The 55930-nt window shown below is 62.4% G+C and carries 37 protein-coding genes and 1 pseudogene; 24 read left to right on the top strand and 14 right to left on the bottom strand.

Annotated features, from left to right (window positions below; genetic code table 11):
- A partial coding sequence (locus tag VHD36_10105; GenBank protein HVU87663.1) for a M56 family metallopeptidase occupies positions 1-3125 on the bottom strand: 3125 nt, incomplete at its 3' end.
- A 12-nt stretch (positions 3126-3137) separates the two neighbouring features.
- Complete coding sequence (locus tag VHD36_10100) at positions 3138-3509, bottom strand: BlaI/MecI/CopY family transcriptional regulator (GenBank protein HVU87662.1); 372 nt, start codon at positions 3507-3509, stop codon at positions 3138-3140.
- 413 nt (positions 3510-3922) lie between these two features.
- Between VHD36_10100 and VHD36_10095 the strand changes: the two genes are divergently transcribed.
- Positions 3923-4522, top strand: a complete 600-nt coding sequence (locus VHD36_10095; protein ID HVU87661.1) for a LemA family protein — start codon at positions 3923-3925, stop codon at positions 4520-4522.
- Positions 4523-5166: 644 nt separating this feature from the next.
- On the opposite strand, the gene VHD36_10090 is transcribed toward VHD36_10095, so the two are convergent.
- A complete protein-coding gene (locus VHD36_10090) occupies positions 5167-5913 on the bottom strand; it encodes a 4'-phosphopantetheinyl transferase superfamily protein (GenBank protein HVU87660.1) in 747 nt (248 codons plus the stop codon).
- 253 nt (positions 5914-6166) lie between these two features.
- Between VHD36_10090 and VHD36_10085 the strand changes: the two genes are divergently transcribed.
- From VHD36_10085 to VHD36_10055, 7 genes are all read left to right on the top strand, one after another.
- Entirely contained in the window at positions 6167-7204 is a 1038-nt protein-coding gene (locus tag VHD36_10085; protein ID HVU87659.1) for a S49 family peptidase, read from the top strand.
- 358 nt (positions 7205-7562) lie between these two features.
- The gene (locus tag VHD36_10080) at positions 7563-8696 is read left to right on the top strand and encodes an ABC transporter permease (protein HVU87658.1); all 1134 of its coding nucleotides are present in this window, start codon (positions 7563-7565) and stop codon (positions 8694-8696) included.
- 44 nt (positions 8697-8740) lie between these two features.
- Complete coding sequence (locus tag VHD36_10075) at positions 8741-10990, top strand: AMP-binding protein (GenBank protein HVU87657.1); 2250 nt, start codon at positions 8741-8743, stop codon at positions 10988-10990.
- A 10-nt stretch (positions 10991-11000) separates the two neighbouring features.
- Positions 11001-15746 (top strand): amino acid adenylation domain-containing protein, encoded by a 4746-nt coding sequence (locus VHD36_10070; GenBank protein ID HVU87656.1) that lies wholly within the window; start codon positions 11001-11003, stop codon positions 15744-15746.
- Between the two features lie 8 nt (positions 15747-15754).
- Positions 15755-18862 carry a condensation domain-containing protein gene (locus VHD36_10065; protein ID HVU87655.1) on the top strand — a complete coding sequence of 1036 codons (3108 nt, stop codon included), beginning with the start codon at positions 15755-15757 and terminating at the stop codon, positions 18860-18862.
- 116 nt (positions 18863-18978) lie between these two features.
- Entirely contained in the window at positions 18979-20685 is a 1707-nt protein-coding gene (locus tag VHD36_10060) for a glycerol-3-phosphate dehydrogenase/oxidase (GenBank protein HVU87654.1), read from the top strand.
- A gap of 26 nt (positions 20686-20711) precedes the next feature.
- Entirely contained in the window at positions 20712-21473 is a 762-nt protein-coding gene (locus VHD36_10055) for an MIP family channel protein (protein ID HVU87653.1), read from the top strand.
- Positions 21474-21501: 28 nt separating this feature from the next.
- Here the strand turns inward: VHD36_10055 and zwf are convergent, their stop codons facing one another.
- The gene (gene zwf / locus VHD36_10050) at positions 21502-23007 is read right to left on the bottom strand and encodes a glucose-6-phosphate dehydrogenase (protein ID HVU87652.1); all 1506 of its coding nucleotides are present in this window, start codon (positions 23005-23007) and stop codon (positions 21502-21504) included.
- Between the two features lie 379 nt (positions 23008-23386).
- On the opposite strand from zwf, the gene VHD36_10045 reads away from it, so the two are divergent.
- The 5 genes from VHD36_10045 to VHD36_10025 all read left to right on the top strand — a co-directional run bounded on the left by VHD36_10045 (position 23387) and on the right by VHD36_10025 (position 30734).
- Positions 23387-24712, top strand: coding sequence for a DNA-directed RNA polymerase subunit alpha C-terminal domain-containing protein (locus tag VHD36_10045; protein ID HVU87651.1), 1326 nt, complete (start codon positions 23387-23389; stop codon positions 24710-24712).
- Between the two features lie 145 nt (positions 24713-24857).
- Positions 24858-25991: a tRNA guanosine(34) transglycosylase Tgt gene (gene tgt / locus VHD36_10040; GenBank protein ID HVU87650.1), complete on the top strand. Its 1134-nt coding sequence runs from the start codon at positions 24858-24860 to the stop codon at positions 25989-25991.
- Between the two features lie 270 nt (positions 25992-26261).
- Positions 26262-26633, top strand: a complete 372-nt coding sequence (gene yajC, locus VHD36_10035; GenBank protein ID HVU87649.1) for a preprotein translocase subunit YajC — start codon at positions 26262-26264, stop codon at positions 26631-26633.
- A gap of 46 nt (positions 26634-26679) precedes the next feature.
- A complete protein-coding gene (gene secD / locus VHD36_10030) occupies positions 26680-29877 on the top strand; it encodes a protein translocase subunit SecD (GenBank protein HVU87648.1) in 3198 nt (1065 codons plus the stop codon).
- A gap of 239 nt (positions 29878-30116) precedes the next feature.
- Positions 30117-30734, top strand: coding sequence for a LysM peptidoglycan-binding domain-containing protein (locus VHD36_10025; protein HVU87647.1), 618 nt, complete (start codon positions 30117-30119; stop codon positions 30732-30734).
- A 16-nt stretch (positions 30735-30750) separates the two neighbouring features.
- Here VHD36_10025 and VHD36_10020 read toward each other — a convergent pair whose 3' ends face one another.
- Positions 30751-31716: an alpha/beta fold hydrolase gene (locus tag VHD36_10020; GenBank protein ID HVU87646.1), complete on the bottom strand. Its 966-nt coding sequence runs from the start codon at positions 31714-31716 to the stop codon at positions 30751-30753.
- Positions 31717-32097: 381 nt separating this feature from the next.
- Between VHD36_10020 and VHD36_10015 the strand changes: the two genes are divergently transcribed.
- Entirely contained in the window at positions 32098-34041 is a 1944-nt protein-coding gene (locus VHD36_10015) for a VWA domain-containing protein (protein HVU87645.1), read from the top strand.
- Positions 34042-34050: 9 nt separating this feature from the next.
- Here the strand turns inward: VHD36_10015 and VHD36_10010 are convergent, their stop codons facing one another.
- The 4 genes from VHD36_10010 to VHD36_09995 all read right to left on the bottom strand — a co-directional run bounded on the left by VHD36_10010 (position 34051) and on the right by VHD36_09995 (position 37505).
- Positions 34051-34974, bottom strand: coding sequence for a hypothetical protein (locus VHD36_10010; protein HVU87644.1), 924 nt, complete (start codon positions 34972-34974; stop codon positions 34051-34053).
- A 107-nt stretch (positions 34975-35081) separates the two neighbouring features.
- Complete coding sequence (locus VHD36_10005; protein ID HVU87643.1) at positions 35082-36026, bottom strand: hypothetical protein; 945 nt, start codon at positions 36024-36026, stop codon at positions 35082-35084.
- Positions 36027-36064: 38 nt separating this feature from the next.
- Complete coding sequence (locus VHD36_10000; GenBank protein ID HVU87642.1) at positions 36065-36706, bottom strand: hypothetical protein; 642 nt, start codon at positions 36704-36706, stop codon at positions 36065-36067.
- Between the two features lie 52 nt (positions 36707-36758).
- Positions 36759-37505, bottom strand: a complete 747-nt coding sequence (locus VHD36_09995) for a hypothetical protein (GenBank protein ID HVU87641.1) — start codon at positions 37503-37505, stop codon at positions 36759-36761.
- Positions 37506-38210: 705 nt separating this feature from the next.
- Between VHD36_09995 and VHD36_09990 the strand changes: the two are divergent.
- Positions 38211-38348, top strand: a pseudogene (locus VHD36_09990) (carbon storage regulator).
- A gap of 527 nt (positions 38349-38875) precedes the next feature.
- Positions 38876-39676 carry a PPK2 family polyphosphate kinase gene (locus tag VHD36_09985; GenBank protein ID HVU87640.1) on the top strand — a complete coding sequence of 267 codons (801 nt, stop codon included), beginning with the start codon at positions 38876-38878 and terminating at the stop codon, positions 39674-39676.
- Between the two features lie 66 nt (positions 39677-39742).
- On the opposite strand, the gene VHD36_09980 is transcribed toward VHD36_09985, so the two are convergent.
- Positions 39743-41773 (bottom strand): alpha/beta fold hydrolase, encoded by a 2031-nt coding sequence (locus VHD36_09980; protein HVU87639.1) that lies wholly within the window; start codon positions 41771-41773, stop codon positions 39743-39745.
- A 265-nt stretch (positions 41774-42038) separates the two neighbouring features.
- On the opposite strand from VHD36_09980, the gene VHD36_09975 reads away from it, so the two are divergent.
- Together VHD36_09975 and VHD36_09970 are read left to right on the top strand one after the other, a co-directional pair.
- The gene (locus VHD36_09975; GenBank protein HVU87638.1) at positions 42039-42500 is read left to right on the top strand and encodes a MaoC family dehydratase; all 462 of its coding nucleotides are present in this window, start codon (positions 42039-42041) and stop codon (positions 42498-42500) included.
- A 46-nt stretch (positions 42501-42546) separates the two neighbouring features.
- On the top strand, positions 42547-43353 hold the full coding sequence (locus VHD36_09970) for a hypothetical protein (protein HVU87637.1): 807 nt from the start codon (positions 42547-42549) through the stop codon (positions 43351-43353).
- A gap of 14 nt (positions 43354-43367) precedes the next feature.
- On the opposite strand, the gene VHD36_09965 is transcribed toward VHD36_09970, so the two are convergent.
- Positions 43368-44387, bottom strand: coding sequence for a TIM barrel protein (locus tag VHD36_09965; GenBank protein ID HVU87636.1), 1020 nt, complete (start codon positions 44385-44387; stop codon positions 43368-43370).
- A 220-nt stretch (positions 44388-44607) separates the two neighbouring features.
- Here VHD36_09965 and VHD36_09960 point away from each other — a divergent pair, with 220 nt between their 5' ends.
- Positions 44608-45900, top strand: a complete 1293-nt coding sequence (locus tag VHD36_09960) for a Gfo/Idh/MocA family oxidoreductase (protein HVU87635.1) — start codon at positions 44608-44610, stop codon at positions 45898-45900.
- 144 nt (positions 45901-46044) lie between these two features.
- Positions 46045-47451, top strand: a complete 1407-nt coding sequence (locus tag VHD36_09955) for an aspartate aminotransferase family protein (GenBank protein ID HVU87634.1) — start codon at positions 46045-46047, stop codon at positions 47449-47451.
- A gap of 11 nt (positions 47452-47462) precedes the next feature.
- Here VHD36_09955 and VHD36_09950 read toward each other — a convergent pair whose 3' ends face one another.
- Positions 47463-50246, bottom strand: a complete 2784-nt coding sequence (locus tag VHD36_09950; protein ID HVU87633.1) for a beta-1,3-glucanase family protein — start codon at positions 50244-50246, stop codon at positions 47463-47465.
- 233 nt (positions 50247-50479) lie between these two features.
- Between VHD36_09950 and VHD36_09945 the strand changes: the two genes are divergently transcribed.
- The 4 genes from VHD36_09945 (at position 50480) to VHD36_09930 (ending at position 54749) form a co-directional block, all read left to right on the top strand.
- Complete coding sequence (locus VHD36_09945) at positions 50480-50722, top strand: PEP-CTERM sorting domain-containing protein (protein ID HVU87632.1); 243 nt, start codon at positions 50480-50482, stop codon at positions 50720-50722.
- 315 nt (positions 50723-51037) lie between these two features.
- Positions 51038-52600: a hypothetical protein gene (locus VHD36_09940; protein HVU87631.1), complete on the top strand. Its 1563-nt coding sequence runs from the start codon at positions 51038-51040 to the stop codon at positions 52598-52600.
- A 165-nt stretch (positions 52601-52765) separates the two neighbouring features.
- A complete protein-coding gene (locus VHD36_09935) occupies positions 52766-53233 on the top strand; it encodes a DUF1569 domain-containing protein (GenBank protein HVU87630.1) in 468 nt (155 codons plus the stop codon).
- 124 nt (positions 53234-53357) lie between these two features.
- Complete coding sequence (locus VHD36_09930) at positions 53358-54749, top strand: neutral/alkaline non-lysosomal ceramidase N-terminal domain-containing protein (GenBank protein HVU87629.1); 1392 nt, start codon at positions 53358-53360, stop codon at positions 54747-54749.
- A gap of 321 nt (positions 54750-55070) precedes the next feature.
- Here VHD36_09930 and VHD36_09925 read toward each other — a convergent pair whose 3' ends face one another.
- Both VHD36_09925 and VHD36_09920 read right to left on the bottom strand, forming a co-directional pair.
- Positions 55071-55652 (bottom strand): DUF1559 domain-containing protein, encoded by a 582-nt coding sequence (locus VHD36_09925; protein ID HVU87628.1) that lies wholly within the window; start codon positions 55650-55652, stop codon positions 55071-55073.
- 34 nt (positions 55653-55686) lie between these two features.
- Positions 55687-55930: transposase (locus VHD36_09920; GenBank protein ID HVU87627.1), on the bottom strand; the 244-nt coding region annotated here is incomplete at its 5' end.

The following is a 55930-nucleotide window of genomic DNA, read 5'->3' as shown; positions in this document are numbered from 1 at the left end:
TAATAGCCCTCGACGTGGAATGTATTGTCGCGAATCGGGTGCGTGTACCAGGCGCCGTTGAACACGGCGTTGCCGACGAGGCCGCCAACAACCGGCTTGCCCTGTGCGTCGACAATTTTGCCATAGACGTCCAGGCCCGATTCGATCGGCAGCATCACCTCGACTTGCTGGTCGCCCTCCGAGGGATTGATCTCGCGGAGGATGATTTCATTGCTGTCGATCAACATCGATGGGACAGTCTTGTATGTCTTCCCCGCAAACGTGCCACCGATACCGGTGCCGTCCGATACCAACTCCGCCCCCTGTCCGCGGCGATAGCGCGTATGATCCATTGCCATGTACGTGACGATGCCCGGGCCGGGCGGGATCGGCATCTCGAAACGCCCCGCGGCGTCAGAGCGCGCTTCGTAAGAGATCCGCGACCTCGCCAGGCCGGGGTATGACTTCAAGTGGGGATTGTTCGACCGGGCGAAATACTGCACGCGTCCGGGAATCGGCCGACCGGTCGCCTTGTCGGTCGCCTGGCCGCGCAGCCAGACGCCGTGCCGAATCTGGAAATCCTTCTCCGGCGCTGGCTTGTCGAGCGCGAGCTTCACCGGGGCGCCCGTCGGCACGTAACCCGACTTCGCCGCGGGCCACACGATGATGCTCTCGCTGTCGTCGAGCGCCAGCCCCTCGAGCCGGTAGCGACCATCAGCATCGGTCATCGAGGTAATGTCGTGCTTGCCAAAGCTCATGAACGTGCCGACCTGACCGAGCGATACCCGTACGCCCGCGATCGGGGCGCCCGTTTCGGCGTCGGTGATGCGGCCGGTGATCGGCTTCGAAGGGCCGGCCGCGAAGGTGAACTTGTGCGGATAAACCGTGTCGCTAGCCTCGATGCGTCCCATTCCGCGCTCGCGAAAACCACCGATGCGAAGCACTTCGCCGCCGCGGGTGCGCGTCTTGACGAGGCTGGTTTCAATATCCGGACCGCTGATCATCAACTCGGCCACACGTTCGCGCCCGACGCCGCGCATCGTGAAGCGCCCCTCGGCATCGGCCGTCACATCATGCACGATCGAAGGCAATTGCCAGGTGTTGATCTCGACCGGCACATGATTGTTGCGCAGCGTATAAAAGCGAGCCTTCGGGTCGCGCGCTTCCTGCTCCCAGCCGTCGAGATTGGCAGTACCCTTCGCCGCATCCTGCAACATGACGTCATGCAAGCGGACCCGCGCCCCGGGGACTGGCTTGCCTTCGATCGAGACGACCTGTCCCACCAGCGGCGCATCATCGCGCACCAGTTGCAGAACGGGAGGTTCGTCGAGTTGGTCGCGCTGCAGGTAGTTCTTCATGTGATCAAGCACCTGTTGCGGTAGATGCTTGCGCGCCTCGCCGGTCGTTTCGAAAGCGATCGACCATCCGTGGGCAAAGCCATAGCCTTCGGCCGTGGCGACGATGCCGCAGAGGTATCGCGAGTTGTCCGAGAGCGGATCGAAGTCCGAGGTCTTCGTCGAGAAATCGAACGCGCCGTCGGCGTCCGTGACGGCCAGGGGCGAAAGATCGCCACGCGGCGCGGCCCCTTGCAGCCAGTAGTGGAAGAAGATTTTGGCCCCGGCGACGGGTTTATCGTCGGTATCCACAACCCGGCCGCGGTAGTGCAGCTCGACGTCGTCCGTCGGCGCGCCGGCAGCGGTTGCTGGCCCGTCCGTTGTTGTTGCGACGTCGGCTTTCGCGGCATCTGCCTCCCGGTCGGACGACGTGGTGGCGGATTCTCTCTCGCCCGCGGCGATCGACTCACTTTTCTCATTGGCTTCGGCACCTGCGGGCACACCTCTCCCTGCCGGCCCCAGCACGCCTGTGCCCAAGGTCGCGGCCAATCCGCCGGCCAGAATCAGCGCAAGCGCGGTCAAGCTGATGGAAAGTGACAATCGCCGCGTGCGATCGAGAATCCGCGCCACGCGCCGCCCCAGCAATGAACGAAACGTCACCAGCGGCACCACGGCCGACGAAGCCGGCAGCAGCGTGCGCTCGGCCAGGCTGACCAGGATGTCGGCATACGTCCCGCGATCGGCCCCGTGCTCGACGACGTGATCGTCGCACACCTCTTCGGCCGACACTTCCAGCCGGCGCGACAAGCGCCACGCCAGCGGCTGAAAGAAGAGGACCGCGCAAACCACTTGCCGCACGACATTCCACAGGCAATCGCGCCGCCGCAAGTGCGCGAGCTCGTGGACGAAGACCGTCGCCAGCGGCAGCTCCGGCAGCTCATCCGGCAGCAGAATCGCCGGGCGGATCACACCTGCCAGGCATGGCCCCGCGACAAACGGGCTCGTGAGCACGACGGGCGGCCACACCCCCAATTTCTCGGCCACTTGCCAGCAAATCTGCTGCTGCTCGGCCGGCGCCGGATGCGCGGCGCGGCGCAAGCTCAGCAAATGAATATGCGCAAATACCACCCGCAGCAGAAATAGCGCGGTGATCATCAACCACGAAACGGCCAGGAAACCGACGAGCAACGCTGTCCACGGGCGCAGCACGGTGGTCGGCACCATCTCGACGACTTCGACAAGCTCCACCGTGGGTGCGGCGCTGGCGAACGGCTCTGGCGCAGCCGCGGTTTCCGCCGCCGCAGGTTCCGGCGCCCCAGCTTCCGGCCCTTGTGCAACTGCCGCCATCACCGGTGCCTCCGGCATGCGCTCGGGGGCGGGCATACCTCCTCTTGCAGACATCATCGCGTCGGGCGCAGAGGACGCCACATCGTTCCCGTGCAATGGTGCAATGGCCGGTTCCCGCGGAGCCGAAGGCGTGGTTCTCACCGGGGGCGCCGCGGCGGGCGCCTCGACCATGCGCGTCACCGCCACCAGTTCCACCGCCGCCACGCGCAGCTCGGGCAAAGCCGTGATGCCGAGCGTCATACCGAATTGCGCGAGACACCAGGTGACGATCGGGCACAAAAATGCCGCGACGAGCGTCGTGCGATAAATGGCCGACGCAAACGCCGGGCCACGGTTGGCAAACAACCTGCCGGCCAGCAGTCCGGCCGCGATCAACAGCGTCGATTGCACGAACCAGTGGCCTGCCAGCTCGCAGATCGTGGCCGACCATTCGAACAAGCCGATCCAAGTGGGCGACAGCGTCATCGCAGAGGCCTCTTATTTGCGTGACTGTTCGTTGACCAGACGGCGAATCTCTTTGAGCTCTTCGGGAGACACTTTTTCGTTTTTCAGCAAGTAGGCCACCATGTCGCTGACGCTGCCGCCAAAAACACGGTCGACCAGCTCGCGCGTCACGCTGCGGGCCACCTGCCCTTCGCGCACCAAGGGAAAAAAGACGAAGGTCCGCCCCTCGACGTCATGCCCCACGGCCTGTTTCACTTCCAGGCCGCGCAGCAGCGTTTGCACGGTGCTGTGAGCGATTGGCTCATCGGCGTTGAGTGCGTCCGTGATTTCCTTGGCGGTGACGCGCCGCCGTTGCCAGAGCACCTGCATGATCCGCAGTTGCACGCGACCGAGCCGGACGGTCATTCGTTCCTCCTGCCGGGCGAAAGCCGGTTACATCCGTTAGGCGGAGCGGCCGCGCGAGGGCGGCCGGTCGGCATCTATCATCTAGTTGACTAGATTTAACAGATACAACGACAGCCCGCAAGCAAAATCCCTGCAGAATTCTCCGACCCCAGCGCCGGGCGGTTTCCCATCCAGACACGTCGAGGAAACGGCTTGGCGGTTCAGTTTTTCATGCTGCGTACCGATGCAGGCGAGACGCCTGCACCACAAAATGCCGATGCGACAAAAGTTGTGGTGCGGCCGTCCCGGCTGCACAGCCCCCCATTTTCAGAGGGAAAGGCCGTGAATGAGAATTGCGACTGCTGCTTATTCGCCGAGTAAGTATTAGAATTCAACAGCACGACGCATCCCGCACTCACGCTCGAGGAATTCCGATGAAGATCCTACCCATGGCAGCTCTGGGACTTTTGATCGTGGCCCTGGCCGTCGGCGGCTGCGCCTACCAGGGCTATAACGAGGCGATGACCCTCGACGAGAGCGTGAAGCAGCATTGGGCCCAGGTCGAGAATCAATTGCAGCGCCGCTACGACCTGATTCCCAACCTGGTCGAGACGGTGAAAGGGATCGCCGCGCAGGAGCAAAAGATCTTCCTCGGCATCGCCGACGCGCGCAAGGCATACTTTCAGGCCAAGGATTCCGGCACCGTCGCCGAGAAAGCCGAAGCGGCCAACGGCGTCGAACGGGCCTTGTCGCGTCTCTTGTTCCTGCAAGAAAAATATCCCGAGCTCAAATCCAACGAATCATTCTTGAAGTTACAGGACGAACTGGCGGGCACCGAGAACCGGCTGGCCGTCGAGCGCAAGCGCTACAACGAATCGGTCGAAACGATGAACGTCTTCGTCCGCCGCTTTCCCAGCAACTTGTACGCGATGCTGGCCGGCGTGAAGAACGCCGAATACTTCAAACCGCCCGAAGAAGCCAAGGAAGCGCCGAAGGTCGACTTCAACACCCCCGAGCCGGCCGCAAAGAGCTGATCGACAGAATGGGTCTGCGAGTGCCCTCAGGCGGCACAGCTATGGAACGAATTCGAGCCCCGCAGGGGCGACGTTGATCGCCGGGGCATGCGCCATGTCGCCCCTTCCGGGGATTACGATTGCCTTGCCGGACGATCACCGTGGGTTTGCGTCGACGGCCACATGACCAGGACCCTGCGGGGTCAAAACTCGCGCCCGTGCCCCCCCCGTATTCCGTTGCATGACGTTCCACGCCCTGAAAACCCAGGCAGACCGTGAATCGCTGACGGGGCGCAACAACACGAGCGCTATTTCGTAGTCGCCTCTCGAAATCAGGCCAGCTCGGCCGGTAAAATTGGGGACTACGTTCCGCACTGCCGGGCGAGCCGTTCGTGCACCTCGATCGCTCCACCACGCGGCCCTTTCGGCTAGCAGGGATGAGAGCGGCGGGCCCCCGCCTGCATTCATCACCGCGCAAGCGCGCCATCCGTCTCTTCGGTCGCCAGTTCCGTTCGTACCGCGCCTCCAGCCACGCTTCATTCCGCCGGCAACGCGAACTACGTTTTGCGCGTTGAATAATTCCACTCATTGAATAATTCGCGCCCGGCCAAAAAACCCTCTCCCTGTCAGGGATAGGGCCGGGTGAGGGCTTCAAAGAATGTCGACTACACCGAAAAGAAGCGTATCTCAACCGACTCGCCCGCGATGCACAGCGCACCGCGATAACCGTCCACCACCGGTATATCGCATACCGCCCACGCGGTTTCCGGGCGGGCCGGGACAGGGATACTGCGCCAGCTATTGTCGGGCGCAGAATCCGATTGCTCGGAGCTCACGTCGAATTCATCCAGCGGCATCGACAACCCCGTACCGACCGCCTTGATCACCGCTTCCTTGCGCGTCCACAAGCGAAAGAAGCGCTCCTGCGCAGCTCGTTCGTCCGCCGCCGATTCCAGCAGTCGAATCTCGGCCGGCGTGAAATGGTTCCGGGCAATCGCTCGGGCCTCGGACACTTCGCGAACGAACTCGACATCAACGCCGACCTCGCGCGCCATCACAAACGCGTACAGCGCAAAGCCGCCGCGGTGTGAGACATTGAACTGCACCGCCTGTGCGACGCCACCACCATCAAGCTCGGGCTTGCCGCGCGGACCGTAACGAAACAATAGTCCGGCCGCATCGTTGCCCGTGTACCGCGCTAACAGCCGCCGCAGAATGCCGCGGGCCGCGACGTACTTATTTCGGTCGCGGTCAAAATGAAAACGGGCCGCGCGGGCACGCTCGTCAGCCGAAAGTGTTGCCGAGAGCGCAGCAAAGTCTGCTGGCGCCGGATCGATGGCCGCTCGCCACACGTGCGCGACACCGACTGCGAGCGACGGGTGATCGTGCGGCCGCTGGTAGGGATCGATCATCGAGAGATTCCCATCCCGGATTCCAGCCGGCACTTTCCGTGATCCAGCAATTTGTCGCTTGTCCGCATAATAGGCGCGATCGATACAGATTAGCACATTCTCGGCGAAACCGGCCTGGCGACCGGTCGCAGCAGGTTTGCGCCTCGTGGCCCGCTATTGTGTGATGTTCCGCGCTACCGATACCAGCAGTGGGTCATTGTGCGCTGCGGAAAGGAATCCGCCGCCAATCTCTTCGGCCAGGGATGGTTATCGGATGGACAGGCGGCGCGTCGGCTGGGCGATTTGCCTGGCACTTCTTTACTGGACCGCCGGTTGCAAGCACCCGGTGCAGATCGTGACGAACAATCGCGTCACGATGGATACGCCCAGCTTGCGCGCCATGCAACGGCTGGCCGTGATTCCCGTCACGCGCGGCGCTCCGGGCGTCGATCGGCAGATCGCGCTGATCGATGTCGACGGTCTGCTCGTAAATCAGCCGATGACAGGGCTCCTAAGCGACGGAGAAAATCCCGTCGCACTGTTTCGTGAGAAGCTCGATCGCGTGGCGAGTTCGGGCTGCTACGCAGGGCTGGTTCTGCGCATCAATAGCCCCGGCGGCGGCGTCACGGCCTCGGACGTAATGTGGCACGACCTGCAGGAATTTAAAGCCCGCACGCACCTGCCGGTGATTGCCTGCCTGATGGACGTGGGCGCCGGCGGGGCGTATTACCTGTCGACGGCCGCCGATCATGTGGTGGCGCATCCTACGACGGTCACCGGCGGCATCGGCGTGATTTTGAACCTGTACAACCTCGAAGATGCCATGGGGCAATTCAACGTCGTGGGCACGCCGATCAAAGCGGGCGAGAATGTCGACCTGGGCACGCCGATCAAGCCGCAAAGCGAAGAGGCCCGCGCCATTCTGCAACGCATGGCGAACGAGTTCCACGAACGATTTCGGAAGATCGTTATCGAGCGGCGCCCGCAACTGGCCCATGCCTCGCCCGATCTCTTTGACGGCCGCGTTTTCACGGCGCAGCAAGCGCTTACGGCGGGCCTGGTCGACACGATCGGCTATCTCGATCAGGCCGCGGAAATGGCGGGGCAAATGGGAGGCGCGCCCGGCGCGGCGCTCGTCCTCCTGCATCGCCCCAATGATGGCGCACGGACCCCCTACGACGTCACGGCAAACGTGCCGATTCAAAGCAGCTTCCTGCCGATCAGCATGCCCGGCCTGGAGCGCGCCCGACTGCCGACGTTTCTCTACCTTTGGCAGCCAGAGCCTACGATGGAACGCCTGACGGGGCGTTAGTGGCTGCGCCGCGCGCTGCTTGGCCGGCAATTGACCACTTCGGCCCTTGGTAAGTTCTATCCCGAAGGTCTTGCCGTCCGCCCGCGAGTCTGCCGCCGGGCGCGTGATTCCGGCCCCATTTCCTGGGCACTGCGCCCGCGCACGGTGCCGGATTTGCTGTTTATACGGGCGAGGACACACCGTCGCTTTGCCTGCTCGCCGCTAAAACCCGTAGGAACATCAGCGTCACCGAGCGCATTCGAAAATCAGCTGGTTCTCCGGTGCATTTGCTGCATCGGCCGCGATTCGCGTCCGATCTTGCCAGAGAGATAGTCTGCGGTAACTGCGGAACTTCTATCGCCTTGATTGGCCCCCGCCGATGCGATTGATCAGCCTCGTCTACAAGAACATCGCACGTCGACGCATCCGCTCGGCCCTGACGGTCACGGGCATGGCCGTCGCCGTGGCTGCCGTGGTGGCGCTGGTCGGCATCGCCGACGGTTTCAAACGATCCTTCCTCGACATGTACCAGGCGCACGGCGTCGACGTCGTGGTGGTGCGCGGCCGCTCCGCCGATCGCATGACCAGCGAGTTGGACCAAGGGATCGGCGCAAAGATCGCCACGATTCCCCACGTCACGGCCGTCGAACCGGTGCTCTTGGACGTCGTCTCGCTCGAAGAATTGGGCCCCGTGGGCGTCGTCGTGCAGGGGCTCGAGCCGACCGGTGCCCTGGACCGCGGGCGTACGCTTTCGGCCGGAACGGGCTTTGGTCCCGAGGACAAAAAGGTCGCGCTGTTGGGCCGCATCTTAGCGGCGAACCTGGGCAAATCCGTCGGCGACGAAATCGAAATCTACGAGAACGAGCGCTTCCGCATCGTCGGCATCTACGACGGCGGCAACATCTTCGAAAATGGCGCGATGATCGTGCCGCTCGTCGAACTGCAGCGGATGCTCGACCAGTCGCACCAGGTAACGGCCTTCAACGTACGCGTCGACCGCGCAAGCGGCGCGGATGCTGTGCCCGACGTCGTGCAGGCGATCAATGGCCTGGGAGTCGGCGTCTCGGCGATGGCGACGGAGAACTACGTCGCGACCGACAGCAAGATTCAAATCGCCAGCGCCATGGCGTGGAGCATCTCGGCGATCGCCTTGGTGATTGGCGCCGTGGGCATGTTGAACACGATGATCGTATCGGTGTTCGAGCGCACGAGCGAAATCGGGATTCTGCGCGCGATCGGCTGGCGCCGCGGGCGCATCGTGCGAATGATCATCCTCGAAGCGGGTTTGCTGAGCATTGCCGGCGGCGTCATTGGCACATTACTTGCTCTTGGTATGACGCAACTGTTAAGCCGCGCACCGACGACCGCTGGACTCGTCAGCGGCTACGTGGCGCCGGGCGTCATCGTGCAAGGGCTGTGCATTGCCGTCCTCATCGGCATCTTGGGGGCGATTTACCCCGCGATCCGCGCCGCCCAATTACTCCCTACCGTGGCTCTGCGTGGCCAGGGTTGAATACACCGCCAGTACATTTACCCCCTTTTTAGTTCTTGCCTCCGATGAACGACGGAATTGTCAATGATGCGACGGCCGCCGAGGAATCGCGATTCCCTGCGCAAGGCGCCGGGGTAGCGGGCCTTCGCGCGGCGAACCTGGTCGAGATCTTTCGCCGCCGCGCCGCGGAACACGGCCAGCGCGTCGCGTTCACGTTCCTGGCCGGCGACGATACCGCCGCGCCCTGCGATCGCACTTACGCGGAACTTGACCAGCAGGCCCGCGCGATCGCCGCGCATTTGCAGCAGCGCTGCCGGCCGCTCGATCGTGTGCTGTTGATGTATGACACGGGGCTCGACTACCTGGCGGCGCTGGCCGGCTGCATGTATGCCGGAGTGGTGGCTGTACCTGTTTTTGCTCCTGATCCCACGCGCGTCGCGCGCACATTGCCGCGTCTGGAGGCAATCGTCGTCGACGCACAAGCCGAGATTCTGCTAGGCACGTCGTCCGACCTGGCGTGGGCCGGCGCGCTCTTGGGTCAAGTGCCGGGGCTCGGCCAGATCGTCCCCAGCGATGAAATCGACCTCGGCATGGCCGAGAATTGGAGCGCGCCGCAACTCGACCGCGACGCGCCCGCCTTCTTGCAATACACCTCGGGTTCGACCGGAACGCCCAAGGGTGTGCTGGTTCGCCACGGCAACGTGCTGGCCAATTTGGCGCAGATGGAACAACTGCTCGACGTCGAGGATGCCATCGCCTGCACCTGGCTGCCCGCCTATCACGACATGGGCCTCGTCGGCGGCATCCTGCAATGCTGGTATAGCGGTCGGCGCAACGTCATGTTGTCTCCGCTGGCCTTCTTTCAGCAACCGCTGCGCTGGATGCAGGCGGTGTCCGACTATCGCGCGACGACAATCGCCGCCCCCGACTTCGCATACGACTTGTGCGTGCGCAAGATCAAGCCCGAGGAACGCCGCACGCTCGATTTGAGCTCGTTGCAGTTGGCTCTGTCGGGCGCCGAACCGGTGCGCGCCACGACGATTGAGCGTTTCGTCGAAGCGTTCGCCGAATGCGGCTTCCGTCGGCGGGTTTTTTCCCCGTGCTATGGCATGGCCGAAGCCACGCTGTTGATCACGGCCACGCCCCCCAAGCACGACGTCACGGTGCGCAGCTTCGACGCCGAGCAACTGGCCGAAAATCGCGCGGTGTTCGTGCCCGGAAAATCACCGAAGGCGCGCACGCTCGTCGGTTGCGGTCAGCCGGCTGCCGATCAGAAACTCGTCATCGTCGATCCGCATTCGCGCCGCAGACTGAGCACCGGTGAAGTAGGAGAAATCTGGGTCAGCGGCCCCAACGTGGCCGCGGGCTATTGGAATCGCATGGAAGAAACCGTCGCCACCTTCCACGCCTTCACCACCGACGGAGAGGGTCCGTTCCTGCGTACGGGCGATCTGGGATTTCTCGACGGCGACGAGCTGTTCATCAGTGGCCGCGCGAAGGATCTGATCATCATTCGCGGTCGCAACTTCCATCCGCAGGATTTGGAACAGGCGGTCGAGGGTTGCCATCCGGCGATTAAAGCCCGCTCGGCCGTGGCCTTTTCGATCGACACGAGCGAGCGCGAACGCCTGGTGATCGTGCAAGAGGTGCTGCGCCCCGCGAAGACCGACCTGGAGGAAGTCTCACAGGCCATCCGCCGCGCGATCTTCGACGCCTACGAACTCGCGGTCGATACCGTGGCGCTCATTCGCGTCGGCACCATTCCCAAGACCACCAGCGGAAAGCTGCAGCGACGCGCCTGCCGAGAACAATTCGAAAGTGGCGAGCTGGACGTGCTGTATTGCACGGACACGATTGCCAACCCGCTGCCGGCTTCGTCTTACGTCGCCCCGCGCAACCCGCTCGAAAAAGAGCTGGCGCGCATCTGGGCCGAGGTGCTGGGTCACGACCGTGTCGGCGTAAACGACAATTTCTTCGATCTGGGAGGAACCAGCCTTTTGGCCACGCAACTGGCCAGCCGCCTCGGCCCGCTTGTGGGCCAGCCGCTGCCGCTGTCGAAACTGTTCGATTGCCCGACGATCGCGCAGCTGGCTGAGGTCATATCAGCACAAGTCAACTTCTACCGCTCGCGCGATGCCGAATTGCTGGAATACCTCGACAGCATGTCCGACGAAGAGGCTGCGGCGATCCTGGCGCACACCGAAAAGTCGACGATGCGCGTGGCCCCGTCCGCGCCGGGCATTGCGTCGCCGGGCAACTACATGCTGCTCGTGGAGCCGCCGACCGATTTCACTCAAAGCTCGCCGCCGCGCTAACGATTGCCCAATGACAGAGTCCGCTTCGCCCTCAATGGTTATTTCGCCTGAGCGATTCGCATCGCTCTCACCGGCCAAGCGCGCGCTGCTGTTACGACTACAGGCCGAGAAACAGGCGCCGAAGGCCGTCGATTGCCCGCGCCGCGACCCGAGCGATCCGGTCCCCTTGTCGTTCGGTCAAGAGCGGTTGTGGTTCTTGGATCAGCTCGAACCGGGCAACCCGTTCTACAATGTCGCCATCGCCACGCGTTTGGCGGGCGAACTCGACGCTGATCTGCTGGCTGCGGCCCTGCACGCCGTGATCCAACGGCACGAGGCGCTGCGCACCGTATTTCGCGCGGTCGCGGACAGGCCGGAGCAGATCGTTTGCCCCACGATCCGGTTCCAGCTCGCGCGCGACGATTTCTCGGCGGTGCCGGGACCGGCACGTGACGAAGCGCTGGCACAAGCCCAGGCGGCCGAAGCGGTACGTCCCTTCGATCTCGCGCATGGCCCGTTGATCCGCGCTCGGCTGGTGCGTCTGGCACGTGACGAGCACGTGCTGCTGTTGACGCTGCACCATATCATCTGCGACGGCTGGTCGCTGGCCGTGCTGCGGCAAGAAATCGCCGAACAATACGCGGCGCTCCGCGCCGGGCGCAAACACGTGCTTCCGGAGCTGCCGCTGCAGTTCAGCGATTATGCGATTCGCGAGCGCCAAGCGGCCGGCGACCCGGTGACCGCGGCACACCTGCAATATTGGCGCGAGCAGTTGACCGAGTTGCCCGGCCCGCTGGCGCTGCCGCTCGATTATCCGCGTCCGGCGGTGCAGGCTTATCGCGGCGCCACGCGACGGCTCCGCCTGACCGGCCCTCTGGTCGGAGACCTTCGCCGCCTGGCCGCCGAGGAAAATGGCACGCTTTGTATGGTGTTGCTCGCCGCGTTTCAGGTATTGCTTGCTCGGTACGCGCGGCAGCATGACGTGTGCGTCGGTATGCCAATCGCCGGCCGGACGCGTCCCGAGCTCGAACGCTTGATCGGATTTTTCGTCAATACGCTAGTGATCCGCGGCCGGCTGGAGAAGGATCTCGGCTTTCGCGACTTTCTGAAACAACTGCGCGCGACGATGCTCGACGCCTACGAGCACCAGGAGCTGCCGTTTTCGCGCCTGGTTGAAGAACTGATGCCCCAGCGCGACCTCGGCCGCAGTCCGCTCGTGCAAGTGATGTTTGTCTTGCAGAACATTCCGCTCGCGCCGCGACAGGTTGCCGGCCTGACGATTACGGACAACAGTTTCGATCACGCGCCGGTTTCGAATTTCGACCTGACCTTGAACGTCGACGAGCATCCTGACCGGCTTGACTTGTCGCTGGTTTACAATACGGACTTGTTCGCGCCCACGACGATCGACGCCATGCTCGAAGCGTACCGCGTCCTGCTTACGGCCATCGTGAGCAACCGCGATTGTGCGGTCTTCGAGCTGCCGCTGCTGTCGGCCGCCGCAAAGCGGCAACAGCTCGAACACTGGAACGCGACGGCGGTTCCTTTTCCCGATCGTCGGTGCATTCATGAACTGTTCGTCGAACAGGCGCAGCGTACGCCGAACGCGATTGCCCTCCGCTTCGAACAGCAAGAGGTCACTTACCAGCAGCTCGAATGTCGCAGCAACCAGCTCGCACGCTACTTGATCCAACGACGTGTCACGAGCGATGTGCCCGTTGGCGTGTGTCTCGGTCGCTCGCCCGAGGTGATTGTCGCAATCCTGGCGATACTCAAGGCCGGTGCCGGCTATCTGCCGATCGATCCGCTGTATCCGCAAGCGCGTCGCGCGGCCATGATCGAGGACGCGCGATTGCAAATCGTCGTGACCGATTCCGAGGTCTCGTCATGCCTGCCGCCAGGAGACTATCAGCGGATTCTCGTCGACGCAGACGCCAAGAAAATTGCCGCATTCAGCGAAGCGACACTGCCACCGAACGCCCGGCCTGACGACGTTGCCTACATCATTTACACGTCCGGATCGACCGGGCAGCCCAAGGGGGTCGAGGTCCCGCATCGTGGGCTGGTCAATCACGCGACCGAGTTGGCGCGGCGTGCCGCATTGCGGCCCGGCGACGCGCTGTTGCAATATCTCTCACTCAGCTTCGACGCGGCCGTGGAAGAGATCTTCCCCACGCTCAGTAGTGGCGCGACGTTGCACATGCATCCTTCGCCGGCCGAGTTGTCGGGGCGCGTCCTGCTCGATTGGTCGCGCGAGCAGGGGGTTAATGTGCTCCACTTGCCGGCGGTCGTGTGGTCTTCGCTCGTCGACGAAACGGCAAAGTCCGCTGGGGCCGCAACCCGGCATCTGAAAACCGTTATTGTCGGCGGCGACAGCATCGCGACCGAACAAGTCGAACGCTGGCGCGCCGCAACCGGCGATGCCTGTCGCTTTCTGTTCGCCTACGGAGTCACCGAGGTCACGATCACGAGCACGCTGTTCGATCCGGCCGACGGGCTGCCGGCCACGGCGTCGAGCGTATTGCCCATCGGTCGCCCGATCGCCAACACGCGACTCTATGTGCTCGACGAGTTTCAGCAACCGCTCCCCCTCGGCGTGCCGGGTGAACTGTACATCGGCGGCGCGGGCGTGGCACGCGGCTACCTTCGCCGGCCGGAACTGACCAGCGAGCGTTTCCTGGTCGATCCCTTTGTCGGCGGGTCAGACGCCCGCATGTATCGCACGGGCGACCTGGTGCGCTATCTGGCCGACGGCAACATCGAGTTTCTGGGGCGCGTCGACCGGCAGCTCAAAGTGCGCGGCTATCGCGTCGAGCCAGCTGAGATCGAAGCGGTGTTGCAGTTGCATCCGCAAGTGCGCGAAGCAATCGTCGTACCGCGCGGGCCAGGCGACAGTCGGCGCCTGGCCGCTTATGTCGGCTGCGGCGAACCGCTCGTTCGCGAAACAGAACTCCACGAGTTTCTCACGGCGAGACTGCCGGGCCACATGCTGCCGGCAGCGCTGGTGGTTCTTGCCGAATTGCCGCGGCTGTCATGCGCGAAAATCGATGTCGCTGCGCTGCCGGATCCATCGTGGGGTCGCTGTGAGCAACGCCCGCCGATGGCGCCACCGACAACGGACGCCGAGCGGGTCCTGGTCAAGATTTGGACCGAAGTGCTGGGCCGAAGCGAAGTCGGTATCCACGACAATTTTTTCGATATGGGCGGCGATTCGATCCGCAGCATCCAGGTCGTCGCCCGAGCGGGCGCCGCCGGCTGGAAGATCACACCCAAGCAACTGTTTCAGAATCAAACGATCGCCGAGTTGGCCCGCGTCGCTCTCGCAGCGCCTGTCACGTGCGCCCCGCAGGAACCTGTGATCGGGCCGGTTTCGCTATTGCCGATCCAGCACGAATTTTTCGCGCTCGCCGAGGTCGATCCGCATCATCATAACCAGGCGGTGATGCTCGCCGTTTCATCGCAAGCCACGCCAGAAATCATTGAGCAGGCCCTGCAAGAAATTCTCGCGCACCATGACCAGTTGCGCGCCCGTTACGAACGCGATGCTAGCGGCATCTGGTCGCAAGAGATCGCGCCGCCGGCGTCGGAACCGATTCTGGAAGTGATCCGCCTCGCGCGCCTCAACGAGCCCGAGCAATCGGTCGCCATCGAGCATGCCGCGGCAACGGCACAAGTGGGGCTCGACCTGGCTCACGGACCGGTAGCGCGCTTCGTATATTTCGATTGCGGTGCGGAGCAGCCGGCGCGCTTGTTGTGCGTGATGCACCACCTGGTCGTCGATGCGGTCGGTTGGCGCATTCTGCTCGCCGATCTGGATCTCGTTTGCCACCAATTGGCTGCGGGCTTGCCGGTCCAACTGCCCGCGAAGACGACCCCGGTCGTCGAATGGTCGCGCCGCCTGACCCAGTTGGCCGATAGCGACGACGTGCGCAGCCAGCGCGCCCTATGGCTCGCGACCGCGGATCGCGTGAAGCCACTGGCGCGGGAAAGGCACGAGGGGGAGAACCTCGTTGCTTCGGCCGGTGTGATTCGTAAAACGCTTGACGCGGCCACGACCGAGGGTTTGCTGCACGACGCCGCGGCGGCCTACCGCGCGCGAACGCACGAGTTGCTTTTGGCCGCGCTCGTGCAGGTGCTGCGCGATTATTGCAGCAGCGGTCCGTTGCATATCAATCTCGAATCGCACGGCCGCGAAGACTTATTCGCCGACGTCGACCTGTCGCGCACCGTGGGTTGGTTCACCGCGCTCTATCCGGCGCGGTTCGAGGTGCCGCCGGGCGGGTCCCTCGGCGCTCTGGTCCGCTCGGTAAAAGAGCAGTTTCGCGCGGTCCCTCAGGCAGGACTGGGATACGGCATGCTGCGCTGGTTGTCGACTGATCGCGACACGCAGCAGCAACTGGCCAACGTCGGCCAGCCGGAAGTCTGTTTCAACTTCCTCGGCAACCTGGACAATACACTCGCGTCCGACACGTATTTCACGCTCGCCCCCGAATCGCCGGGGCCGCTCGTAAGCCCGCGCTCGCGGCGGCGGCATGTGTGGGAAATTATTGCCGTCGTGCGCGACGGGCAGTTGCAGGTCGCGTGGCATTACAGCCATGCCTGGCATCGTCAGGCAACGATCGAGCGCTTGGCGGCGAAATATCTGGCCGCACTGCGGGCCCTGGTGGAAAGTTGCGGCGAAGCGGACGCGCAGGCGGCGTCGGCCAGCGACTTCCCCTTGGCCAACGTCGATCAATCGGAATTCGACGCATTGCAACAACTGCTGGCACGAGGCTAGCGAAATCGATGCAAGCTCAAAATGCCATGAAGAACGTGAGCGACATCTGGCCGCTGGCGCCGCTGCAGGAGCTAATGCTCGCGCATGCACTCGCCCATCCGCGGTCGGAGCTCCTTACGGTGCAGTTTCATTGCACGATTAGTGGATCGCTCGATGCCGCAATGTTTCGCCACGCCTGGGACGACGTCGCCGCGCGGCACGCGCTCTTGCGCACCGGCTTTGCCTGGGAAGGCTTGAAGAAGCCGCTGCAAGTGGTGCGTCGCACCGTCGAATTACCCTGGAACGAGCACGATTGGCGGCAGCAAACGCCGACCGAAGAACGGAAATTACGCGAGATGCTGCTGCGCGCAACGCGCGCGGCCGGCTTCGACCTCACGCGGCCGCCACTCTCGCGCTGTGATCTGGCGCGGTTGAGCGACCGGGAATGGCTGTTCGTCTGGACCTGCCATCACCTGGTTTCTGATGGATGGTGCGCCGGCATCGTGCTGCGCGAGGCGTTCGAGCGTTACGCGGAATTGGCGGCGGGCCAAACGGACCCCGCCGCACCCGCCCCCTCGTTTGCCGACTATCTGAAGTGGCTTACCGCCCAGGATGAAGCGGCCGCTCGAAGTTTCTGGCGGGAACAACTGCGAGGTAGCGTCGGCGTCACGCCGCTGCCGATCGGCGACGCGTCCACGTCCGGCGCGAACGACGGTCATGCCGCCTGCGAACTACGGCTCTCGGCCATCGAAAGCGCGCGACTGGCCCAACGAGCCCAAGCGGCGCGCGTCGGCACCAATGCCCTGGTCGAAGCCGCCTGGGCGATCCTCTTGGCACGGCATGCCGCGTGCGACGACGTATTGTTCGGCGTCACCGTTTCCGGGCGCCCCCACGAGGTGCCCCATGTCGACACGATCGTCGGCCCATTTGCCAATAATGTACTGCGTCGAGCGGCCGTATCGCTCGACGAACCGGTGATGGCCTTGTCGAAGCGCCTGAACGAGTTGCAAGTCGAGACGCAACCGTTCGAGCATTGTTCGCTGGAGCGGATCGCCCAAGCTGCGGGACGCCGCGCTGGCCGACTGTTTGATTCGCTGGTGGTTTACGAGAACTACCCGCTCCATGCCGTCGAAGAGTTCACGGTCGCGAACATCGCTGTCAGCCGCGTGCATGGTACGACCACGTCGGCATTTCCACTGACGCTGGTCGTTCTACCGGGGCGGGAGTTCATGCTGCGATTGTTGTACGACCGCCAAATCTACAGCGACGAGATTGCGGCGCGATTGCTCGATCAAGTCGCCGTGCTGCTCCGCGGCATTGCCCTGCGGCCCGAGGCGCGCGTCCGTGAACTGGCGCTAGTCGAACGCGGTGAATTGGAATTGCTGGATTGCCTCGACGAGCAAGTACCCAGCCTGCGCGTCTTAGACGCCGCGCGGCAGCCAACTCCGCTAGGCATGCCCGGCCGGCTGTGGATCGCCGCGAAGCCTCGCACCGCCGCCACGGCGATCCGCGGCGGACAACCACGACACGATTGTATAGTCGACCCGCTCGATCCGCGCGGGGTACGAATGCTTCGCGACACCGGCTACCATGCGGCCCGTCAACCCGACGGCGAAATCGAATACTTGGGCCCAGCCTGGTGTCGCGGCGTCGAGTGTCCTGCAAACGAGGCGCCGGTCGAATCGCGCGAGACGATGCGGATCGGGCGAACATGGTTCGATCCGCGGGAAGTCGCCGCGATACTACGACTCTGTCCTTCGATCCATGACGCCACCGCGATTGGTTATACCGACCGCGCGGGAGCAGGCCGCCTGGCGGCTTATGTGGTGCCCGCGGCGAATACAGCCATGGCCCTCATCCAGAATCGCAACGCGCTCGTGATCGAAGAGGCGCGTCGCTTCCTGGCCGACCGCGTGCCGGCGGCGATGATACCTACCGCCTGGGTCGCTCTCGACAAATTGCCCCGCATCGCAACAGGCGAGATTGACACGGCGTTGCTCCCCCCTGCCTTGTCGCCTCGCCCCGATTCCGTACATCCCTACGTGGCGCCGCGCGATATCTGGGAACAGCGCGTGGCGAACGTCTGGTCGCAAGTCTTGGGCGTGGAACCGGTCGGCGTTACCGATAGCTTTCTGGAACTCGGCGGGCATTCCAGCCTGGCCGTGGCGTTGCTCGCCCGCATGGGCGAGGAATTCGGCCGACGATTGCCCTTGGCCGCTCTCTTCGAAGAGCCAACGGTCGAGCATCTCGCGCGGCTGCTGCGGCAAGCGCCCCCTGCCGGCGCCAGCAATTTGGTCGCACCCATCCGGTCGCAGGGAACACAAGCGCCGCTGTTTTGCATCCATCCGGCGGGCGGCACCGTGTTTTGCTATTTGGAGTTGGCGCAACAGCTCGACGCCGACGTGCCGCTCTACGGGATTCAAGCGCGGGGTATCGACGGGACCGAAGCACCGCAGGATTCGATCGAGAGCATGGCCGCGGACTACGTCCGCGCCATTCAATCGATCCAGCCCACGGGAGCCTATCGCTTGTGCGGCTGGTCCACAGGCGGCGTCATCGCCTTTGAAGTCGCGCGACAGCTTCGCGACCAGGGAGACGAAGTCGCGCTGGTCGGACTGATCGATGCCGGCATTCCCAGCGCCGATCGGCAGTTCGATGAGAACGATCTCGTGCCGCTGCTGCAAATGATGTTTCCCGGCGAGGATGCCGCGACATTGCGGCGGCTGCGCGACCTGCCGATCGATAAACAAGTCGAGTACTTTCAAGAGCGGGCCGCAAACGCACGGATCTTGCTGGCCGGCGCCACGCCCCACGGCGCTCGCGCCGTCTTTGACGTCTTCGAGGCGAACATGCGAGCTGTCGTGGAGTATCGACCGCAGCCGCTCTCCGCCCCCTTGCTCGTCATCCGCGCCACCGAGCAATCTACGCCGATGCACGCCGATCCGGATCTGGGTTGGGGCCCGTGGGCCCAGGGCGGCCTCACGACCGTCGAAGTGCCGGGCGGCCATCTCACGATGCTCGAACCGCCGGCCGTCGCGAAGCTAGCAAATGTTCTGCGGCCGTATCTTTCACGGCGCGGCAGTGCCGTCGTGGGCCATTCTCCCGCGGTTCCTGAGGGTTTCTGCGCCGCGACGTGAGAACGCGCATGACACGGCATGCAGTGGCTCTGGCCGCGCTTCATTTAGTGAAGCGGTGCGACCCCACGCGACGATTCGGCTTCTCTATTCGCCGCTCCTCGCTAGATTGTTAGGGCATGACCGCACAGCAACCCGTTCTCATTCTTGGCGCCGGTATCAATGGCGCCGCGATTGCGCGCGAATTGGTGCTCAATGGCATGCCCGTTGTGCTCGTTGACACGGCCGACCTGGCCTATGGCGCCACGGCCTACGCCTCGCGTTTGATTCACGGCGGACTCCGCTACCTGGAATACGGCGAGTTCGACCTGGTGCGCGAATCGCTCGCCGAGCGGACGCGGCTGTTGCGGCTGGCTCCGCAATTCGTCCGGCCGCTGCGGCTGTTTATTCCTATCGAAAACCGCTTCGGCGGGCTGTGGCGCTCGGCCGAACGATTCTTGTTCAAAGGGGGGCGCGCGGCCCGGCCGGGGCGCCCCGCGAAGACCGTTAAGCCTCGCGGACTGTGGCTCGTGCAGATGGGATTGCGGATGTACGACGCGTACGCGCGCGATCCTGACCTCCCGCACCACGCCACGCACCGCCGCACGCAAGAAGACGCGATCGACGTCAGTTCCCAATACCGTTGGCTTTGTTCCTATTACGACGCCCAGATTCGCTTCCCCGAGCGCTATGTAGTGGCGATGCTGGACGACGCGCGCCAAGTGGCAGCCGCGGCCGGCACGCGTTTCGACATCCTCAACTATCACCGCGCGGCACTCGACGGGAAGACCGTCACCGTGTACCCCGTTGCAAACGGTCGAGCGGCGGCGGCCTTCGAGCCGGCCGCGGTGATCAACGCCACGGGCGCTTGGATCGATCTGACATTACAGCGGCTGGGGCTTCCCTCCGGCCGCCTGATGGGAGGAACCAAGGGAAGCCACATCGTCACGTGGAATCCCGCGCTGCACGCGGCGCTCACGCACAACGGTCAGTCGTACGCCGGCCTGTACGCCGAGGCGGCCGACGGCCGGCCGGTGTTCGTGCTTCCCTTTGGCGACGCTTCTTTGATCGGCACCACCGACGAAGAGTACCAAGGCGACCCTGCCGCCGCGACGGCAACGCAAGCGGAGATCGATTACTTGTTGGCAACGGCCAATTCGTTACTGCCGCAGGTGAAATTGACCGCGGCCGACGTCGATCTGCACTACAGCGGCGTGCGGCCGCTACCGTACGTGGGCGAGGCGACGCCGGCGACGGTTACGCGGCGCCATTCTTTGATCGAGAACCATGCGGCGCCCGTCCCCCTGTATTCCGTGATCGGCGGCAAGCTCACGACATCGCGGTCGCTGGCCGAGGAAGTCACGGCGATGCTATTCCAGCGTCTGGGGCGGCAGGTAACCGCGACCACGGAGGCACGTCCGCTGCCGGGTGCCGCCGGCTTTCCGAGAAACCCCCGCGAGCAACCGGCGGCGCGACAAAAGATCGCGGCGCGCACGGGATACACCGAGGCCCAAGTTGCCGCCGCCTGGGAACTGTACGGCACGCGCTGCGAAGAGATACTCGCCGACGCCCCCGATCGAAACATCCTCATCGGAACCGACCTGCCGACGGCGGTCGCGCGGTTCGCTATTCGCCATGAATGGGTGCAAGGCTTGTCGGATCTCGTTGAGCGGCGCTTGATGTTGCTGTACCATCATCGCCTGTATGAGGGCACGCTCGAACAATTGGCGCGACTGATGGTCGAAGCGGGGGCCATCGTCGAACAGCAGGTCGCCGAGCAAGTCAGCCAATGCGCGCGGCGTCTGGAATCGCGCTTCGGCAAGCGGATCGTCGCGGGCGCCCCTTGATCGAAAACCAGGCGGGAGGGCGGCAGATGCTACGCGGCACGGCACGCGAATGCGCGGCGGAATTCCTGGGCACTCTCGTCCTGGTCACCTTCGGCGTGGCCGTGGTGGCGCAAGTGGTGCTGGGCGAAAAATCGCACGGCGAATACCTGTCGATCAATCTCGGCTGGGGTTTGGCCGTGACGATGGGCATTCTCGTCGCCGGCGGCGTGTCAGGCGCGCATTTGAATCCGGCCGTGACGCTGGCCGTGGCCGTGTGTCAGGATTTTCCGTGGCGCAAAGTGCTCCCCTATTGCGTGGCGCAGATGGCCGGCGCCTTCGTGGCCTCGGCGATCGTTTTTGCCGTTTATCACGAGGCGCTCGAAAGCTTCGCCGGCACGACCCGCGATCAAAGCACTGCCGGCATTTGGGCCACCTATCCGCAAGATTACTTGTCGCTCGGCGGCGGCCTCATCGACCAGGTCGTCGGTACGGCGCTCTTGGTCGCCTGCGTCTTCGCCATCGGCGACAAACGGAACGCCAATCCCGCGCCCGTGCAGGGAGCGATCGCGGTCGGACTACTCGTGGTGCTGATCGGCATGACCTTCGGCCTGAACGCGGGTTATGCCATCAATCCGGCCCGCGATTTCGGACCGCGCCTCTTCACGGCCGTGGCTGGTTGGGGGCCGGAGGTCTTCCGCTGGGGCAACGGCTTCTGGTGGGTGCCGATCGTTGGTCCGTTGGCCGGCGGCATTATCGGCGGCTGGATTTACCAGGCCCTCATCGCACGGCATCATCCACAAGAGAACTAACGACGCCCGGGTGCCCGCGTCTCGGATCTCACTTCAGCACCGGACAGACGTCCAGCCATTCGCGGCCGTCGCGGTACATCCACTTCGTGCTCGCAACCGGTCCCCACGCCTCTTTTTCGTAAATGGCCACCTCCGGCTCGCCGGTCTTCTCCCAGCCTTCGCGGATCGGGTCGATTATGCCCCAGGCGAGCTCCACCTCGTCGCTGCGCGCAAACAAGCTCGCATCGCCCATGAGCACATCTAACAGCAAGCGTTCGTAAGCCTCGGGCATCGCCTTGGGAAAGTCGGCGCAGAAGCGGTACTCGAGGTTCGTCGAGCGCATCTTCATGCCGGCGTCGGGCACCTTGGTCTCGAACTGCAGTTGCATTCCTTCGGCCGGCTGGATGTGAATCACGAGTCGATTGGCTGGCTGCCCGTGATTCGACGGAAAGAGCATGTGCGGGGGCTCGCGGAACTGGATGACGATCTGCGTTGTGCGGCAGCTCATGGCCTTCCCGCTGCGGAGGTAGAACGGCACGCCTTGCCAGCGCCAATTGTCGATGTGCAAGCGTGCCGCGGCGAAGGTGGCGATCTGACTGTCGGGCGCGACTCCTTTTTCCTCCCGGTAAGTGTCGTACTGGCCGCGAATCGTGGCCTCGGCCACGTCCTCGGGCTTGAGCCGGCGCACGGACTGCAACACCTTCACCTTCTCGTTGCGCACAAGATCGGCGTCGAAACGAGCCGGCACCTCCATCGCGGTCACGGCCAACAACTGCAACAGGTGGTTCTGAAACATATCGCGCAGGACACCGGCGGTCTCGTAATAGCTCGCCCGGCTGCCGACCACCACCTCTTCGGCCGCCGTGATCTGCACGTGATCGATGAAGTTGCGGTTCCACAACGGCTCGAAGATCGCGTTCGCGAAGCGAAACACCAAAATATTCTGCACCGTCTCTTTGCCGAGGTAGTGATCGATGCGGTACACCTGGTTTTCGGCGAAGACGCGATGCACGGCGTCGTTCAGCTCGCGCGCCGTTGCCAGGTCGGTTCCGAAGGGCTTCTCGATGACGATGCGGCGAATGCCGCGCGTCTGATCGGCCATGCCGCAAGCGCCCAACTGCGCGATGGCGGTTTCGTAGAAGTGCGGCGCGGTCGCCAGGTAGTAAATGCGCTGTGGCCGGTTGTTGTTCGTATCGCTTCCCGGCCCCGCGGCAGTTTTGGCGGCGGTCGTGGTGGCTGGTCGGGCTTCGAGCTGCTCGAGATACGTGCCGAGCGCCGCGACGTCCTTCGCTTGCCCCAGATCGCCGCCATAGTAATGGACGTTCTGGGCAAAGCTGTCCCAGGAGGCGCGCTGAAAGTCCGCGCCGACGAAGTGGGCCGTGCTCTCGGCCAGGTGCGAGCGCCACTCCTCGTCGGTAAACGGGCTGCGCGAGAAGCCGACGATGCGGGTGTCGGCCGGCAGCCGCTTCTTGCGATGTAGTTGAAACAGCGATGGGATCAGCTTGCGGCTTGTCAGGTCGCCGGAAGCACCGAATATGACAAAGGTTGCTGACACGCTTGCGTGCTCCTTCGCGAAGACGATTCCTGGCCAGATGGGCCCGGTCGAGGGCCGCATGGCGCGCGGCGGCGAGGCCATATCTGGTGCCCGCCGCCCAATTATTCCGGAAAACGCCGGCCGATGACATGGCGCCCCGCACGCCCGGCTTTGCGACTGGCGTGCCAATTGCTATATTCTAGAAGCGTCCGGACACACCACGAGGATTGCGCGCGCCGCAGGAATGCGGCGGCCATGAGGGCTGCCAGGCGACTTGCCGACCCGCGGTGTGCTGTTGACCAATAATGTTCGTGGCCACGGCGTTTCATGGTTTTGCTCCGCCCGGGTCTTTCTCTGCGCCCAGGGCGATCCTGTAACTGCCTTCCAGGAGGCTTGGGTAATGTCGTTAGGTGTCGAATCCAACTTGAAGGATATGGTCGTTTCCAGCACGCTCTTTGGTCCGCGCGAAGTGCAGCAGATCAAGGACGCCATCGCGGCCGACTTTGCCAACTACCGGCAGTTGCGCGATGCGGTACACGAATTGGAATCGGCGCAAAGCACCAGCCCCGCCGCGGCTACGAAGCTGGGGGTTTGCTACTTCCTGCTGGGACGCTATCGCCTGGCCGATGAAATGCTGCGCAGCGCCGATGGCGGCGCACTGGCCCAGTTCTACTTGGGCAAGACCTATAGCGCTCGCGGTCAATATGAAGATGCCGTGAAAGCCTTCCAAGATGCCGCCAAAGCCGGCTACGACCGCGATGCCTGTGCGCTGGCACAGGCCGAGGCGCAGCGTGCCGGTGGCCAGCCTGCCGAAGCTCTGGCCACGCTCGACCGCCTCTCGGGCGCCGTGGAGCAGACGGCCGATTACCTGTATCAGCGCGGCGCCACGATCGCGTCCCTGGGCAACAACCCGCACGAGGTTGTCGCCCTTTACGAGCGCGCCGTCGAAGCCGACAGCCGTCATCCGGGCGCCCTGTTCGGACTGGCGCTGGAGAATGACCGCCGCGGCAACGACGAAACGGCGATGGAGCTCTATCAGCGCTCCGCGGCGCAGTTTCCGGCGCACATCGGATCGCTGTTGAACCTGGGAATCCTCTATGAGGACCGCCAGCAATACGAGCGCGCCCGTCAGTGCTACCAGCGCATCCTGGAGAGCTATCCTAGCCATCCGCGAGCGCGGCTCTTTTTCCGCGATGCGCAGGCCGCTGGCGATATGTTCTACGACGAGGACGCGCAGCGCCGTCGCGACCGCCTCAGCCAGGTGTTGACGATGCCGGTTACCGACTTCGAACTGTCGGTGCGCAGCCGCAACTGCCTGCAAAAAATGGGGCTCATCACACTGGGCGATCTGGCCCGTACGAGCGAGCAGGAATTGCTCGCCAGCAAGAATTTCGGCGAGACTTCGCTCATCGAAATCAAGGAAATGCTGGCCTCCAAGGGTCTTGAGCTGGGTCAACTCGCCGCCGAGAAGCACACCATGCGCGGCGGCTACGAGCCCGAAGTCATGAGCCCGGACGAACAGGCGCTCTTGAACAAGACAATCGCCGACCTGAACCTGTCGGTGCGGGCTCGCAAGTGCATGATTCGCCTGGGAATCAGCACGATCGGCGAGTTGGTGCGTCGCACTGGCGACGAATTGCTCGAGTGCAAGAATTTCGGCGTGACCAGTCTCAACGAAGTTCGCGAAAAGCTGACCGGCCACGGTCTGAAGCTCCGCGGCGACTGAGCGCCGGACCGCAACCTGACCGGCCGCATACTGGCCCGAAGCGCCAGCGAGGGTTCTGCCGTACCGTTGGCTCGAAGCGCTCCCTCGCTGGCGCTTCGAGCTACTGAACGTCTTCCTGCTGTTCGCGAAAAGTGCGCCCGCATTCATGACCGCCAGCGCATTTCGCTTTGAGCTTCTGCACCAGGATCGCACGAGCGCGGCGCGCCGCAGCATTTTTCATACACCGCACGGGCCGGTCGACATGCCGGCCTTCATGCCGGTCGGCACGCAAGGGACGGTCAAGGGGGTTACCGTCGAACAGCTGCGCGCCACGGGCGCGCAGATGATATTGGCCAACACTTATCACCTGGCGCTCCGCCCCGGCGAACATTTGGTCGAGTCGCTCGGTGGCCTGCACGGCTTCTCGGGGTGGTCGGGACCGATCCTGACCGACAGCGGCGGATTTCAACTCTTCAGTCTCGCGCAGATGACCAAGGTCAGCGAAGCCGGGGCCGTCTTCCGCTCGCACATCGACGGACGCCTGCTGGAACTATCTCCCGAGCGCGCCATAGCCATTCAAGAATCGCTCGGCAGCGACGTGGCGATGGTACTCGATCACGTCGTGCCGCTGCCGGCCGAGCGCAACGTGGTGCTCGACGCCATGCAGCGCACCATTCGCTGGGCCGAGCGGTGCCGCGCTACGGCACGACGGGCGGACCAGGCCCTCTTCGGCATCGTGCAAGGGGGGCTCGATCCGAAAATGCGTATCTCCTGCGCCGAGGCGCTGGCAGCGATTGACTTTCCCGGGTACGCCGTCGGTGGATTAAGCGTTGGCGAGACGCCGGCCGAAATGTACGCCGTGCTGGACGTGACGGTGCCGGCCCTGCCGCACGATCGGCCACGATACTTGATGGGAGTCGGCACGCCGGTCGATCTGCTCGAGGCCATTGGTCGTGGAATCGACCTCTTTGACTGCGTCATGCCCACGCGAAATGGGCGTAACGCCATGGCCTTTACGGACGGGGGCGGGCTACGACTGCGCAATTTGTCACTGGCTGACGATCGTCGACCGATCGAGGAGGTCTGCCCCTGCCCCGCCTGCCGGCATAGCCGTGGTTATCTGCGGCATCTGTTCATGGCGCGCGAGATGCTCGGGCCGATGTTGCTATCGATCCACAACCTGACCTATTACCAGCGGCTGCTCGCTGACGCTCGCGCGGCGATCGCCGAGGATCGTTTTGCGGCGTTTCGCGCGGCGAAAATGGCAGGCTGGCGCGGCGCGATGGAAGCAGCGGATTAGCCTCCCAATGATCCCCTTGCCCGTTGTGGCGCTTAGCTTTATGATACGGCGCGTTAGTCGCGGAATGTGCGTGGCCCGGCCCCGAGGCATCGGGCTGCTTCTGTCGCCAGGGCGCGCAGCGGCGCGAACATGGAGCGGTGCCTGTAAGTCGTAGGCGCCTGTGCCATACCATGGCGGAATCATGGGCGGCGGAATCATGGGCTCGGTCTCGCGAGCTGTGATCCAGCGCGTGAGCCCTCACGGCGTGTTTCTTTGTGCAGAGGTTCTATCGTGACTTGGTTGCGTGTGGGCGAATGGACCGTGCTGGCCGAGGGGGCTGCGAATCCGCAGGGCCCGTCCCCCGTGTTCATGTTGATGCCCGTGCTATTCATGGTCGTGCTGTACTTTTTGATCGTGCAGCGACCGCAACGGCGCGAGCAGGCCGAACGGCAAGCGATGCTTACGAATCTCAAGAAGAACGATCACGTTCTCTTGACGAGCGGTATTTTTGGCGTGGTGACGAACATCCGCCCCGATGCCGACGAGGTTACGGTGCGCGTCGACGAATCGTCGAACACGAAGCTGCGCGTGACCCGCGCCAGCGTGGCACGCGTCATCGTCGACGAGCCGGCCGGCAGCGCGGAGAGTGGCGCGGCGGGGTGAATCAAACTGGGACCTTGAAGGTCGGACCCTTGAAGGATTTTGCGATATGAACTCGGACAACATCGAACTGTTGTTGGTGCTGTTGGGCGTGTTCCTGGTGCCACTCGTGCTGGGACATTACATCAGCAAAGCCGTACGCATGCCGGAGCAGGCATGGCGTATTGCAACCGTATTGTTTTCCACGTTTGCCGCCTTGGCGGTCACCTGGTACGGCTGGCCGCCGAAGCTCGGCATCGATCTGTCGGGCGGGTCGATCCTGGTCTATGAAGTCGACGAGCAGGTCAAGGAACCCGGCACCAGCGTCGACATGGAAAAGTTGGTGCAGGCCGTCACCAAGCGCGTCAATCCCGGCGGGGTCCGCGAAGTCACGATTCGCCCTTACGGCATCAACCAGATCGAAATCATCATTCCCAAGGCTGAAGAAGATGAGCTGGAGCGCATCAAGAACAAAATCAGCTCGACCGGCATGTTGGAATTCCGCATCACGGCCAACGAGCGCGATCACGCCAACTTGATCGAGCTGGCCAAGCAGTTGGACCCCGCAACCAAGCCGCTGGTGACCGAAAACAGCGACGGCTCGAGCGAGCTTGTGGCCAAGTGGGTACCGGTGCATCGCAAGGAGGACAGCTACTTTTCCGATCCCCGTTCCGGTTTTATCTCGCGCAAGACCGACAAGGGCGACCTGGAAGTGCTCGTGGCCATCGATCCGCAGAACGTTACCGGCCAGTACCTGCGCAGCGCCGCCGCCGGCGTCGGCATGCGCGGGCCGAAGGTGGACTTCCGATTCGATTCGACCGGCTCGAAGCTCTTCGGCCGCTTGACCAGCGACAACCTGCCCGAGGGCGTACAGGGTTTTCACCGTCATCTGGCGATCCTTCTCGACGGATATCTTTATTCCGCGCCACAAATCAACGAGCCGATCTTCGAGAGCGGCGAAATCAACGGCAACTTCACGACGGCCGAAACCGAAGACCTGGCCAGCGTGCTGACCGCCGGCAGCCTGCCCACCGCTTTGCGCAAAGAGCCCAGCAGCAGCCTGCTCACCGGGGCCACGCTCGGAGCCGACACGATTCAAAAGGGCGTCTACTCGATGCTCGTGGCCACGACGGCCGTGATCATTTTCATGGTCATCTACTATCGCTTCGCGGGCGTGGTGGCGAATATCGCGCTGTTGTTGAACGTGCTGTTGATCGTGGCCTTCATGATCATGTTCAACGCGGCATTTACTCTTTCCGGCCTGGCCGGTCTCGCCCTAACGGTCGGTATGGCCGTCGATGCGAACGTGCTGATTTACGAGCGCATGCGCGAGGAGCTAACGCGCGGGGCCACCTTGCGGATGGCCATTCGCAACGGCTTTGAAAAGGCTACGACCACGATCATCGATGCCAATGTTACCACGCTGATTTCCGCCGTCGTGCTGTACATCATGGGAACCGACCAGGTGAAAGGCTTCGCCGTCACTTTGATCCTGGGCATCGTGATGAACCTTTTCACGGCGATCTTCGTGTCGCGCGTATTCTTCGACATTGCCGAGAAGACGCGCTTCATCAAGGACCTGAAGATGCTGCACATCCTCAGCAATCCGAACTTCGACTTCATTGGCAAACGCCGGATCGCCATCGCCATTTCCTTGATGATTATCGCCATCGGCATGGTGGGCGTCGTGCAGCGCGGCAAGGGACTCTTGGACATCGATTTCACCGGCGGCGTCTCGGTGCAGACGTTGTTCGACGAACCGATCGACATCGCCGAGGTACGCGACCAGATCGACAACGTCCGCGACGAATTGCCGGATGCCACCGTACAAGACGTGCGAATTGCACACGAAACGCCGGGCAAGCGCTTCGTGATCAACACGTCGAATCCCAAGATCGAGGACGTCGAAGCCAAGCTGAGCGAAATCTTCAAGGGAAAACTCGTCGTCAATCATATTGAAGTCGCCAGGCTGGACGCGATTCCTGCTGCCGCCAATGCAGCGCCGGCCGACAAGAAGGCGGCGCCCGCCGCTGAAACGACACCGGCCGAGACGACAGCTCCGGCGAAGGCAACGCCCGAGGGAGGAAACGGCGCGCAGCATCGCATCCGCGGCGGCGACGAGTTGCTACTGGCAATGGCCGACGTGACGGCACAGGACGCCGCTACCCAAGAGCCCCCTGAGACGGAGGCGGCCAAGAGCGAACCCGCCGCCGCCCCGCCCAAGGAAGACGCCCTATCAGCGACGAAGGCCGAGGAACAACCGGCCAAGGCGGCCACGCCGGCGGATACGGCAGCCGCGGCCGAGACCCCTGCGAAAGCCACGGGCCCTGCTCTGCCGGCGGCAACGGGCACGGCGACGGCCGTTGAACCGGCCTTAGCCTCGACGCGATTTGCCGGCGGATCGGAAGCGGATATCACGTCTTCGATACCGATCAGTCACGACCGGCTGCTCGACTTGTTGCAAAAGGCGGTGGCAACGGAAGCCGGCGCGAAGAACGCGATCTTCTCGCTTGACACCCCCGGATACGAGCCTGGCAGCGACGCCAGTTTCGAGAAGTGGCACGTGCGCACCACGCTGCCGGCCGACGCTGCCCGCACGCTGCTTACGCACGTCAACAACGAACTGTCGGAGCAACCCTATTTCCCGGCGTCGAGCAATATTGGCGCCGCGGTCGCCGCGGCCACCCAGCAGCAGGCCGCCGTGGCGATGTTCGCCAGCCTGGTGCTGATCCTGGCCTACATCTGGTTCCGGTTTTCGCAGGTCATGTTCGGCGTGGCCGGGGTCATCGCGGTCGTACACGACGTGCTAGTCACCCTGGGCGCCTTGGCCCTCAGCACCTGGTTAGCACGGATTCCGGGGTTGGAATTCTTGTTGATCGAGCCCTTCAAGATCAGCCTGCCGATCATTGCCGCCTTCTTGACGATTATCGGCTACTCGCTGAACGACACGATCGTGATCTTCGACCGCATTCGCGAGATGCGCGGTAAGAGCCCGCTCATCTCCGTCCAGTTAGCGAATGCCGCGATCAATCAAACCCTCAGCCGGACGATTCTCACGTCGTTAACGGTGTTTATCGTCGTGTTGATCCTGTACATCGTGGGTGGTGAAGGCATCCATGGCTTTGCCTTCGCGCTGGTGGTAGGCGTCGTGGCCGGGTCTTACAGCACGATCTACATTGCCACCCCCATCGTGCTGTGGATGAACCGCGAAGAACTGGCGCATTCCAAGCCGGCGCTCGCTGAATCGGGCGTGGCTCAGCAAACCTAACCTGCCTATCGCAGACCGGTGTAATTCCCGGATTGCGTAAGATTTGCACTCCGCGCCGGCAAATCGCCGCGCTGTCGGCTTTGCGCCATCGATACGCGCTGAATTCCGGATCGATTTCTGCGGCCTCGCCCGCCTGTGACCGATTGCCAGGATGATGGAGCACTCTCGGCAGGCCGAGGCGATTGCTCGATCCTTCGAACCTCAGGTCGTCGATGCCAGCGCAAAGAAAACTTTTGATCGTGGCCGTCGTCGTCGTCGTGGGCGTAACAGCGGCTTTCCTGTTTCGCAAACCTGCGGCGCCTGCCGGCGCCGACGCCGCCACGACTCCGACGAACGCCACGGGCAGGCTCGAAACGGCACAACCCGTCGACAAGCCGGCGCCTGTGTCTCATCTGACCGGGCGGATCGATCCGCCAGACGCAGCGAACGCCGAGCGCGGAACGGTCGCGCCGGCGACGAGTGATCGCGGCTTTGGCCTTTCGACGATGCCGCCCGCCGGTGGCTATTCGGCGCTGCGTCCGTTGAATGACGAACAGACGCCGGGCGCCGGCAACACCGCGGCGACGCCGGATGTCGCGCCCGGCGCGGGTTTCAACGAGTTGCGCCGGCACAAGATTGTCGACGGCGACACCCTCTCGGGGCTCGCGGTGCGCTACCTGGGGAGCGCGGATCGGTATCGCGAGATCTTCGAACTAAACAAGGACATCCTCGGCAATCCCGATCTACTGCCCATCGGTACCGAGCTAAAAATCCCAGCGCTGGGATCGAAGGTCTCGACGCCGGGCAGCATCAACAATCGTCCGATGGTACCCGTCCCGCCGCGCGGCAGTCCGGCTGTCGCATTGCCCGGTGGCTGAAAAACGAGCCGCCTTTCTATGGCAGCTTGCGCTCCTGCCAGGCGTAGGGCTGCTTGGCGGCCCGCTCGTCGAAAAACTCGGCGATGTTGCTCATCAGACCGAAGTCCTTGAAGTCCTTGCCCAGCAATTTCGTTCCCTGCAACCGGGTGGGAATGCGATGGTCGAAGAACAGATCTTGATCCTCGACCTTGATTGGCTGCGGGTGAAATTTCTTGAGTGTCTTGTGGATCTTGGTCGCGTCGCGCATCGCGGTCGGATCCTGATTTCCCACGGCGATGTAAAAGGCGATGCGGGAACGCACCGCGCGGTCGTTGTACGCCTCGATCATCCGCAGCGATTTGAACCTTTCCGGCGGTGATAGCATCACGATCGCCTTCACATCCTGGCCTTGCTTGCCGATGGCCAAGGGGGGCCAATTCCAATCCTCGATCGCCCAGTTCACGGCCAGGACAGCGCCCATATCCGCGCCGACCATGCACAGTTTGTCGATGTTCAGCTCGCCGGCGTTGTTCTTGGCGATCAGGAACTTATTGGCCGCTTCGACATCAGCGAGCATGCCGCTGAATGCCGCCTGTGGCATGTCCGCGGCCAGCAGCGGCCGGTTCGCATCGGGCACCAGCGTGCTTTCGCCGTGGCCGCGAAGGTCGACGGCCAGCACGGCAAACCCCTCTTCCTGCAGATAATCGCCCAAGGCACTAAAGTCGTGCCGCGAGCCGCCATACCCATGCAGCAAGATCACCGGCACGCTTTCCTTGCCATTGGTCCCCGGCCAGAAGGTGGCCTTCAGGCCCATCCCGTCTTCCGCCGAGAGGGTGACCTCTTTCTTGGGGGGCTTCGGCTTTTCCTTGTCGTCCTCGGCTTGAACCGGCCGCCCGCCCCCGACGGCCAGCGCGACCACGGCCGTCAACAACGTCAGCCATGCGCCCGATCCCAAACGGCTTTTCGCGCGGCGCCAGGCATAGTGAGCTGGATCGTTGGACATACGTTCGAGCGGTCGACGCCATGCGCAAGAGCGGAGAATCGAGCACCGGATTTCATGGTAGATGGGGTATTCCGGACGGTCAAACATCGATTGCTCGGGCTCCCCTGGCACCGTGGGCTTGGCAAAACCGGTCAGCCACCGGTCGCAAACTCGCAAGCGTTTACCGCCGAAGCAACCGGCGAAACCGCACGCCGCGGCAAATCGCCGGGCCTGTCTTTCCCTTGCATTCGCCGTGAAAAGTCTTGACAATAGATCAAAGAGACTGGGCGAAAGCCGACCAGGCAGCCAGAGTCGGTCGGGCCAGCGGCGCTTGCGGAACGGCGCACGCCGACCGGTTGCAGAGAAGTCGGATCGAAGAGGTAGCCGTCGATGAGCGGCGTCGTGCGAAATTGGCTCCAATCCGTCCCCATCGAACGGGACGGCATCTCCTGGGCTGCCAGCCTCTGTGTGCATCTTTCGCTGCTGGTAGGGCTGGCGCTCGCCTGGCAACATCTCCCCAGCAAAGAGTCGGGCGTTGTCCTCTCGTCGCTCGACGCCGCCGAAGCCGCGGCGGACCTGCAAGAGGTGCAGTACAGCGAAGCGACAGGCACGAGCGAGGAAGTCGGTAGCAACGGACTGCAAGGCACGTCCATGGCCTTGGCCACGGCGCCCAACCTGGCAGACGTGGCACGCATCGAAACCGGCCACATGGAAGCGTCAGACATCGGCCAGGCCGATATCCCGGTAATCGCCGACCTCTCGTCGGCACCTAATCTCAACGAACGTCTGGCCGTGGCCGGCGACGCCGGCGTAGGCGTCAAGGGCGCCGAGGGGGCCGTCGATCGCATCACCCAGGAAATTCTCGTCTCGCTCGACGAGCGCCCCACGCTGGTCGTCTGGCTCTTGGATCAGTCGGAAAGCATGCGAGCGCAGCGCAACGCCATCGAGCAGCGCTTCGATCACATCTATAAAGAGCTGAACATCATCCAGTCGCGCGGCGCCGATCAATTCATCAAGCACGGCAGCGAACCGCTGTTGACCGCTATCGTTGCCTTTGGCCAGGAAATCAGCTTCCGCCTCAAATCCCCGACCGACAATCTGGAACAGATCAAAAGCGCGATTCGCGAAATCCCGGTCGACGAAAGCGGCATCGAGCTGACCTTTACGGCCGTGACCGAGGCGGCCCGCAAGTATCAGAAGTTTCGCACCGGCAACCCGCGGCGCAACGTCATGCTGATCGTCGTCACGGACGAAGCCGGCAATGACGAAGACCGCCAGGAAGGGGCCATTGATATCTGCAAGCGGTACGCCATGCCGGTCTACGTGATCGGCGTGCCCGCCCCGTTCGGTCAGCGGCAGGCCTTCGTGCATTACGTCGATCCCGACCCGCAATATGCCGCGCGGGATTTGCCGGTAGATCAGGGCCCGGAATCGGCCATGCCGGAAAACGTGCAACTCGGTTTCTCGGGCCGTGACTTTGATCCACTCGCGGCGATCGACTCGGGCTTTGGTCCTTATGGCCTGACGCGGCTGTCCGTGGCCACGCATGGCATCTACTTCGCCGTGCATCCGAACCGGCCTTCCGGCGAGGGAAAGGCGAAGGGCACCGCCGATATGGCCGCGCGAATGAACCAGTTCTTCGATCCCTCGATCATGCGCAATTACTTGCCCGACTACGTTGCCCCCCGGCAGTACGAACAACTGTTGAAGGAGAACGGGGCGCGGGCGGCCCTGGTGAAGGCGGCGCAGAGTTCGATGGTCGAGGCGATGGACCGGCCGCGATTGATGTTCCCCAAACGGAGCGAAGCCGGCCTGAAGCAAGAGTTGGACATCGCCCAGCGCTCGGCCGCCATCGTCGAGCCACGGTTGCAAGACTTGTACGGCATTCTGAAGCTGGGCGAGAAGGATCGCGCGAAGTTGACCGGCGCGCGCTGGCAAGCCGGCTACGACCTGGCCATGGGGCGCGTGCTGGCCATGATGGTCCGCACCTCGGCCTACAACACGATGCTGGCCAAGGCCAAGGGCGGGATGAAGTTCGAAAAAGACGACAGCGACACATGGGTGCTCACGCCGGCCGACGAAGTCACGGCCACCAGCGCGTTGGAGAAAATGGCCACCCAATCGCGCGAATATCTAACCCGCGTCCGCGAGCAGCATCCCGGCACGCCCTGGGCCTATCTGGCCGATCGCGAGCTTAAGGAGCCCCTGGGCTGGAAATGGACCGAGAAGCACGTCGGCTATGACGAGCCGCGTAAAAACAACGGCGGCGGTGGCGGCGGCAATCCCAACGACCGCCTGCGCAAGCTGGAAAAGCCCAAGCCCGTGCGCGAGAACGTGAAGCTGTAGGGCGGTCCTCTACGACGGCGGGATGCGCGTGATGTCTTCGGCCTTCAGTTCGTAAGGATACTGCTCCCCAGTGTGTCGGTTGACGATGGTGAGTGGTCCATGGTACCCGGCGGGCGGGTGCCAGAATGAGACGCGATATGCGACGGCCGCTTCGGGCGTCTCGTCACTAACAATCGTTCCGGATTGGTCGACGTTGAATCTGTCACCGGTCCCGATGATACCACCGGCGAGGTCAGGAGGTCCCCTTAGCGCAAAACTAGCTTGGTCGGCACCAGAACGCGTGAGCAGGAAAATCGTCAATCGGTCGTCAGCATCATCTTCATGACGGTTGTTGTCGAGCGCGCCGATCACAACGAACGGCCGATTTCCGATCGATCGAACGGCGCCCGGCAGGCGATGTTGCACGAAGTTCACGCGGTCGCGCCTAGGGCGCTCACGTGCGTCGCGAAGAGCAATGGCGCGGGCACTGAGATCTCGAAGTGCCTCTTCAGGCGAAATGTTCAGCGGCAAATTACCGAAACGGATTGTGTCCGGATAGATGACGATGCAGCAGGAAGGATCGTCTGCCGCAAGCACGACCCGCCAAAACGGATACTTGCCGAGAAACTCACGTTGAATTCGCTTGATCAGATCGAGGGTGAGATAGTCGAAATCTGGACACACGCACAACGTTCGATCGTCGGCGTCGCTCTTGACGAATATGGGAGGATCGGCGATCGGGTCGAACGGCTTGAGCGCTGACGCGGGCACAAGTTTCTCGAACCAGGCATTCTCCGCCATGTACAGTTCAAAGAATTCGGCGTGCTCGAACTCCGGCACCCACGGTTGGGAATGCAGGACGGGAATCCCATCCGGCCGCTCATAGCCCAGGTTGTACCAGCCGCCAAATTCTTGTAGCGAGGGGCGATTCGTTTGGTCGAGATGATTGCCCATCAAAGCCTGAACTCCATGTTTGGTGGGCAAGCGCTACGCACGATCCCACTCAGTGTCACTTTAGTCGTAAGTTCTCTTCATCGCGGCATCGAACGCGCGCGTCTGGTTCATTCTTGTTCGTCGGCGTCTGTATTTGCGTGAAGATTTCCGAAAAACTGAATCTCACAATCTGGCATCGCGTCGCGCAGTCGTTGTTGTCCGACCGCGGTCAGCGCCGATTTGAAGATTGCCAGATACTCAAGCTCGCGACACCGCGAAAGTGCAAGCGCGCCGGCGTCCGTGAAACGCGGCGCATCCAGACCCAGGCGCCTTAGCTTTCTTAATGCCGCAATGACATTGACGCTGTCGTCGGTGACCTGTTCTGCCGTCACGTAAAGTGTCTCCAGACGTTGCAGTGCCCTAAGCTCCAACATTCCGACATCTGAAAACGAACCCTCGAGGAACAGCGTTTTTAACAAGAGCAATCGCGATATGCACCCTAGGCCATCGTCTGTAATAGAGCTTCCTGGAGCGAGGTTCTTTAACTGCCTAAGAGCCGGAAGAAACTGGGTGTAGGTACCATCGATCCGGTCATTTTCAGACGTCTCCAATTCTTCGAGATGCCCCAAGGCAGCGAGCGGCGCGACATCCCCGTCGTTGTAGAGACCACCGCAAATCGTCAACTTTGTCACGCTGTGCAAGCGCGATATTGCTTCCAACTCGTCGCGACTAATTCGTGGCGAGTCGAGGGCTAGCTTCTTGATGCTCGTCATGCCGGTGAGACAAGATAATCCTGTGGCGGTTACGTTCGGGCTCTGCAGTGAAAACTCGCTCACCTTGGTAAGGCCCGCAAGCGCCGCCAAGCCTTTATCGGAAATGTCCGTCCGATCAAACGTTAACTTTTGGACGTCACGCAAGTGTCCCACATGCTCGGCGATCTCATCGGCTCCAGTCGCGTCATAGACGCCGACTTCGACGACCCGCTCCTGGTCGTCGAATTGAAAATATTGGTTGCAATCTCGAAGATGTCGCAACGCTGCCGCGACCCGGTCTGTTTTTCGGGCGCCGCTCATACCCAAACGCTCCAGCGAGCTTGCACAGTAACGCGAAATTATTCGACCGGCTGTCCCGTGCGCATGTCGATCCGCACGCCGTTTCGCCACAAGATGCGGTACCGCGTCGGGTCGTTCAACCCCGACACCACTAGATTCACAATACCATCGACCGTGTGCAATACCATGGGAAATGCCATTTTCTCGACAAGCTCGGCGGCAGCGGCGTCGCGAGCCACTTCGTTCAGAGTACCCCAGGCGCCGCTGCCAGTGTGCCCTTCCCCTGCCCAGCCTCGCTTGGCCGCCGTCGCCGCGCTTAAGGCCATGAGCCCTGGAAGGACTTTCTTCGCGATTGCTTTCAGTCCTGCCTTTCCATTTTTAACGATGGCCTGAACGACATGGGCGGCCCGCCGGGTCATCTGCCCTGTCGATCCACCATTCACGAAGACCTGCGCAATCGACTTCAGTTCTGCCGCCGTAAGCTTGGGATTCTCGGCAAGAGCGGCTTTCGCGACAACGACACTCTCATTAAAACCAGCACGCCACTTGAAAATCATTGCAAATTCTTTCTTATGTTTTGCTAAGAATGCCGCATCGTCGCATTTTCCCGACGCAATCCACGAAAGTATCTTGCGCGCGTCGTCGTCACCTAGCTTCGTTTTGCCGGTCGTCTTGATCCAATCCTCGAGCAGAATACGCACGGCACGGTTGTACTGATCGTGGGTTACGCCTTTCCATGTGTCGAACGCGTGGTTATAAACCCCCTGGGTCTTCCGTTCCCAACGCGAATATTTCCAGTGCCTTCTTGGTCAGTTTGGGTGCCAAATCGTTGAATACCGACTGCGGTACCCAGTGATGGCCAACCGAATTCGGTCCTGTAAGATGCGCCATCGCCCCTTGCGAGGGCGAGAACTCCGCGGTTGTCGCCTGTGTCCTTCTGTCATTTCGATCGCTGTCATCGCGCGCTGAACGCTGCGATGGGGACCGATTCGCCGAGAACCTTTGATCGGCGTTTGATGTTGGCGCAGAATCGTTCATCGTTTCCCGATCCGAAGACGAGTTTGATAACGTGGAGCCGGAACGACCATCCTCGGCACTCGTCCACTGGCCTCCGCCTGGCTGGCCCGCCGGAACACGTGGATGCTTGGCCGGATCCCAGCCGGCCTCGTAGATCGCCGGGCCATCGTGGCGGGTGATCGAGTCGACGAATGTCTGCACTTCTTCGCTCGTCATCGGGCGTTCGCCATTTGGCCATGCCGGCCTGGTAATCGCTTCGACGAACTCCTGCGTCGCGCCGCTGGTTGACGACGGTCCACGATGGGACCAGTCGGGCACGGTGATGGCTCGGACAAAGTTGTCGATCTCTTGTTGGTGAGCGGCTTCGGCGCCGGCACGTTCGCGGCGGCGTTTTTCTTCGCGCCACTCGGGCGAAATCGCGGCCAGAAATTCCAACTGCTCGCTTCTGATGGGACCATCCATTCGAGAATCTTTGCGACGCATGGCAATCTCCTCGTTCCAGCGAAGGACTCAGAATCGGCAGGCCGTACAGGACCGCCGCGCGAAGGTGCGAGCGCACTGATGAGGAAGCGCTGCAGCACACTCTGCCCGACCGTAGCTCAAAAGCGATCATTCGCCCATTGGCCGATTCGGCCAGTTGACAGCGAGCGCGGCGCGCTCGTAGCGCTCGACGGGCAAAGGGCGCGTGCCCGGCGCCGCGCCACACCTTTCAGCGAGCAATGCTGTAGCAGTGGCACCGCCGCCGAAAAGTGCCGCATTGGCCTATCCGGCTTGCGTTTGGTTGCAGCGCTCGGCACGAAAAGATCCCTTGCTCGCGCTGCGGGCTAGTGGTCGGTCGTTCGCCGACAGCCGGCGCGTTCAACGACTTACTCTTGTTTCCTCTCAGGCTCAAAGGGACCGCCACCTCCCCTTTGCCCTCCGCTAGCACCAATCGTCCGTAAACTTTGCGCGATCGAGCCAGGCTGCCCATTGCCACCGGCGAATTCGCTGCCGATGGAAAGACTTTACAATGGTTTTGTAAACAAGTGTACACTGACGCCGGGGCTCCGAAGACGCTGAAAAATCTGTAACCCTCTGTCCCGATTGAGGGTGCGCACGGACGAACTGCCATTGACACATTTCTGGCACGCCTCCTGCATTAGGCTCCTTCGACAACGGCCAGGACCAGTAAACAAAGGAGTGTGAACAATGCTCGTGCTTTCGCGCAAAACGCGGCAGCAGATTCGGATTGGCGACGATATCACCGTGACGATTCTGGTCGTGAAGGGCCAGGTCGTGCGGGTTGGCATAGAGGCCCCGCGTGACGTGCGCGTGCTGCGTGCTGAACTGCCTGTGTTCGACGAACCGATGGTTCCCGAGCCCAAGGCGGCGCCGGGCAAAAAGAAAATCGTGACGACGATCGACACCACCGACTCGTCGGCCGATTGCCCGACCGAGGCGCCACGTGCGATGCGCCGTGTGCGCACCGATGCGGCGTCGCGCACCTCGCCCGGCCTGCTCGAACTGCGGCGTCGCGGCAGCCTGGCGGGCCTGACGCGTCCGGCCGCTCGCCCGACTTCGACAACCTTGCGACCGTTGTTCAACCGGCATTAGAGGTTTCCGAAGGGGAACCTCGGTGCGACAGAGACGCGTCCGCGGCCGGCTGTCGGATTCCGTTCACACTCCAAGCACGAGACTTCTCAGCCGACGGATCCTCATGACTCTCCTTCTTTGATCGACACCTGTGATGCGCAAGCGCGCTGGCTTGCCACGGCTCGGTGGACCATAATCAGCACCATGGTCCCACCGGGCCGCTGGCTGGCCGGCGTCACGCTCCGTGGGCAATCGTTACCCACGAGCGAGCACGGCGCCCGATGGCACAACCCCTGACGGTCAAGCCTGGCAAGAAGATCGATCTGGCGGATTTCGATCCGGCCTTTCACGACGGCCTCGATAAAGAGCAGGCCGCGCTCGAAACCGAAAAGAATATCGAGGTCGTCGACGACCTGTGCTACCGGCTGTATGCCGAAGGCAAGCGCTCCCTGCTGATCGTGCTGCAAGGGATGGACACCGCCGGTAAGGACGGGCTGATCCGCAAGGTGCTCTCGGGCGTCGACCCGGTGAATGTCCGTGTCGCGGCTTTCAAGCGCCCCACGGCCGAAGAGCTGGGCCACGATTTCCTGTGGCGTATTCATAAGGTCACGCCGCGACATGGCGAAGTTGTGATCTTCAATCGCTCGCATTACGAGGATGTGCTGGCGCCACGCGTCCACCAGTTGGTTGCCGAGGCGGTGTGGAAAAGCCGGTACGACCGCATCAACGATTTCGAGCAATTGCTCGTCGAATCGAATACGACGATCGTCAAGATGTTCCTGCACCTCAGCCGAAACGAACAGGGCCGCCGGCTGCAGGCCCGGCTCGAGAATCCGCAGAAGCGCTGGAAGTTCGAGCGCGGCGATCTGGTCGAGCGCAAATTGTGGGACGACTATCAAAGCGCCTATTCCGACTTGCTCACCAGGTGCAATTCCGAACAAGCACCGTGGCACATCGTACCGGCTGATCACAGATGGTATCGAGACCATGTAGCCAGCCGCATCCTGCGCAGCGCGCTTGAGAAGCTCGATCCGCAGCTTCCCGAAGAAGAACCAGGGCTCGATGACGTGGTCATCGAGTAGGAACGCGCGGTCGATGACGATCACCGTATTGCGCGCCGACGCGGCGAAGTTTGCGAGTTGGAACGCTCAGCGACGCGCGGGCGCGGCCATCGGCATGGGCACCCCCTGGCCTGGCACCAGAACCGTTTGCAACCGGGGTGGCGGTGCGTGCGGAAAACTGCGCAGCTCGTCCAAGTGCAAAAGCAGAATGCGTTGCACCTCCAGCACGCTCAGCGGATGCCGGTGTACGGTCAGATGGTCGGCCTCGACCTTGATCTCGCTTTCGACTTGCTCGCAGTGGGCGCTGTCGACCGAGACCACGCCGTCGGTCCCTTCGGCGATGCGGCCCACGATGCCCTGATCGGGCACTTCGCCCACGATGTTGTGGTACTTCACCCACGCGGGGCGCGGGGCCGCGAGCATGACAGGAAAGATCGGATCGTCCGGCGCCAGCGACTGAATGCTCGTGGTCACTTCCACCGGCGAAGGATCGCGCAGCTTGCCCGGGTTCTCGCGATACAGGTCCTGCCGTCCTTTGACGATTTGCTCGGGCATCGTGATCAGCCGCGCGGCGAGCCATTGCGCGGTACTGTTGGCGAACTTGCTGCCGCGATGCGGCGTGGCGATCGTGATGACACGACGGATCGACGGATTCGGATGAAAGTAGAATTCCTGCGCCAACTGGTCGCGATCCGTCGGCGGAACTTTCAACTCCTGGAGCGGATGGTCGCTGACCGTGCGCCAGAATTCGTCGCCGCTGTCGACCGTCTGCAATTTCGCCAGCAGCCCCCCCATGCTGTGCCCGACCAGTACCATCTGGTCGAGCGCGGGATCGCCGTGGCGCGGGTCGAGCACTTCGCGGACTTTGGCCAGGTCGCGGCGCAGTCGCGCGGCGCTGACCCAGAACGGCTCGCCGCTGGGATACTCGTAGAACCAGAACTGGTAGTTTTTGCGAATCTCCGCGTTGCTGCGCAGGTCGTTGAACATTTCCATCCATGTGATCGGGCTCGACCAGAGCCCATGCACCATCAGCACCGGGATCTTGCCCGCCTCGTACGGTTCGAGCATTTGCAGGCCGCGCGTCTGCTGCGATCGATCGGGGTGCAGCAGGCCATCGGTCGCCGCCTCTTCGAGGCGCGGATCGTTGAGCAGGTAAGCCAGCGGCGTGCTGAGATCGGTTTCCAGCGGCACGCGCCGCCCGCCCAGCACGATCTCGCTCGATACCAAGGGGTCGTAGAGTTCCAGCACGCAATGATGCTGCGTCTTGCCCCCTTCGGTCGGCGAGCCGACGTCCGGCAACACGCGCAACAGGGCGCTAACCGGAAAGCTCAGCTGCGGCGGAAAGAACTGGGCGTCGGGCCGCTCGGGCAGGTGGTTCTTGCGAATCGCAATGAGCGGCACCCCCAGCCCGTAGCTGTGGAAGTGATTGGCCAGTCCGCGGATTTCGTAGTCGGAAACGAATTCGAAGCGGTCAAAATCGTCCGGGAGCCAGCGGCCGCCGTGGATGACGACCGCGACGTTCCATTCCTGCGTGTCCGACTCGATCTTGTGCGTGTGGCCCGGCAGCAGGCCTCCGCGGCCGCGCACGATGCGCATGGCGCTTTCCAAGGCACCGTTATAAACGTCGCAAGCTCCGCGGAATTCGGGATCGTAAGTGTTGCGCGTGGAAGCGAAGCGCTCGTCGAATAGATACAAATAGGCGTTGGCGGCCGCGGCGCCGTAGAGGTCGAGCGCCGCGCCCTGGTCGCGAACTTCGATCTTTTTGGCGCCCAGGTAGTTCAACTCGGCCAGCGAATAAAGCTTTTCGGCCGAGGGGGCGCGGCCGGCGATCGCCTGGAGCTTATTGACCACCACGCGCGGGTCCTGGTTCTTCAAGTCGCGCGTCAGGTCATATTGCCGCAGAATCTGCATCGTGCGCTCGGTTGGCTGAGGCCCGTTGTATGACGTCAGCTTGAGCCGATCGACCAAGGGGCTGCGCGGAACCGTTCTCACCTCGACGTAGCGCGTCGTTGCGCAGCCCAACGGCAAGAGTGCCGCGAGCAACAGCGCGAAGCGCAGCGGCAGCCGCCGCGCGCGGGAACGCGTCGAATCGTGGAGGAGTGCACCGCGTGAAGACATCTTTGCGCGCAAGGCGACCCGTGGCCGGTCAGGCCCGTTCAACAAAATGACGGATTACTGAGCCTCCGCGGTCACCGGTAGCAGGCCGAGAGCCCGCGGAAGCCTCGCACCAATAGGCAATCGCGGCAATCGCGTCAACGCATCCTGATCGCTGCCTTGGTTAAATAGAGGAAATAGGTTAAGTTACGGCTTACGCGTTTTGCCAGTTCCGCCCCACCGCGTAAAATCGGGACCGGTTAAGGAGAGCTCCGCGAAGGAACCATGTATGCCGCCACGCGTGATCGACGGAATCGAAGAGTTGAAATCTTTGGTGGGCAAGCCGCTGGGAACGAGTGACTGGTTCGAAGTAACGCAGGAACGCGTCAATCATTTCGCGGATGGAACGGGCGACCATCAGTGGATTCATTGCGACCCGGAGCGGGCTGCGCGCGAATCTCCTTATGGAACGACCGTCGCCCATGGATTTTTCACGCTGTCGCTTAGCCCGGTGCTGGCACAGCAGATTTACGCGGTAAAGGGGCTGAAGTTGGTGCTCAATTACGGCCTGAACCGTGTCCGCTTCCCCGGACCGGTTAAAGTCGGCTCGAAGGTACGCATGTCGTGCGATTTGCTGGACTTGAAAATCACGGAGCATGGAGTCCAGGCCACGACCAAGAACGTGTTCGAAGTCGCCGGGGAGGAGAAGCCCGTGTGCGTGGCCGAATCGGTCGTGCGCATGTTCTTTTAGGACGAGTGGGCTTGCCGCGACACGGTAGCGAACGCGGGAGCAGTGTGTGACAGGGTCAGCGCGGGTCAGTTTTGCAGGGGTTGTCGGCGGCCTGGTCGTCGCGGCGGTCTGCTGCGCGCAAGTCAATGACGCAGAAACGGCTCCCCTCCGCAAGCATCATCCCTGGGGCCGATTTCGCCCCGGCAGTTGGAAGAAAGTCAGCCTGATCACCGAGACGTTCGACGCCGACGGCAAGGTCATCAACACCAGTGTCGCTCGCACCAGGACGACCTTATCGGACATCAACGATGACGGTGTCACGCTGAAGGTCGAAGCCACCGTGGACCTGGCCGGTAAGCAAGTTCAGTCCGAGCCGCAAGTCCTGCTACAAGGGTGGCACGGCGAAATGCCCGAGCGTGAAACCGTGGTCACGAACTTGGGCGACGACACCGTAACGATTTCCGGAAAGCGCATTGCTTGCCAGGTCGAACAAACCGAGTCGCTCACGCCCGGCGGCCGCATCGTGACGAAAACCTGGCTGTCGGATCGCGTGTCTCCCTACGTATTGCGGCGCGAAAGCACGACCTACGATCGAGACTCGGAAGAAGTCGTCAGCCAGACCCAGGTGGAAGTCGTGGCGCTCTCGCGCGCGATTCGCCTGTTGCGCCGCCATCGCCAGGCGGCCGAGTTGCGCGTCGTGTACACACATCCGGGAGGAGCCATCCGCACCAGGCTCTGGTCGAGCCTCGAGGTGCCGGGGGGCATCGTGGCCCACGAGTCGGAAGAATTCGACGGCGAAGGGCGGCTCGCACGACGCAGCAAGCTGCAACTGGTCGGCTACTCGGGCGAGTTTCTGCCCACCATGCTCCGCTGAATCGTGCCCTGCTGCTAGAATCCGCGGGCGGCACGAATGTCGTCGAAATCGCGGATGTGATAGCCGATCTTGGCGAAATCGAGCACGCGGCACAGGCTGCGCAGCGCAACGCCCAGCCCATCAGGACCGCTGAATCCTCCGAACTGCCCGCCCCCTTTGACGTGCGGCTCCATGTCAAGAAATACGCCCGGAATGCCGCGCCGCTTCAATTGCTGCGCGAGCTTGGGAAGCGACTCGCGAAAATCGCGCAGGATCCATTCGTGAGCGCCGTGGCCAAGTTCGACGGGCACGAAATTCCTCAAGGCGTCTTCGTCGACGTGTCCCTGCCGCGACGGGGTGCGGGGGTGCAAGTAGTCCTTGATGTGCATCCAGCCGATGGCCGGCTTCATGGCCAGGTACTGCTCGTAGCAATCGACCGTATTGTACCCCTGGCAGAGGATGTTGGCCGCGTCGAAGATCAGCACCATCGCCGGATGATTGACCTTGCGATGAATTTCGGCCATCAACGGCCCGGTCTGCCCGACCAGGTTGGCCTCGATTTCCAGGCCGAAGGTCAGGTCCGAACGGTGGCACGTTTCGGCAATCTGCCCCAGTTGATCGATCGCTTGCGCAAGGTATTTCTTCGGATCGGCCCCCTTGGGCGGATAAAACGAAAAGCCGCGGATCAGCTTGGTCTCGAAGGCGTGTGCCAGCTCGCAAGCCTTTTTGACATCCTTCTCCAGGTACTTCTTGAACGGCACATAGGCGTTCTTGGTGCCGTCCTCTTCATCGACCAGTTTAACCTTGCCGATGGGAGAGCCGAGCGAAGCGACGTTCAATCCGTACTCGTCCTCCAGGTGACGAATGTGCTGAATCTCCTTGAGCGTCAGCTTCATCACGTTTTTGATGCCGCCCCCCGCGTCGATGAAGCGAATGCTGTAGTACTGCAAACCGAGCGCGGCCAAGGCTGAAAACTGTTGCACGGCCGTTTTCTGGTTGGCCGCCTCGTCGGCGAAGGCGCTGAGAATGACGCTGGGCGTTTCGTGATTGTTCATACGTTCCTTGTTCCGCGCGGGAGACGCTGCCGGCCGCGGCCGACATGACGATGACAGATTATGTCGCAGCGAAGAGGGCCATTGTGAGACGAACACGGCCAGAGCACAAGATACTCGTCACCCCGCCGCGATGGAGCGGACGGGATGAAATCATCAAGCCGGCCTGATATGGTAGGGAATCTCGATTCTCGCTTTTTCTCGCGTCGAAACACGCCGCACCATGACTGCACTTTCCGCTTCCGCGATTGCCCGACACCCGCTACGCGCTGGCATGGTCGGGCTGGGTATGATCTTTGACGAAACCTATCGCCCGTTCTTCGAGGGCGCCGTACGTCATGGGATCTACGACCCCGCGTTCGGCGTATGCGACGTGCGTCTGGCGGCGGTGGCCAGCCGCACCGGCAAGCGTGCCGCCGCATTGGCAACCGCGCCCGATAATGTGCTGGGCAACTTTGCCAGTTTCAAAGAGCCGGACTCGATGGTCCAGTTGCTGGCCGCCGGCGTCGATTTCGTGTGCGTCGCCACGCCTGACGATCGGCATTTTGCCGCAGCCAAGGCCGCGCTCTCGGCCGGTAAGCACGTCCTGATCGAGAAGCCCGCGGTGCTCACGCTCGCTGAGCTCGACGAACTCGATCGACTTGCCCGCCAGCACAAAGTGCTCGCCAAGGTCGTCTATCACAAGCTGCTCGATCCCGATCACAAGAAGCTCCGCACACTTGTCGCCGACGGCGAGCTCGCGCACGTGAATAACGGTTATTGCACGCTGCTCGAGCCCAAGAGCATCTCCGCCGGACAATTCGCCGAGTGGATCGCGGGGCGCAATCCCGGTACCTACGTCGCGGTCCATTACATCAAGCTGATCGACTTCACGTTCGGCGGGCGACTCAAAAGCGTGGCTTGCACCGGCCAGCGCGGGCTCGTGGGGCCGGCCGATGGACCGACGTGGGATTCCACGCAGTTGCGACTGATTTACCATTACGACGACGGGCGCGAAGCGGCGTTCGACATTCACACCAGTTGGGTCACGCCGGACAACTTTCCCGGCTATGTCGAGCAGGAGGTGCAATTCCGCTTCGACAATGGGGTGTGGAACGCCCACAGCCGCAAGCGGGGCGTGGAATGCACCGTCGAAGGGCGCACGCCGCTCGCGCGTAAAATCACGATGAACAATCATTACAACGGCACGTTCCTGGAACCGTGGCAAGAGCGCTCGCAGCGAGGCTACGGCATCGAGGTGCTGGAACGCTTCGTGCGCGAAGTGGCCACCGTCGAGTTCGCCGGCCCGTCAGCCGGGCGCGGGGCGCGGCTGCAAGCGGCGCGCGAATTGGCGTACAATGACGTTGCGGCCGATCGGCAAACCGTGGCCGCCGTGCAGGCGATGGAAGCGATTCTCGCTCGGCACGCCGCCGGCGAGCCGAATTGCGTGGTCGAGGTCGGTCACGCAGAGGGCGGACTCGTGCTCCTGCGCCCCGGCAAGAGCGATGTAGAAGTACTCTATTCCGGCCGCGTCTGAACTTCCCTCCCTGCCAGGGAGGGATCGAGGGGAGGTACGGCCGCTTCGCAAGGTTTCCTTTAGGCTCTATTTCAAAACCAAAATCGGGTGCCACTGGTGGCTCGCCCACCAGTGTGAGACTCGGCATGAGCACCGGCAGATACTATGGCACACGCTTCTGAATTCGCGCTCGACGGCGTTATCGAACATCGCGGCGAAGAACGCTCGAACGCCGTTCGTCGGCGCGTCGCACAAGTCGAACCGGCGGCTCTGCGAACCTTCACGCCGACCTTGGCCGTGATCGATCGCAGCGCTGGCTCGTATCATTGGACGCCCGAGGGCCGGATGCTGGCCGACTTCAGCTCCGGCGTGCTGGTGGCGAATCTCGGTCACAATCCGTCGCACTGGTGGCGGCGCGTGATCGAATACTTGGGCATGCGCGACTTCAAAACCGGTAGCGAATTCTTTCCCGCGGCGCCGCTCACGGCATACAACGCGATCACGGAGCTCGACACGCGCGCCAGCGAGCGGCTGATCGCTCTTCTGCAGAGCCAGCCCGGCGGTGCCCGTTGCGAACAAGTGATGTGGGCGGCCAGTGGCAGCGAAGCGATTCAAAAGGCGTTGTGGACGGCGCTCCATCGCCGCCCCAGCGCCGACATCATCCTGGCGACGCGCCACGGCTTTCACGGCAAGAAGGGGCTGGCCGGCGCGGTCACCGGATGCGAAACCGATCCCGAGCGCGATCCGCGCGTGCGGTTCATCGGCTTCCCGCGCGAAGAGTGCGCGAATCTCGAGCGGCGGCGGCAACCACTCGATTTGGCTCCTTATATTGCAGACCTCGTCGCGGCGCGCAAGGAGTTCGGCGAGCGCATCGCCTGTTTGATCACCGAACCATATCTCGGCGGCGGCGGCTCGTATCATCCGCAAAAAGAATATCTGCACCTGCTCGAGCGCTTCTGCCGCGATAACGATATCATTTTCATTCTCGACGAAGTGCAGGCCAACTTCGGCCGCACCGGTTCGCTGTTTGCCTTCACCGAATATGGCGTCGAGCCCGACCTGGTCGTGCTCGGCAAAGGGCTCGGCAATGGCGTGCCCGTGAGTGCCGCCGCCGGACGAGCCGATCTGTTCGCCGCCATGCACTATGGCGAAGGGTCGGACACCTGGAGCGCGAATCCCCTGTCGAGCGCGGCGGTGCTGGCGACGCTCGACGAATTCGAAAGCCGCGACATCATCGGCCACGCGCGCGAACTCTCAAAAATCATCGAACAAGGCCTGTCGCGATTGGCCGAGTTGCCGTGCGTCGCGAATGTTCGCGGCGAAGGGGTCGTGTGGGGCGTGGAATGCGCATCCGTTGGCAGCTCCTCAGCCGAACAGGTGGCGATCGCCGCGGTCGAAGCCTGCTACCGGGGAGATGCGGCCGGCCTGGCCATCCACCTGCTCGGCCCACTGGCAGGCAAGGTGTTACGTGTCAGCCCACCCTTGACGATGCCCCTGGATGAAGCGCGCACGTACTTCGAGGCGATGCACTCGATCTTTGCGGCGCTTTGTGCAAGGCTGCAGGTCGCTTAGAATCTTTTGCGTTACCTGAAACTTTTTGCCCTTGTTCCCTGGGGCCCGCCGGCGTTTGGCGTTTTGGCGGACGACTGTTCGGCGTTTCTCGCACGCGCGATCGTATCCAAGATCTCGTCCAGGTCGAGCGTGATCTGCGTCGTCTCGTCCTCGATATTCTCAGACTTCGGCGGCAGTTCCTCCGGCGGCAGCACGCCGTGTCCACCGCGGCCCAATTGCTGAAACAAACCAAGGGGTCCGGTCTCGAGCGAATCGATCCGCGTCACGCCCGCGAGCGAATTCACCATGCCGTCAACGCTGTTCCAGGGAACCGCGTTCGCCCACATGCCGTTCGTCCAGGTGGAGGGAAGGTCGGTCGCGGGAAGCGCGTTCTGGCCCAACGACGAAACGTTGGCCTGCTGCCCGTTTGGCAAAATGATATTGGCGCCGTCCGTTGGAACGAAGCCGGCGAAGACGATGAACACGTTGCTGAACTGGAACATCAATTGCGAGTCGGTTTCCAAGACGATCATGTTCGGGCCGGCCTCGAAGTTCTTGAACGTGAAACGGCCGATTCCGGTCGTGGGGTCGGTGACCACCGTAAAGGTGTGCCCCTCGACTTCGGCGAACTCAACCGTCACAGGCACGCCTCCGACCGGCACACCCTCGGCATTCAACACCTCGAAGGTGATGGAATTCGAAGCGCCGAGAACGCCCGAGCTCGGTTGCTGCAAAACCTTGATCCCCGGCCAGTGATCATCCGGCCCAGGCCCATGATGGGGATCGGGGTTGTTGCTCCAAGGCATCAGATTGATCTGGACGGCACTGAAGTTGGCTTGGAAATTCGTCGAGTCTCCCCCCTGATCGTCATACGGGAATCCATAGGCCAGGCTATTGATGCTGATGCCGCTGGTGGGATTGGTCGTACTGTTCTGGTGCAAGAAGCCGGCGTACCAGTTCGAGGTCGATCCAGGAGCGTAGTAGGTCGGCGGCGTCTGACTTGTCCCAGAGGCCGCGCTATCGGTGTAACTCGTTGTCGGATTGACGCCATTGTTCGTGATCGTGCCCACCAGTTGATAGCCGCTGCCGGGCGTCGTGCTGCGGTAGATGTTGTACTGCGTGGGCCCGTCGCTATTTCCTTGGTTCGGCCCGTTCTCAGCCGTCCACGACAGCGTGACTTGCCCATCGGTCGACGTAGTGGTCGCCGCGCGTTCGATGCTGGTGGTCGTTTCGCCAAAGATGTTCGTGGCCGTAATGACGTAGTAGTAAGTACCCGGCGACAATCCGCTGCCGGCCGTAGCCGTTGCAGAATTCAACGACGGCTCGGCGGCCCAATTGTTCGGCGCGATCGAGAAGTTGTCGGCAATGCCGCGGTTGAATGCCGAGACGATCGAGTTTTCCAAATCCGAGAGGATGCCGGCATCGGCGCCCGGTTGACTGCCCCCGTCGTTGAAGACGCCGTCGTTGGCCATGATCATCGCGGCCGGCGACTGGTCGGCGTGCGGCATCCAGGACGGCGCAGGCGGAGCGCCGGCGATGTTCGTATTCGTGCTGAAAAACGGCTCGAAGATCAAGAATGTCTGGCCGGGCAGCGACGTCGACGTCAGTTCCAATACCGTATAAGTGTGCCCTTCGGTTTGATAGTTCGTGTCGACCTGCCCGGTGAAGGTATAGCCATCGCGATTGATCGTGAACGAGCCGTTAGCGGTATAGTGCCCGAAGAAGTTGGTGAGCGCCTGATTGAAATAAGCGTTCAAAGGATTGTACGTGTAGCTGTTGGCAGGCGGCGTCTGCGACGTGGGTGTGTTGCCCGGGTCGGTAAAGGACGTGGTCGTGCTGCTGCCCACGAGCTGCCCGGTGGTGGAATCGTTGGTCAGGCTGCGGTAAATGTTGTAGCCCGTCGCGCCGGGTGACGCGGACCAGCTCAGGTTCACCGTATCCATCGCGATGTTATGGCCATTTTGCGAATCATTGAACGGCACGGCGAGGGTCACATTGCTGACGCTTGTCTCACCGCTGGCGTCGGTCGCGGTGACCCAGTAGTAGTACGTGTCACCCGTGACAAGGCTCCCTCCGGCCGAATACGTCGGCGCCCCGGCGACTGGGGCCTGCGTCCCTTCGATCAAATGCTGCGGCGCGAGGATGCGGTACGGCTGACCGGCCGAGATCGATTCTTCAAAGAGCGCCGCCGTGGCGCCTTGGCCGGCGATGTACTGGTTATAGAGATTGAACAGATCGGTGCGGTTTTGCGTGATGCCGACCCCTTCGTCTGCGGGCATCGGTGCGGCGGGCGTGGTCGTGATCGTGAACGGAAAGCCGACCTGGTCGACTTCCGACATGTCGATATCCAGTCCGCCCGACGTGATGGCGTACTCGAACAGCCCCCAATAGTTTGGATCGTTCGTTGCCGGCGGGGCTTGCACCGCTCCTGACGCATAACTCACCGGCGGAGCGCTCCCCACGCCGATCACGATCTGCCCACCCGTGACGAATGTGTTGGGCAACTCGACGACGGCGCCGGTGCCTGATAGCTCGTAGGTCAGGGACGAGCTGCTTGTGACAGCCGCGTAATCGTTGATCGAAGAGTCGTAATAGACGACGGTGCCGGAGTTGAGCGTGATGCCCTGGTTATTCGTGTAATTGGCTTCGAGCGTTGCCGAGACCGAGACATAGACACCTCGCGCCGCGACATCGGCCGGGATATTGAACGTGACGGGGACCGCCGAAGGGCACCAGCGAGGTTCGAGCTCTTCGATGTGCGAGTGGCGCGTGCCTAAGCGCTTGCGCGGGGCGCCCATTCGTCGACCGTCTGACATGAGCCATTCGCCGCGCCGAGAATCCCGATCATTCATTGCCGCATTCCCCTGTGAGCACCGTCGATTGGCGCAAGGATTTCTCGGGCCACCGGCTCGTCCGGGCAGCCTCGGCGCGCAAAACGACGTTCAAAGTTAGCTCGCCTGAAGGGCGCCGTTTCGGCCGTGAAATCAGGGGATCGTGCAACCGTCGGAATCGTTACGACCGACGGTTTTGCACAAATTGCGATCGCGATGTGCCGGCCTACGAGAAGCCAACCGCCGGCGGAGGCAACTGGGTCAGCACCCTTAACGGGATGATCGCCTCGGGACAGATCACGCTATCGCTGCCACAAAACGGGATATATTCCGTCTTCGACCAGGGTGGCTACACCTACATCGCGACCGCGGTGCCTGAGCCGGAATCGATGATGCTGGCTGGGATGGGTTGCCTGGTCTCGATCGCGGCCGCCGCGCGACGCAAACTTCGCCGTTCGTGATATTTGGCCGGGCATAGTTTCTTCGATGGACATTCCAGGGGGCGCCGGGCACGCCCATCGCTCGAGGGTGCCGGTGCAGCTCCAGAAGCCCATCGGCAATTTACTCTGTACGGACGTCGGGTTCGGCGTCCTGAAACCGGCGCGGTGTGATTCCCCTTGAGATCGCGAAACATATTCCACTGGACGTTGGTATCGTTGATAATGGCGCGGTGCGGTCCTAACCCGCGGCGGCGAACGTCAAGCGGACCGTGCCGCGCGTCAGTTACGCATGATCCACATCGCACTCGTATTCCAATTTCTGGCGGGGGAGGCCATATGGTACGCGATGCTTCATCACGACACGTCCGCATCCACTTGTCGAGCATGGCCGGTGCGCTGCTGTGCGCTTTCGCCAGTTTGAGCGCGGTGCCCTGCCTGGCTGCCACGGCGGTTTCGTTCTATGGCTTCGACGATGCCGCCTATTCGCAAACGGCGCGCGAAGGCATGGAAGAAATCTTCGCCGGCCGGTTGTTCCATGCCTCGGTCCCGGCGGCCGCAATGCGGCTGGTCTACAGCACGGCCGGACCAGCGCAGAAGAGTGCCGGCTTTGCGCCCGATTCCACCGACGGCCGGTTTTATACCTCGGGCCGGTTGCCATCGCCCCCCACGCGCACTGCGGGCGTGGACCCCGGCTTCGCCCTCGGCGAAAGCGCCATCACGCGCAATCAATCGCTGCACATGACGATCAACTGCTTCATGTGCCATGCCGGCATGGTCAACGGTCAGGTCGTGGCGGGCCTGGCCAACAACCACATCAACCAATCCGACCCGCGAAACGTCCGCACCCGCGGCGACAATTTCGGGCCGTACGCGGTCTGGCGCCTGGGCGCGCGCTTGGATGACCCCGCCAACAAAGGGCTGACGCTGGCCAGCAAAACAACCGAGCTCGATAAGATATTGGATTCGACGCCGCTTCCGCCCGTCGATCCGATGCCCTGGTGGTTGATGAAGTACAAGAAGAAGGATTACTGGTACGCCGACGCGGCGCCGACCGACGCCGGCAGCTTCTCGATCAACTTCACCACGCCGCACGCCGAAATGAACGAGCACCATCTGGATCACGTCCAATCGGTCGCCAAGGCGTTGGCCTTCGCCCGCGAGACGCAATCGCCGCCGTTCCCTGGCAAGCTCGACGCGAACCTCGTCGCACGCGGCGCGGATTTGTTCCACGGCCGCACGAAGCCGCTCGACACCACCGGCTTCCGTGCCTGCACGACCTGTCACGGCAAATACACGCGCAAAGATACCGCCGCCGATCCAAGCGCGCCGGGATCATGGAACGTCGACTACGACTTTTCGCACGTACTGCGCAACGTAAAAACCGATCCCGCCTACAACGCGACGCTGCAAAAGCTCAAGCCCATTGCCGATCACATCAACAAGCTCGAAACCTACATGGCCGCGCACGGCGTTCCGCCCGAGTCGATCCCGCATGCGTCGGTGCCCGACGGCGAAGGCTATATTGCACCGCCGCTGGTGGGCGTCTGGGCCTCGGCCCCCTACTTCCACAACGGCTCGGTCCCGACGATCGAAGCCGTGCTCAACTCGGCCGAGCGGCCCGAAATCTGGGCCCGCAATCACCAGGACCCGTTCGCTTACGACCTGGAACACGTGGGCATGGCCTATAAGCCCGTGTCGCGCGCCGAGTTCGACGAAAGCGCTGAACGCGCCAAGGGCAAACCCTTTGCCACGAACGCCGCCATCGATCACGGGGCCAATTACGATACGACCGTCTTTGGCCACAACAACACGGGCCACACTTTTGGCGATCACCTCGCGCCCGAGGAACGCCGCGCGATCATCGAGTTCCTCAAGAGCCTGTCTGGTCCCGACATGTAGTCCCGGGAAACGTGTGCGATTAAGTAACACTACGTTTCAAAGCTTTGAGTGGGTGCCACTGGTGGCTCGCCCACCAGTGCAGAGTCGGGGCACAAAGCGCTGATTGAAAGTGGCACCTCCGCCGACGGATGCAAGATTCTGAAACAGCCTCCAAGGACCAGCGCCATGTCGACAACCACGCTTGAGCGCCGCCGCCTCGATTTCCGCTCGTGGGCCGAGGTCTTGGCCGACATCGACCACTTGCACCGCTCGGGCTATCAGCGTGCCGGCAACTGGGACTTGTCGCAGATCCTGGATCACGTTGGCGAAGGACTGCGGACCGCGGTCCACGGTTTCGACCATCGCGGTCCGTGGATTGTGCGCAAGCTGATCGGTCCGATCATCCTCAAGCGAATCTTGCAGCAACGTCGCATGAAGGCCGGCATCAAGGTGCCCGACTGGTGGCTTCCCGGGCCCACGCACGACGAGTCGGACGCGGTAAATCGCTTTCGTTCGGATCTGACGGCATTTCAAGAGCTGAAATCCGAGCCGCAGCCGCATCCCTTCTTCGGCCCACTCAGCAAACAGCAGTGGAACGACCTGGTGCAAATCCACGCCAGTCACCATTTGAGCTTTCTGGTGCCCAACGGCTAGTGCCGGCTGGCTCACGTGGCCCGAGTCGCGGCCGGGCAGCATCTATCCAGCTCCAAGTGCGGCGCCATCACGATCGAGAGGAATGCAAATGCGTCGTCGTCTGGCCGCTTGGGGAATCTTTCGGATGCCTCGCTTGTCTTCGAGTTCCTGTTGGCAGAGCTTGGCAGTAATCCTTGTTCTCGCGCTCCCACTCGCGCCCGCTTTGGCCCAAGCGACCGACGCGCCATGGAAGGCCGGCATTGCCAAAGCCGTCGTCACTCCGGAGAAATCGGTATGGCTCGCGGGCTATGGAAGCAAACGCCCACCCGACGGGAAGCTGCACGATTTGTGGATGAAGGCCCTGGCGCTCGAGGATGACAAAGGCCGACGCGCAGTGCTCGTAACCAGCGATTTCCAGGGTGTGCCCAAAAGCATGAGCGATCGGGTATTCGCTGAGTTGAGCAAGAAATTCGGCCTCCACCGGCACCAGGTCCTTGTTACCTTTTCGCACAACCACTGCGGCCCACGACTCGGTGATGATCTGGTCGACTACTATCCGATTGAGGCGGAACAAGTAGAACTGGTCAACCAGTACACCGATCAGATGACTGATCGCATGGTCGCGATCGTCGGCGAGGCGCTCGACAAGCTCGCGCCGGCGCGACTGCAAACCGGGATGGGCAAGGCGACCTTCGCCGTCAACCGGCGCAACAACGCCGAGGCCGACGTGCCGGCAATGATCGCCGCGGGGAAACCGCTGGCGGGCCCCGTCGATCATTCCGTTCCCGTGATGACCGTCACGCGGCCCGACGGTCGGATTGACGCAATCCTTTTTGGCTACGCCTGCCATCCGACGACGCTCAATTTCTTTACCTGGTGCGGCGACTATCCCGGTTTTGCCCAGCTCGAGTTGGAAAAGAATCATCCCGCCGCGACCGCCATGTTTGTCAACACCTGCGGCGGCGACCAGAACCCGTTGCCGCGCCGCAGCGTCGAGCTATGCCAACGTTACGGGCATTTGCTCGCGGCGGCCGTAGAAGAAGTCTTGCAGCGGCCGCTTGCGCCGGTGTCGCCGGGCTTGCGCACCGCGTTCTCGTACGTCGAACTCCCTTATCTACAGGTCATGTCGCGCGACGAGTTGTTCGCGGCTCGCCAAGACGACAACCCGATTCGCGCGCGTTGGGCTGCTCGCATGCTCGACAAGCTGGATCGCGGCGAAACGTTTCCGGCCTCGTATCCTTATCCCGTGCACGCCTGGCGCCTCGGCACCGAGATGCTGGTCATCGGGATGGGCGCGGAAACGGTTGTTGACTATGCCCTACGCTTCAAGAAGGAATTCGGCCCCGGCACCTGGGTATGCGGCTATGCGGACGACATGATCGCCTACATTCCTTCGCGGCGCGTGTGGGAGGAGAAGGGCTACGAGGGCGGGTCGAACCTTTTCGAATACGGCCGCCCGGCCCTACGTTGGTCAGGCGAGATCGAGGACCGCATCGCCGAAACCGTGCACACTTTAGTAAACCAGGTGCAAAAGTGAGGCGGGCAAGCACAGCCCGGCGAATTCGAGTGGACGGTCGCCCCAATGAAAAGCACGCCCGGTTGGAATCGAACCAACAACCTGCGGATTAGAAGTCACCCAAAGCGCAGCAAAATCATCGGAAAAACAAGAGTCTATGCTGCCAGTGGACACAAAAGTGGACACACGCCTCGACGCGGCAGGCTACAGCGACCTGGCTCGGATCGTAGAAGCATGGCCGAAGGTGCCGGAGCCGATCAGGCGAGCGATGCTCGCTTTGATTGGATGCGACCCGTCCGCCGAACCCTCAAGTTAGCCCTAGCTTCGACACGCAAACAATCCCTATGGCGGCGAGACATTCTCTCCACCGGCAACCGTCAATAGGGCGCGCAATATGTTTGGTTCGATTCCTGTTCGCATGAATCGTACCGATCCATCGGCCATCAACATATCGACGCCGTCTCCATGCTGACTCGATATACCATTAGCTGAAACCGCGTTGATCTCGAACGGAATCTTGTCGAATTCGAGATCGACCTGAGGCTTAGTCCAGGGAATGCTCAGTCCCGATACCTCCACCACGGCCACGGTGTTGGACAGCCCGTCTGAAATCTCTTCCGCCTTCCGACTAGAAGCGTTTGGCCATACGGTATCGTTCCCGACCACCGCCACATAATTCGTCATTCCAGGCGGAGTATCGCCATCGCTCGGACAGCGGTAAACGTCAGGCATCTGTTCGATCAACTTGAGATTATTGGGACTATCCCACGGTTCTGTGAAGTCATACTCTGCTTCAAGCCCCCCTTCAAATGACGGTAAGAGTAGTGCCCGCCAACTGTGCATCGGTCGCCCATTCTCATCGACCGTATACGCAGGAGGGAATGAGCCGTAGGCTGCTAGGTAGTTATGCAAAGCGAGCCCTATCTGCTTTATTGAGTCCTAGCTAGATAATGGTCCATCAAGCGATCAGGTGTGTGTAGCGGAAGAAGGAATGTTTCAAGTAGGCGTCATGCTGCTGATTCGTGATCGATGATCGGATGGAGCGGCCCAGGTGCGCGGCGTCGTCCGGGATGAAGTTGGCCAGGTCGCTGTACTTGGTATGGTTCCACATGGCTTCGACGGGATTCAACTCGGGTGCGTAGGAGGGGAGCCATTCGATCTGCACCCAGCGGTAACGCGCCAGCCGCTTGGCAGCCGAGCGA

The organism is Pirellulales bacterium, from assembly GCA_035546535.1.
In the GTDB taxonomy this organism is placed as follows: domain Bacteria; phylum Planctomycetota; class Planctomycetia; order Pirellulales; family JACPPG01; genus JACPPG01.
Note: the sequence above shows the minus strand (reverse complement) of the source record. Positions and strands in the feature narration are given on the sequence as shown.

Bases quoted from the DNA above. Each gene is read 5' to 3' on its own strand.
- VHD36_09975 (HVU87638.1), top strand. From the start codon at position 42,039: ATGCCGCCACGCGTGATCGACGGAATCGAAGAGTTGAAATCTTTGGTG.
- VHD36_09950 (HVU87633.1), bottom strand. From the start codon at position 50,246: ATGTCAGACGGTCGACGAATGGGCGCCCCGCGCAAGCGCTTAGGCACG.
- VHD36_09940 (HVU87631.1), top strand. From the start codon at position 51,038: ATGGTACGCGATGCTTCATCACGACACGTCCGCATCCACTTGTCGAGC.
- VHD36_10055 (HVU87653.1), top strand. From the start codon at position 20,712: ATGCTACGCGGCACGGCACGCGAATGCGCGGCGGAATTCCTGGGCACT.
- VHD36_10065 (HVU87655.1), top strand. From the start codon at position 15,755: ATGCAAGCTCAAAATGCCATGAAGAACGTGAGCGACATCTGGCCGCTG.
- VHD36_09930 (HVU87629.1), top strand. From the start codon at position 53,358: ATGCCTCGCTTGTCTTCGAGTTCCTGTTGGCAGAGCTTGGCAGTAATC.
- VHD36_09965 (HVU87636.1), bottom strand. From the start codon at position 44,387: ATGAACAATCACGAAACGCCCAGCGTCATTCTCAGCGCCTTCGCCGAC.
- VHD36_10085 (HVU87659.1), top strand. From the start codon at position 6,167: ATGGACAGGCGGCGCGTCGGCTGGGCGATTTGCCTGGCACTTCTTTAC.
- VHD36_09935 (HVU87630.1), top strand. From the start codon at position 52,766: ATGTCGACAACCACGCTTGAGCGCCGCCGCCTCGATTTCCGCTCGTGG.
- VHD36_10090 (HVU87660.1), bottom strand. From the start codon at position 5,913: ATGATCGATCCCTACCAGCGGCCGCACGATCACCCGTCGCTCGCAGTC.
- secD (HVU87648.1), top strand. From the start codon at position 26,680: ATGAACTCGGACAACATCGAACTGTTGTTGGTGCTGTTGGGCGTGTTC.
- VHD36_10020 (HVU87646.1), bottom strand. From the start codon at position 31,716: ATGTCCAACGATCCAGCTCACTATGCCTGGCGCCGCGCGAAAAGCCGT.
- VHD36_10010 (HVU87644.1), bottom strand. From the start codon at position 34,974: ATGGGCAATCATCTCGACCAAACGAATCGCCCCTCGCTACAAGAATTT.
- VHD36_09995 (HVU87641.1), bottom strand. From the start codon at position 37,505: ATGCGTCGCAAAGATTCTCGAATGGATGGTCCCATCAGAAGCGAGCAG.
- VHD36_09985 (HVU87640.1), top strand. From the start codon at position 38,876: ATGGCACAACCCCTGACGGTCAAGCCTGGCAAGAAGATCGATCTGGCG.
- VHD36_10045 (HVU87651.1), top strand. From the start codon at position 23,387: ATGTCGTTAGGTGTCGAATCCAACTTGAAGGATATGGTCGTTTCCAGC.
- VHD36_10060 (HVU87654.1), top strand. From the start codon at position 18,979: ATGACCGCACAGCAACCCGTTCTCATTCTTGGCGCCGGTATCAATGGC.
- VHD36_10080 (HVU87658.1), top strand. From the start codon at position 7,563: ATGCGATTGATCAGCCTCGTCTACAAGAACATCGCACGTCGACGCATC.
- VHD36_10095 (HVU87661.1), top strand. From the start codon at position 3,923: ATGAAGATCCTACCCATGGCAGCTCTGGGACTTTTGATCGTGGCCCTG.
- VHD36_09960 (HVU87635.1), top strand. From the start codon at position 44,608: ATGACTGCACTTTCCGCTTCCGCGATTGCCCGACACCCGCTACGCGCT.
- VHD36_10075 (HVU87657.1), top strand. From the start codon at position 8,741: ATGAACGACGGAATTGTCAATGATGCGACGGCCGCCGAGGAATCGCGA.
- VHD36_09955 (HVU87634.1), top strand. From the start codon at position 46,045: ATGGCACACGCTTCTGAATTCGCGCTCGACGGCGTTATCGAACATCGC.
- VHD36_10070 (HVU87656.1), top strand. From the start codon at position 11,001: ATGACAGAGTCCGCTTCGCCCTCAATGGTTATTTCGCCTGAGCGATTC.
- VHD36_10005 (HVU87643.1), bottom strand. From the start codon at position 36,026: ATGAGCGGCGCCCGAAAAACAGACCGGGTCGCGGCAGCGTTGCGACAT.
- VHD36_10100 (HVU87662.1), bottom strand. From the start codon at position 3,509: ATGACCGTCCGGCTCGGTCGCGTGCAACTGCGGATCATGCAGGTGCTC.
- VHD36_09980 (HVU87639.1), bottom strand. From the start codon at position 41,773: ATGTCTTCACGCGGTGCACTCCTCCACGATTCGACGCGTTCCCGCGCG.
- tgt (HVU87650.1), top strand. From the start codon at position 24,858: ATGACCGCCAGCGCATTTCGCTTTGAGCTTCTGCACCAGGATCGCACG.